We start from the raw sequence: 55,443 nt of genomic DNA, 5'->3' as shown, positions 1-55,443 counted from the left end.
GGAGCTGGCGGGAGGCGATGCAGGCCACCGCCTGGTGGCAGGGGCGCATTGTGGCCGGGCTGGCCTCGTACTGGGTTTACCAGCATTTGGGAAACCTGTCCCCGCAGGAGCGCGCCGCGGATGTGATCTGGCAAAAGATCACATCCCGCCGCGGGGACGGCGAACCGGACATCAGCGCTGAGCTGGACAGTTTCGCCGAACGGGCCGACCAGGATCCGGAAACCTACCGGTGGAGTTACTGCCGCGACTTCGGCGACACCCGGCTGCTTGTGGTTGATTCCCGTGCCGCCCGGAACCTGGACCCTGACCGCCGGGCCCTGCTGGACGACGCCGAAATGGACTGGCTGGACGCCCGGATGCGCGGCGGGTTCCGGCACCTGCTCGTGGCAACGTCCTTGCCGTTCCTCCTGCCGATGGGCCTGCACCACCTTGAAGCCTGGGACGAGGCAGTCTCCGAGGGCGCATGGGGCAGGCTCCCGGCACGGGTCGGCGAGAAACTGCGCCAGGCGGTAGACCTGGAGCACTGGGGTGCCTTCCAAAACAGCTTCCGGCGGATGGCCGCCATGGCCGCGGAGGTGGCAGAGGGGACGCGCGGTCCGGCGCCGGAGACTGTCACCTTCCTGTCGGGCGACGTGCATTTTTCCTACGTCTCCGAAGTGGAGCGGCCCTCGGGAAGCCGCATCATCCAGGCGGTCTGCTCTCCCATCCGCAACCCGCTCCCGCGGCTGATGCGCTCCTTCGGCGCCGTGATGTCCTACGGCCTGGCCGCGCCGATCGGGGCGTTGGCGGCACGCTCCGCCAGGGTTCCGGATCCGCCCTTCCGCTGGTCCGGCATCAAAGGCCCATGGTTCGACAACAACCTGGCCTGCCTCGAAGTGGTGCCGGAGGGCTTGAAGCTGTGGTGGCAGCGGGGCGTGGTGGACGGCGGCGACAACCTCAACCCCCGCCTGGAACGCGTGGCCGAGATAACCGTCGCTCCACGCGGGACGGCGGGGAATGCTGCCGTCCTGCCCTCCTAGATCAGGCCCTGGGCCAGCATGGCGTCCGCTACCTTCACGAACCCGCCGATGTTGGCGCCGAGCACGTAGTTGCCCGGATCGCCGTACTCGTCAGCCGTGGAGGCGCAGCGGTCGTGGATGCCCACCATGATGTCGGTGAGCCGCTCCTCGGTGTGTTCGAAGGACCAGGAATCCCGGCTGGCGTTCTGCTGCATCTCCAGCGCCGACGTGGCAACGCCGCCGGCATTGGCGGCCTTGCCCGGACCGAACAGCACGCCGGCCTGCTGGAACACTGCCGCCGCGTCGCGGGTTGAGGGCATGTTGGCGCCTTCGCCGACGGCAAGGAGCCCGTTGCGGACCAGCCGGGCGGCAGCACCGCCGTCGAGCTCGTTCTGGGTGGCACAGGGCAGCGCCACGGTGGCATTGACCTCCCAGACGGAGCCGCCGTCCACGTAGGACACGCCGCCACGGCGTTCGGCATAATCTTTCAGGCGGCCCCGTTGCACTTCCTTCACTTCGCGAAGAAGGGCGACGTCGATGCCCGCCTCATCCACCACGTAACCCGAGGAGTCGGAGCAGGCCACCACAGTGGCACCCAGCGCCTGCGCTTTGGCAATCGCATTGATGGCCACGTTCCCGGAGCCTGAGACCACCACGCGCTGGCCGTCGAAGGACGTGCCGCGGGTCTTCAGCATTTCCTGGGTGAAGATCACGGTTCCGAAGCCGGTGGCTTCCGGCCGGACCAGGGATCCGCCCCAGGAAATGCCTTTTCCGGTAAGGACGCCGGATTCGTAGCGGTTGGTGATGCGCTTGTACTGCCCGAACAGGTAGCCGATTTCGCGGCCGCCCACACCAATGTCGCCGGCCGGGACGTCGGTGTATTCACCAATGTGCCGGTACAGCTCGGTCATGAAGGACTGGCAGAACCGCATCACCTCGCCATCGCTGCGGCCGCGGGGGTCGAAGTCCGAGCCGCCCTTGCCGCCGCCGATGGGCATGCCGGTGAGGGCGTTTTTGAAGATCTGTTCAAAGCCCAGGAATTTGACGATGCCCAGGTAGACCGAGGGGTGGAACCGCAGGCCGCCTTTGTACGGGCCCAGCGCCGAGTTGAATTCCACCCGGAAGCCGCGGTTGATCTGCACCCGGCCCTGGTCATCAGTCCACGGCACGCGGAAGATGATCTGCCGCTCCGGTTCGCAGAGCCGTTCCAGGATTGCGGCTTCAAGGAGTTCGGGATGCCTGTCATGGACGGGCCCCAGGCTTTCAAAGACCTCAACTACTGCCTGATGGAACTCCGCTTCGCCGGGGTTCCTGGCCAGGACAGTGTCCCTGATGGCCTCCAGCCGTGCATCCATGAATCTTTCCTCACCGTGGGCGTAACACTGGGCAGCCACGCGGCGGGCGGCGTCGTCCCAAATAGTTTACGCTTCAACTTAACTGATTGCGACCAGCCACTGTTAGGCGGCCCCAATCACAATGCTCTAACCTCCGTATTGTGACAGAAAAATTCCACTTAGCGATAATTCCGTCGGCGCTTCCGGCGGGCGGCGGGGCGTCCTGATGCCGTACGCCTGCCTGCTCCTCTCCGGTGCGGCACTGCTGGTCAACGGACTCGCCACCCTGGGGCACCTGCCCCGCCGCGACGCAGCCGTCCTGGGCCTGGTGGTGGGGATCGTGCAGCTGGTGCTCGGCGTCGTCGTGCTGTCCCTGGGCGGTGCGGCCGGCACGGCGCCGACCGCAGCAGGGATCCTCCTGTTCGGGCTGACCTACGCCTATGCGGGCCTGGACATCCTGCTGGGCCTTGGGGCGAAGGGCCTGGGCTGGTTCTGCGGGATGGTTGCGTTCGTTGCCGTGCTGCTTGCCTTCTTCTGGCTTCCTGCCGATCCCCTGCTCGCCGTGCTGTGGCTGGCGTGGGCGGTGCTCTGGGGCCTGATGTTCGCCTCCCTGGCCTGCGGCCGGAGCGGGCTGGACCCCTTCATGGGCTGGGCACTGGTCCTGGCCAGCCAGGTGACCGCCACGGTGCCGGCCTTCCTGGGAATGGCCGGGCTCTGGCCGCGCAGCGCCCACGTTGCCGCCGGCGCCGCCGGGCTGTTGGGACTTCTCTTCCTTGCCGCGGGGATACTGGCGCGGCGGCAGCCTGCGGGCGAATGGCGCGCACCGGATAAGCCCGGTACCGCTGCCGCCCTGCCCCGGGAGCCGCGGCGCTAGCCGCCGTGGCATACTGCCGTAACCAGTTTCTGCCGGATCCGCCGGCTGGAGGTCGGAAGGGGTTCTTCAATGCAGGAGTTCGTCAGTGCGGACGAAACAGTGCGGCAGCACGTCGTCGATGCGCTCGCGCAGGCGGGGACCGCCCCGGATCGCGCCTTTCAGCAGCGGTTCGACGCACACTTCCCCGACCTGTGCCGCCTCTTCCGCACGCTGTACGGATCCCGGCCGGACTGGCAGGACCAGCTGGCCGCCCTGGTGGTCCAGGGTGCACGCTCCTGGGATGGGCGCCCTGCCGAGCTGAAGGCCCTGGACGCTGAACGGGAGGCCAACAGCGGCTGGTTCCTGTCCAACAACATGCTCGGCGGCGTCTGCTACGTGGACAGGTACGCCGAAAGCCTGGAAGGGCTGCGCTCCCACATTCCGTACTTCAAGGAACTGGGCCTCACTTACCTGCACCTCATGCCGCTGTTCCTCGCACCCGAGCCGCACTCCGACGGCGGCTACGCCGTCTCCAGCTACCGCCAGGTCAACCCCAAGCTGGGCACCATGGAACAGCTCCGTGAGCTTGCCTCCGAGTTCCGGACCCACGGCATCAGCCTTGTGGTGGACTTCATCTTCAACCACACGAGTGACGAACACGAGTGGGCCCGCAAGGCGGCGTCGGGGGATCCGGAATACAGCGACTACTACTGGATCTTCCCCGACCGCACCATGCCGGACGCCTTCGAGCGGAACGTGCGTGAAATCTTCCCGGAAAACCACCCGGGGTCCTTCATCCAAATGGAGGACGGCCGCTGGGTGTGGGCAACCTTCCACACCTACCAATGGGACCTGAACTACTCCAACCCGGACGTCTTCCGGGCCATGGCCGGGGAGATGCTTTTCCTGGCCAACCAGGGCGTTGACATCCTGCGCATGGATGCCGTGGCGTTCATCTGGAAGCAGCTGGGCACCCCCTGCGAAAACCTGCCCGAGGCCCACATCCTCCTCCAGGCCTTCAATGCCGTCTGCCGGCTGGCCGCGCCGTCGCTGCTGTTCAAGTCCGAGGCAATCGTGCATCCGGACGAGGTGGCCCTCTACATCGATCCGGCCGAATGCCAGCTCTCCTACAATCCGCTGCAGATGGCGCTGATCTGGGAATCCCTGGCCACCCGGGACGTCTCGCTGCTGGCGCAGGCGCTCGAACGAAGGCACAACATCCCGGACGGCACGTCCTGGGTCAATTACGTGCGCAGCCATGACGACATCGGCTGGACCTTCGCCGACGAGGACGCGGCAGAGCTTGGCATCAACGGCTTCGACCACCGCCGTTTCCTGAACTCCTTCTACGTCAACCGGTTCCCGGGCAGCTTCGCCCGCGGCGTCCCGTTCCAGGACAATCCCAAGACCGGGGACTGCCGGATTTCAGGTACCACGGCGTCCCTGTGCGGCATGGAGGTGGACCCGGCCGAGGCGGTGGAGCGGATCCTCCTTACCCACTCGGTGGCCTTCAGCACCGGCGGCATCCCGCTCCTGTACCTGGGCGACGAGGTGGGGCAGGTCAACGACTACGGGTATGCAGAAGAGGAAGGGCACGACGCCGACAGCCGCTGGGTGCACCGGCCCCACTACCCGGCGGGCCAATACGCGCTCCGCCACGACCCGTCCACCCCCGCGGGCGCGGTGTACGCCGGCCTGAAGCGGATGGTTGAGGTCCGGGCGGCCACGCCTGAACTGGCCGGTACCAGGCTGGTGGATTTTTCCACCAACAACCGTTCCGTCCTTGCCTACCAGCGGCCCGGCGGCGCCGGGGCTGAAACACGGGTCCTGGCCCTCGCCAACTTCAGCGACCAGCCCCAGGCCCTGCCCGCCGCAACCTTCTCCGGATACTCCCCTGCCGCCGTCGACCTTCTCTCCGAAGCCGCGCTGCAGCTGGACGAGGGGGTCACGCTCCTCCCCCGCCAGTACCTCTGGCTGCGCGTCACTCCCGTTTAGGCCCGTCCCATCCCAACTAGGTAGCGCTAAGTGTCGTTTTGGCCGCCCAAAACGACACTTAGCGCTACCCAGTTGGGCGGGCGGGGGCGGGGCGTGAAACCATACGGATCATGGCCCAGAAGATTGCGTACCAGGGTGAGCCCGGCGCCAACTCCAATATCGCGTGCAAGCAGATGTTCCCCGACATGGAAAGCGTGCCCTGCGCGAGCTTCGAGGACGCGTTTGAACTCGTGTCCAGCGGCGAGGCCGAGCTGGCCATGATCCCGATCGAGAACTCCATCGCCGGCCGGGTGGCGGACATCCACATCCTGCTGCCGCAGTCCAACCTGCAGATCGTGGGGGAGTTCTTCCTGCCCATCCACTTCGACCTGCTGGGCATCCCGGGCAGCACCATCGAAGGTGCCACCGAGGTGCACAGCCACATCCACGCCCTCGGCCAGTGCCGCAAGCTCATCCGCGAGCACGGCCTCAAGCCCGTCATCGCCGGCGACACCGCGGGTTCCGCCCGGGAAGTCAGCGAGTGGAACGATCCCCGCAAGCTGTCCCTCGCTCCCCCGCTCGCGGCCCAGATCTATGGCCTGGAAGTGCTGGCTTCACGGGTTGAGGACGACCCCTCCAACACCACGCGCTTCGTGGTCCTGGCCCGGGAAAAGGAGCTGCCGGCGCGGGATGAGCTTCCCGGACCGGCAGTCACCAGCTTTGTGTTCCGCGTCCGCAACGTCCCCTCGGCCCTGTACAAGGCGCTGGGCGGCTTCGCCACCAACGGCGTGAACATGACCCGGCTGGAAAGCTACATGGTGGGCAACGAATTCGCCGCCACCATGTTCATGGCCGACGTAGAAGGCCACCCCGAGGACCTGCCGTTGAAGCTGGCCCTCGAGGAACTGGACTTCTTCACCACCGAGGTGCGGATCCTGGGCGTCTACTCCGCCGCGGACTACAGGACGGCTCAGACCGTCAGCGGCTGACCCGCTGCATGGCGCGGCTTCAGGAGACCGGCGAAGAACTCCGCCAGCTCCGCCGTCGCCGCGAGCGGCAGGACGTTGGCCACGTACTGGTCCGGACGGACCACCACCACCACGCCGCCGCGGTCCAGGCCCCGCAGCTCGAAGATGTCCGCGTTGGGATCGGTGGCGTACACCTTCTCGTAGTCGGTCAGCTTGAACGGGCCCACCTGCGGCCTGAACACCGCCGGTACCGCGTTGATGTCAACGGCGGTGTGGGGCTGCTGGTAGACCACTTTCACGTCGAACCAGGCATCCGGGTCAGCGTCCGACGGCGTCGCGGCCAGCGGTGACTGCGGCGAGTTCGCCAGCCACTCGGCGAAGTCCGCCACACCTGAGTGCCCGCCGGCCGGTGCCGCGTCGGCGAAAACGTAGATCCGCCAGCGGCCGTCAGCCGTAGCGTGGTGGCCCAGGTGCATCGGGTTGGTATCGCCCACCCGCACCACGGGCGCCGATTTGAAGCGCTTGCCCACGGGAAAACCCGTGGCCAGGTCCTGGTGGATGTCGCTGCCGGTCACCATGGACGGCGTGTACTGGGTCATGAAGCCGGCCGGGAATTCAGCGGTGCGCACGTAGAAGTCCTCAAGGTCCGAGGGGTGTTCGAACTCTTCGGGCTTCTTGGCCATCATGGTGGACCACTCCTTATCGAAATCGATAAGGTTCTTCGCCACCACCTGGCGCTCCTCGGAGTAGGTGGACAGCAGGCTCTCCGGGCTGCGGCCTTCCAGCACGTGCCCCAGCTTCCAGGCCAGGTTGAACCCGTCCTGCATGGAGACATTCATGCCCTGGCCGGCCTTGGCACTGTGGGTGTGGCAGGCGTCGCCGGTGATGAACACCCGCGGAGTACTGGTGCCGCGGTCCTCCGGCAGGACGTCGTCGAACCTGTCCGTCAGGCGGTGGCCCACCTCGTAGACGCTGTGCCATGCCACGTTGCGCACGTCCAGCGTGTAGGGGTGGAGGATCTCGTTGGCCTTGTGGATGATCTGCTCGATGGTGGTTTTGCGGATGGCGCCCTTGGTGTCCGGATCCACCTCGCCAAGGTCCACGTACATGCGGAAGAGGTAGCCGCCTTCCCGGGGGATCAGCAGGATGCTGCCTTTCTCACCCTGGATGGCGCACTTGGTGCGGATGTCCGGGAAGTCGGTAACGGCCAGGACATCCATAACGCCCCAGGCGTGGTTGGCGGCGTCGCCGGCGAGGTGGCAGCCAATGGCGTCCCGCACCTTGCTGCGTGCGCCGTCCGCACCAACAACGTACTTAGCGCGGACCACCCGCTCCTGGCCTTCGCTTGGGCCGGAGGTGCGGGCGAGGGTCACAGTGACGGGGTACTCCCCCTGGCCGGTGACTTCAAGGCCGCGGAATTCGTAGCCGTAGTCGGGCTTCATGCGGGTGGGCGAGTTGGCCATGACCTCGGCGAAGTAATCGAGGACGCGGGCCTGGTTCACGATGAGGTGCGGGAATTCACTGATCCCCATCTCGTCGTCCACGGCACGGGCGGCCCGGACGATGCGCGAGTGGTCCGCCGGGTCCGGCTTCCAGAACGCCATTTCGGTGATCCTGTATGCCTCGGCGATGATCCGCTCGGCAAAACCGAAGGCCTGGAACGTCTCCACGCTCCGGGCCTGGATGCCGTCCGCCTGGCCGATGGGAAGACGCCCTTCCCGGCGTTCAACAATGCGCGTTGTGACATTCGGGAACTGGGAAAGCTGCGCGGCTGCAAGCATGCCGGCAGGTCCGGTGCCCACAATCAGCACGTCGACTTCGTCCGGAAGGTCAGCAGGCCGGTTGATGCCGACGCCTGCCGCAGGCTTGACCCTGGGGTCGCCCGACACGTAACCGTGGTGGTGAAACTGCACGGGATTCCTCACTTCGTTGTGTGGCGCTTCAGCTGCACGAGCTGTTCGATAATAGAATTTCAGGTTCCATATAAGAAACCCTGCGATTGAGCACCACAGTACGCCACCTGTGACGGGGACTACAAGGGACCGGGATTCCCTCGGAAAAGGGGTTGACGAACGCCGACGCGAGCGCGATAGTGATCGTATACGATTTTGTACTCGATGAGGAGACGGTTTGGAGCAGGTCAACGGGGACACCCTTGCAGCGGCACGCAAGGTCATCGCGGTGCACATCAACTACCCCAGCCGGGCCGCGCAGCGGGGACGCACGCCGGCCCAGCCGTCGTACTTCCTCAAGCCGTCGTCGTCGCTCTCGCTGAGCGGCAGCGCGGTGGAACGGCCTGCCGGCTGCGAGCTCCTCGGCTATGAGGGGGAGATTGCCCTGGTCATCGGCAAGGCCGCCCGCCGGGTCGGGCTCGAGGACGCGTGGAGCCACGTCGCCGCCGTTACCGCGAGCAACGACCTGGGCGTCTATGACCTGCGCTGGGCGGACAAAGGCTCGAACCTGCGTTCCAAGGGCGGCGACGGCTTCACTCCCGTGGGCCCCGCACTGATCCCGGCAGACGCCGTCGACCCCTCCCGCCTCCGCATCCGCACCTGGCACAACGGCCAGCTCGTCCAGGACGACACCACGGAGGACCTGCTTTTCCCGTTCGCCCGCCTGGTCGCCGACCTCTCCCAGCTGCTCACCCTCGAGGAAGGGGACATCATCCTCACCGGCACCCCCGCCGGTGCCTCCGTGGCCAGGCCCGGGGACGTGCTGGAGGTGGAGGTGGGCACGCTTGATGGCAGCCCCACCACCGGACGCCTGGTCACCAGGGTGGAGGAAGGCACGACGCCGTTCGCTGACTTTGGTGCCGGCCCCAAGGTTGACGACGTGCAGCGGGAGGAAGCGTGGGGTTCGCGCGAAGCTGCCGGCCTTCCTGCCCCTGCCAGCGTCCTCACCCCGGAACTAAAAGCCAAACTCGAGAGCGTCGCCACGGCCACGCTGTCCTCGCAGCTGCGCAAACGCGGCCTTAATAACGTCAGCATCGACGGGCTGCAGGCCACGCGCCCGGACCGCCGCGTCGTCGGGCTGGCCCGGACCCTGCGCTACGTCCCCAACCGGGAGGACCTGTTCAAGTCCCACGGCGGCGGCTTCAACGCCCAGAAGCGCGCCATCGATTCCGTGAACGAGGGCGAAATCCTGGTGATGGAGGCCCGCGGCGAGAAAGGCACCGGGACGGTGGGTGACATCCTGGCCCTGCGCGCCCAGGTCCGCGGCGCCGCGGCGATCATCACGGACGGTGGCGTCCGGGACTACGCCGCCGTGGCAGGTTTGGACATGCCCACCTACTTCGCCAACCCGCACCCCGCGGTGCTGGGACGCCGCCACGTTCCGTGGGACACGGACATCACCGTCGCCTGCGGCGGTACGACGGTGCAGCCCGGCGACATCATCGTGGCCGACTCCGACGGCATCCTGGTGATCCCGCCGGCCATCGCCGGGGAACTCGTCGAGGACTGCATTCGGCAGGAACAGGAAGAAGCCTTCATCTTCGAGATGGTGAAGCAGGGCAACAGCGTTGACGGCCTCTACCCCATGAACGCCCAGTGGCAGGCACGGTACGAGGACTGGAAAGCGGGCAAGAGCAATGACTGAGTCAGTATTGGCCGCGGGAAGCAAGTCGCAACAGGCCTACGACGCGGTAAAGGCCCGGATTGTGGAAGGAACCTACACCCCCGGGTACCGGCTGGTGCTCGGCAGCATCGCCAAGGACCTCGGGTTCAGCGTGGTCCCGGTCCGGGAAGCCATCCGCCGGCTCGAGGCCGAAGGACTGGTGAAGTTCGAACGCAACGTGGGCGCCACCGTGGCCGGGATCGACCCCACCGAGTACCTCTACACCATGCAGACCCTGAGCATCGTGGAAGGTGCCGCCACCGCGCTGTCTGCTCCGCTGGTCGATGCCGCGGCGATTGCCCGGGCCCGCGCCGTGAATGAGGAGATGCGCGAGTGCCTCCAGCATTTTGACCCCGTCCGCTTCACCCGGCTCAACCAGGACTTCCACAGCGTCCTGTTCGAGCGCTGCCCCAACCCGCACATCCTGGACCTGGTCCACCGCGGCTGGAACCGGCTGGCAGCTTTGCGGTCCTCCACGTTCCGCTTTGTCCCGGGCCGTGCCCGCGAATCGGTGGAGGAGCACGAAGGGCTGCTGCAGCTCATCGAATCCGGAGCAGACGCCGATTCCATCGAGAAGGCCGCCCGCCTGCACCGCTCCGCCACCCTGGACGCCTACCTCGCCCAGACCACCCCGCAACCAGCAACGCGGGGTCACTAAACGCCCAATAAACGGCCCCAATCGGCCCAGAAGTGACCCCGCGTTGAACTATCACGAAGGAAACAACAATGACGTTCACTGCAGAACAGTCCGCCACCCACTACGTGCCGCAGGACCTTCCCAACCACATCCAGCACTACATCAACGGCCAGTTCGTCGACTCCGTCTCCGGCAAGACCTTCGATGTCCTGGACCCGGTATCCAACCGGAACTACGCCACCGCCGCCGCAGGCCAGAAGGAGGACATCGACCTCGCCGTCGCCGCCGCCCGGGAAGCGTTCACCAACGGCCCGTGGCCGAAGATGAAGCCCCGAGAACGCGCCCGCGTCCTGAACAAAATCGCGGACGCCGTCGAGGCGCAGGAAGCCCGGCTCGCCGAGCTCGAGACGTTTGATACCGGCCTGCCCATCACCCAGGCCAAGGGCCAGGCCCTCCGCGCGGCGGAGAACTTCCGCTTCTTCGCCGACCTGATCGTGGCACAGTTCGACGACGCCATGAAGGTCCCCGGCTCACAGATCAACTACGTGAACCGCAAGCCGATCGGCGTCGCGGGCCTCATCACCCCGTGGAACACCCCGTTCATGCTGGAGTCCTGGAAGCTCGCCCCGGCCCTGGCCACCGGCAACACCGTGGTCCTCAAGCCGGCCGAGTTCACCCCGCTCTCCGCCTCGCTGTGGGCCACCATCTTCAAGGACGCCGGCCTCCCTGACGGGGTGTTCAACCTGGTCAACGGCCTCGGCGAAGAAGCCGGCGACGCCCTGGTCAAGCACCCGGACGTCCCGCTGATCTCCTTCACCGGCGAGACCACCACCGGCCAGACGATCTTCCGCAACGCCGCCGCCAACCTCAAGGGCCTGTCCATGGAACTCGGCGGCAAGTCACCCTGCGTGGTCTTCGCCGACGCCGACCTTGACGCCGCCATCGACTCGGCCCTGTTCGGCGTCTTCTCCCTCAACGGCGAGCGCTGCACCGCCGGCTCCCGGATCCTCGTGGAACGCGCCATCTACGACGAGTTCTGCGAAAAGTACGCCGCACGCGCAAAGAACATCGTCGTCGGCGACCCGCATGACCCCAAGACCGAGGTCGGCGCCCTGGTCCACCCCGAACACTACGAAAAGGTGGCCTCCTACGTGGAGATCGGCAAGTCCGAAGGCCGGCTCCTGGCCGGCGGCGGGCGGCCCGAAGGACTCCCCGACGGCAACTACATCGCACCTACGGTGTTTGCCGACGTCGCCCCCGACGCCCGGATCTTCCAGGAGGAAATCTTCGGCCCCGTCGTCGCCATCACCCCGTTCGAGAACGACGACGAAGCCCTCGCCCTGGCGAACAACACCAAGTACGGCCTCGCCGCCTACATCTGGACGCAGAACCTCACCCGCGCCCACAACTTCTCGCAGAACGTCGAGGCCGGCATGGTCTGGCTGAACAGCCACAACGTCCGCGACCTGCGCACCCCGTTCGGCGGCGTCAAGGCCTCGGGGCTGGGCCACGAGGGCGGCTACCGCTCCATCGACTTCTACACCGACCAGCAGGCCGTCCACATCACCCTCGGCACCGTCCACACCCCCAAATTCGGCGCCTAGCCAACCCCTTTCAAAGAAGAGAGACCATCATGAGCAACCCGTTCACCGGCCCTATCCCCACCCCCACTGTCCCGGCTCCGGACATCGTCCGCTGCGCCTACATGGAAATCGTGGTCACCGACCTCGCCAAATCCCGCGCGTTCTACGTGGACATGCTCGGCCTGCACGTCACCGAAGAAGACGAGAACGCCATCTACCTGCGCACCCTGGAGGAGTTCATTCACCACAACCTGGTGCTCCGCAAGGGACCCGTCGCCGCCGTGGCCGCCTTCGCCTACCGGGTGAAGTCCCCCGCCGAAGTGGACGCCGCAGAGGCGTACTACCGCGAGTTGGGCTGCCGGGTTGAACGCCGCAAGGAAGGCTTCACCAAGGGCATCGGAGACTCCGTCCGCGTCGAAGACCCGCTGGGCTTCCCGTACGAGTTCTTCTACGACGTGGAGCACGTGGAGCGCCTAACCCAGCGCTACGACCTCTACTCCGCCGGTGAGCTGGTCCGCCTGGACCACTTCAACCAGGTCACCCCCGACGTCCCGCGCGGCCGCAAATACCTTGAGGACCTCGGCTTCCGCGTCTCGGAGGACATCCAGGATTCCGACGGCGTCACGTACGCCGCATGGATGCACCGCAAGCAGACCGTCCACGACACCGCGCTCACCGGCGGCAACGGGCCGCGGATGCACCACATTGCCTTTGCCACGCACGAGAAGCACAACATCATCCAGATCTGCGACAAGATGGGCGCCCTGCGCATCAGCGACCGGATCGAACGCGGCCCCGGCCGGCACGGCGTGTCCAACGCCTTCTACCTCTACATCCTGGACCCGGACGGCCACCGTGTGGAGATCTACACCCAGGACTACTACACCGGCGATCCGGACAACCCCACCATCACCTGGGACGTCCACGACAACCAGCGCCGCGACTGGTGGGGCAACCCCGTTGTCCCCTCCTGGTACACCGAAGCCTCCCTGGTCCTGGACCTGGACGGCAACCCGCAGCCGGTCATCGAGCGCGAGGAAAAGAGCGAAATGGCGGTCACCGTGGGCGCCGACGGCTTCTCCTACACCCGGAAAACAGAAGGAGAAGGCGCCGGTGCCACTGAACAGAAGACCGGCTTCAAGCTGGGGGCGCAGGTCTAGATCATGCTGGATGACAGGACGATCGAGGCCATCGCGGACGAACTGGTCGAGGCGGGCCGTAACCGGAAACCTGTGCCGCGCCTGACCGCACGCTACCCGGACATGACGGTGGAGGACTCCTACGCCGTGCAGCTGTTGTGGCGGCGGCGGAACGAGGAAGCCGGACGGACCCTGGTGGGGCGCAAGATCGGCCTCACGTCCAAGGCCATGCAGGCCGCCACCGGCATCACCGAACCGGACTACGGCGCCATCTTCGATGACATGGTGCTGGAAACCGGCTGCTCCGTGGACTGGGACCAGTACACCCACCCGCGGGTGGAGGTGGAGCTGGCCTTCGTCTTGAAAGACGGGCTGAAAGGCCCGGGCTGCACCATCTTCGACGTCCTGAAAGCCACCGACTACGTTGTCCCGGCCCTGGAGATCCTGGATTCCCGGATCGAGATGGAAGGCAGGACCATCGTGGACACCATCTCGGACAACGCGGCGATGGGCGCCATGGTGATCGGCGGCCGGCCCGTGAAGCCCGACGCCGTGGACCTCCGCTGGGTCTCCGCCATCCTCTACAAGAACCAGACCGTTGAAGAGACCGGAGTCGCCGCCGGGGTCCTGGACCACCCGGCCAACGGCGTCCACTGGCTGGCCAACAAGATCGCCGCCCACGGCGACTCACTGAAAGCCGGCGACATCATCCTCGCCGGCTCCTTCACCCGCCCGCTCTGGGTGTACAAGGGAGATACCGTCCACGCCGACTACGGACCCCTGGGGAGTGTCACATGCCGCTTCGAATAGAGGACACCTTCCGCGACGCCCTCGCCGGGGCGGACCGGCCGCTGGCCGGGATGTGGGTCTGTTCCGGAAGCCCCCTGGTCGCCGAGCTGTGCGCCGGATCCGGGCTGGACTGGCTCCTGGTGGACGCAGAGCACAGCCCCAACGGCCTCGAATCCATCCTCGCCCAGCTCCAGGCCATCCACGGCTACCCCGCCCACACCATGGTCCGCCCGCCCGCCAACGACACCGTGCTCATTAAGCAGTACCTGGACCTGGGCGTGCAGAACCTGCTCATCCCCATGGTCAACTCAGCCGCTGAGGCGGAAGCCGCCGTGGCCGCAACCCGCTACCCGCCGCAGGGCGTCCGCGGGGTCGGCTCGGCCCTGGCCCGCGCGGCACGCTGGAACCGGGTCCCGGACTACCTCGCCCGGGCCAACGAGACCATCAGCGTCACCGTACAGATCGAATCCGAAGCCGCGGTAGCCGTCGTGGAAAACATCCTGGCGGTCGACGGCGTCGACGCCATCTTCGTGGGCCCGTCCGACCTCGCCGCCTCCATGGGCCTGCTGGGACAGCAGGAACACCCCGAGGTGCGCGCCGCCGTCGAACACTGCCTCGCTGCCGCCAAAGCCGCCGGGAAACCCGCGGGCGTTAACGCCTTCAACCCGGACACCGCCCGCCACTACCTCGACCAGGGTGCCAACTTCATCCTGGTGGGCGCCGACGTCGCCCTCCTGGCAAGGGGCTCCGAAGCCTTGGCAGCGCAGTACATCCAGGCGGCGGAGGCTGCCGATGGCGACAACACCGCCAGCTACTGACGTCGTCCCGCATTCACCTGCCTCGCGTGACGCCTCGCAGACGTGAAGACAGCCAGCAGGCCATTTGTTCAGCATATTAGCCATAAGCCAGTATAGTGAACGAATGACCTCCACAATCACCCTAGCGATTGCTGTACCGCTCGAAGCAGAGCTGGTGGAGCAGATCCGCGCCGTCGATCCGTCAGTTACCGTCCTCTACGAGCCCGAGCTCCTGCCACCCGAGCGTTACCCGGCCGACCACTCCGGCGACCCGGCCTTCAAGCGCACTCCAGCCCAGGAAGAGCGCTACTGGGCCATGCTCAACAGCGCACAGGTGCTTTACGGCTTCCCCAACGAAAGCCCCGCCGGCCTCGCCCGCATAGCCCGCGAGAATCCGCGCCTGCAGTGGATCCACGCAATGGCCGCAGGGGCGGGCGGAGCCGCCAAGGCCTCCGGACTGGACCAGGACATCCTGCAAAAGTTCAAGATCACCACATCAGCCGGCGTCCACGCCCTGCCCCTCGCCGAGTTCGCGGCGCTCGGAATCCTCAACGGCTTCAAACGGAGCGCAGAACTGGCCCAGGACCAGGCCGCCAAAACATGGCCTGAACTGCGGATCCCCACCCGCCTGGTCAACGGCTCCACATTGGTGGTCACCGGGCTGGGCGAAATCGGGCTGGAGACCGCAAGGATCGCCAGGGCGCTGGGGATGAAGGTCAGCGGAACCAAGCGGTCGGTGGAACACATCGACGGCATCGAGCAGGTGGTGGACAACACCGGCCTTCCGGCCCTGCTGGCCACGGCCGATGCAGTGGTGAACACGCTGCCCGGCACCGCCTTCACGGAGAATCTTTACAACCATGAAACGTTCGCCGCCATGAAGCCCGGGACGGTCTTCATCAACGTGGGCCGGGGCACCGTCGTCGACGAAGAGGCCCTGCTGGAAGCCCTCAACAACGGCCAGGTCGGCTACGCCTGCCTGGACGTCTTCGCCGTCGAGCCCCTTCCGGAGGACAGCCCCCTCTGGGAGCACCCCAGGGTCATGGTCTCCCCGCACACATCCGCCCTCAGTGCCGCCGAGAACCGCCTCATCACCGAGCGCTTCTGCAGCAACCTGCGGACCTTCCTCGATGGGGGCGACCTCCCCCACCTCGTGGACACGGTCCACTTCTACTAAGCCCCCCGGCTCGAAGCACGGTCAGGAGAGATCCATGCGCATCGCAAGAATCAAGACGGCAGAGGGAGCCCGGCACGCCGTGGAGCGGAGCGGGATGTGGCACCACATTGTTGATCCGTTCGAGGAACCCTTCAGCTACACAGGGCACACCACCTCCGGCGCAGATGCCGTGTTCCTCGCCCCGGTCCGGCCGGCTGTGGTGCTCGGCATCGGACACAACCGGACGCTGAACGACCATCCGCTGCCCATCCAGGCCTGGCATAAGTCTGTGCACACCCTCGCCAATCCCGGCGATCCGGTGGTCGCCGTCCGGGACCGCGGCACGGTCAACGTGGAAGGCGAACTCGCAGTGGTCATCGGGAAACAAGCCAAGGAGCTGACGCCCGGCAACGCCTTGGAGCATGTCCTCGGCTATACGTGCGTCAATGACGTGACCAACGTGGACCAGGGCCTGGTGGATGAACGGAACTTCCAGGGCAAGGCCGGCGTGAACTACACGCCCCTTGGCCCGTGGATCGAAACCGACATCCCGGATCCGGACCTTGTGGGAATCGAGGTCATCGTCAACGGAGTGGCCCAGGCGAACTCCGGGACGTCCAACCTGCCCTCCTCAGTGGCGGAGTGCCTCGTCTACGTAACTTCCTGGCTGACGCTGGAACCCGGCGACGTGCTTATGACAGGGGCTCCCGGGACCGCCGTGGCAGTCCTGCCGGGCGATCAAGTGGACATCGTGATCGAGGGAATCGGCACCCTTACAAACAAGGTCGCCTGAGTTCCCCCGCCTTCCGGAGCACGCATGGCATGGGACGCGATGACGCGCGCCCCTATGATGGATGGTGTTCAGTCAAATGAACACCAGTTCGTCCTGCCGCGGCAACCCGAAGGAGAATCATGGCCGATTCCCGCAACTCCGGCCCTCAACCAGACAACCAGGGCAACGCCTCACCCGCCCCCGCCGTCACGCGGGCGGCAGCCGTCCTGGATGCACTGGCCTCCTCCGCCACAGGCCGCCTCACCCTCAGCGACCTCTCGCGGGAAGTAGGCATCCCCAAATCATCCACGTCGAACCTGCTGCTGGCGCTGGAGGAAGCCAGGCTTATCAACCGCCAGGGCAGTGAGTTCACCCTTGGCCGCAAGCTGGTTGAACTCGGCGCGGCATACCTTGGCCGCCTGGATGAGGTGCAGGAGTTCTACCGCTACTGCGAGCAGGCCCCGGTACTCTCCGGCGAGACCGTTCGCATCGCCATGCTCGACGGCTTGAACGTCATCTACCTAGCGCGCTACGAGGGCCACCCCGCCGTACGACTGACGTCGAATATCGGCGACAAAATGCCAGTCTCGCTCTGCGCAGTGGGCAAGGCACTGATAGCGCGGCTGCATGACCATGACATCGAGGAACTCTTCCCCGATGACGCGGAACTGCCCGTGCTGACGCCGAAGTCGCTGCGCACGGGAGCCGAATTCAAGGCACAGCTGCAGACCATCCGCGAACAGGGCTACGCCTTTGAGGACGAGGAATCCACCACCGGCGTGGTCTGCCTGGCCGTTGCCGTGCCCACCCGCGGAGCCCACGGTCCCAGCCTCGGCCTGTCAGTGACAGCACTCAAGGCCACGTACACGCCTGAGCAGGGTGCCCAGATGGTCAAGGAACTCCAGGAACTCGCCCATTCCCTGGGCAACCCCATGGGGTAACCGCCGCCGCTTCCTTCACAAACGCATTCACCCTTGCCGTCTGTTCAACTTGCTGTATTGTGTTCAGCATAGTGATCGACGCAACAGGTGTCGTTGCTATCCCACCAGGCCAACGAGGGTCTGGAGTGCGTTTAAGGGAGTTACTGTGACAACTCGTACTAAATCACCGCAGACCGACAGGAACGGCCATGCGGTCGAACCGGGGCAGCTGCGAAGGGCAACGCTTGCCAGCTCTGTAGGGTCAGCCCTCGAGTACTACGACTTTTACATTTATGGCCTCGCGTCAGCACTGATCTTTGGTCCGCTGTTCTTTTCCCCCTTGGGTGAAAGCGGCGCAGTCATCGCCTCGTTTGCCACGTACGGCGTCGGCTTTGCCGCAAGGCCCTTCGGCGGGGTGGTCTTTGGCTACATCGGAGACCGCTTCGGCCGGAAGATGGTGCTGATCCTCACCATCGGCCTGATGGGAATGGCAAGCTTCGCCATCGGCCTCCTGCCCACCTTTGAACAGGCAGGAATGCTCGGTGCCGTCCTGCTGGTCGCCCTCCGCATCCTCCAGGGCCTTGGCGCCGGCGCCGAGCAGGCCGGGGCAACCACGCTGATTTCCGAGGTGGCTCCGCGAAGCCGCCGCGGGTTCTTTGCCTCCCTGCCCTTCGTGGGCATCCAGCTGGGCACCCTGCTCGGAGCGGGCACGTTCGCCCTGATGGCCCTCGCGGACCGGGATGTCCTGCTGGGCTGGCTGTGGCGGGTCCCCTTCCTGGCCAGCGTCATTCTTATTGTTATAGCTGTCTTTATCCGGCTCCGGCTGAAGGAAACACCGGTCTTCCAGGAGCTGGAGAAGCACAAAGCGGTGGTCAAGAATCCGGTGGGTCAAATCTGGAAGCACTCCAAGAAGAACGTGCTCGTCGGAATCGGCCTGCGCATGGGTGAAAACGGCAACTCGTCGGTTTACTCCGCGCTTCTGGTCTCATTCATCAGCCTTCCAGCCGGCGTATTCCCGGGCGACAAGTTCATTGGTCCAACAGGATTGCTGATCGCCGCCGGCTGCGCAGCAGTCATGGTGGTCACCTTCGGCGCCCTGTCCGACCGGTTCGGCCGGGTTCCCGTGTACCGCTACGGGGCACTATTCCAGGCCCTCATTGCACTGCCCGCGTTCTACCTGGTCACGCTGGGCAACGTCACCCTGGTTTGGGCAGTGATGGCGGTGGGCATCGCCCTGGGCGTGCAGTCCATGCTGGGTCCGCAATGCGCCCTGCTGCCTGAACTCTTCGGCTCCCAGCACCGGTTCACCGGCGTGGCCCTCAGCCGGGAACTCTCGGCAGTCCTCGCCGGCGGGTTCGCACCCATGATCGGCGTTGCGCTGCTCGCTGCAACCAACCACTCCTGGCTGGTTCCCGCGCTCTACTCACTGGTCCTGGCCGCAATCTCCTTTGTCACCACGTTCTTTACTCCCGAAACCAACGGCCGCGACCTGGTGCTCGTTGAGGACGCCAGGTAGAAATCGCTGAACCCTGGGGCGGCCCCTGCGGGGGCCGCCCCAGGGTTCGTCAGCAGCCAAGCATCCCCTGCCCGTCCGGTCACCAAAGGTTGAACATGAACGACATCAACACCGCCTCCGCTCCCCCTGCCCCCGTCGATCAAACCCGTCCGCGGGCCGGGTTTGTCGGGCTGGGGCTGATGGGCGCACCCATGGCCGCCAACCTGCTGCGGGCGGGATGGTCCGTCACGGGATGGAACCGCTCCCCCGCCGCTGTTGAAGACCTGCTGCGGCTGGGCGGGAGCGGCGCCGCCACGGTGGCGGACCTGAGGGACGAGCCGGTCATCATTTTTATGCTCCCCGATCTTTCCTTCATTGAAGATGCCGCAGCAGGGCTCCTCGACGCATGGCGGACCTCGCCGCCTGAACCGGGAACGGTCGTTGTGGTCATGAGCAGCGTTTCACCCGTGGGCGTCAGAGACTTCGGCCGGGCGGTTATCGAGGCAAGCGGCGGGAACGCCACAGTGCTGGATGCGCCCGTCAGCGGCGGTACACACGGCGCAAAGCAAGGAGACCTCGCCATCATGGCAGGCGGCTCGGAAGGGGACTTCGCGCGGGTCCGGCCGGCACTGCAGGCCATGGGCGCAACAGTCCGGCGGCTCGGCGGGCTCGGGGCGGGCTCCTTGGCCAAAGCATGCAACCAGCTGGTTGTCGGCACCACGACGGCGGCCCTCGCGGAAGCAGCCGAGCTTGCGGAACGCTCCGGTCTGGAGGTCACGGCCCTCTTCGAGGTGCTCTCCGGCGGGCTCGCTGCAAGCCGGGTGCTGGAACTCGTAGGTCCCCGCCTGGCAGCAAAGGACTACACGCCCACAGGACCGGCTAAGTTCATGCACAAGGACCTGTCTTTTGTCGTGGAGAGTGCACGAAGCGTCGGTGCCGCTGCGCCGATGGCGTCCGCCGGGACCGAACTCTACGCGCAGTTGCTCGCGCAAGGCCTGGGGGACCTCGACCTGGCCGTGGTGCGTAAGGCCATTGCGAACCTCAGCACCACAGACGCTTCCCACAGCGGGACCGAAGCGGCCAAGGAGACTGCACGATGACTTCACTTTTCGACCTGACCGGGCGTGCGGCGCTAGTTACCGGCTCCAGCCGGGGAATAGGCAACGCCCTTGCCCGTGCCCTGGCGGATGCCGGTGCAACGGTGGTGTTGAACGGGATGGATGCGGACCGCCTCAAGGCTGCAGAAACCTCCATGTCCGCCGATTTCCCGCCAGGCCGTATCCACAGCTGCGCCTTCGACGTTACCAAGGACGCGGAAGTGGCCAGTGCCGTGGCCTGGGTGGAGGAGAACGTAGGTCCACTGGAGATCCTGGTCAACAATGCCGGAATCCAACACCGCGTCGCCATGGTTGACCTGGACGTCGAAGACTGGGAAAGGGTCATCACCACTGACCTCACCAGCGCTTTCCTCGTGGGCCGGGCGGCAGCCCGCTTCATGATCCCCCGCGGCCGCGGCAAGATCATCAACATCTGCTCCGTCCAGGCCGACCTTGCACGGCCCACCATCGCGCCCTACATCGCTGCCAAGGGCGGCCTGCGAAACCTCACCCGCGCCATGACGGCGGAATGGGCGGCTTCCGGCCTGCAGATCAACGCCATCGCCCCTGGTTACATCCACACCGAAATGACCCGGAACCTGGTGGACGATGAGCAGTTCAACACCTGGATCCTTGGGAGGACCCCCGCGCACCGCTGGGGCACCGTCCAGGACCTCGCCGGACCGGCAGTCTGGCTGGCCTCCAGCGGTTCAGATTTCGTGAACGGACAAACGATCTTCATCGACGGCGGAATGACGGTGGTGGTCTGATGCGCACCGTTGCCGAACTGCCGGCGGCGGGTCCCGCCGTCGTCGCCCATGCTGCAGGCGACCTGCGCATTGAAAGCATTCCGCTCCCGGCACCCCTGCCCGACCAGGCCGTGGTGGAGATTGCCTACGGCGGGATCTGCGGCTCCGACCTGCACTACTGGCTGCACGGTGCCGCCGGGGAATCGGTACTGAAGGCCCCCATGGTGCTTGGCCACGAGATCGTGGGGACTGTCATCCGCGCGGCAGCGGACGGGTCGGGACCGGCTGAGGGCGCACCGGTCGCCGTGCATCCGGCCACGCCCGGGCCGGGAGAGGGTCCGGACTATGCCAGGTATCCCGAAGACCGGCCCAACCTGTCCCCCGGCTGCACCTATCTTGGAAGTGCCGCACGGTTCCCGCATACGGACGGCGCCTTCAGCAGGTACGTCAACCTGCCGTCGCGGATGCTGCGGGTCCTGCCGCCCGGCCTGGACCTGAAGGCAGCGGCGCTGATCGAACCGGCCAGCGTGGCGTGGCATGCCGTGAGCCGCGCCGGTGATGTCAGGGGCAAGACGTTCCTGGTGGTGGGCTGCGGCCCTATCGGTACGCTGACCGTCGCCGTCCTCAAGCGTGCGGGCGCGGCCCGCATCGTGGCCACGGACCTGCACCGAAAACCGCTCGACATTGCACTGGCAGTTGGAGCGGACGAGGTGCTGGAAGCCAGCGAGGCCCAGGCCCTGGCAGCGGTCCAGGCAGACATCGTTATCGAGTCCTCCGGCTCCCACTATGGATTGGCGACGGCCATCAAAGGAGCGGTGCGTGGCGGCAAAGTGGTGATGGTCGGCTTGCTCCCGTCCGGACCGCAGCCTGTACTGATCTCACTGGCTATCACCCGGGAGCTGGAATTGCTGGGATCATTCAGGTTCAACGACGAGATCGATGAGGTCATCGCGGCGCTGGGCGACGGGTCCCTGTTCGTGGCCCCGGTGACCACGCACGTCTTCCCGCTGGAACGCGGTCTCGAAGCTTTTGAAACGGCCAAGGACTCGGCCGAGTCCGGCAAAGTCCTGCTGGACTTCGATCCTGATGCGTCGCTCTCCACCGGACCAGGAGCTGCAGAAGCAGCACGCCCGCGCTAAAGGGACCGCGCCGGGGGCAGTTTGGGGGACCTGCACCCGGCGCGGAGTCTCTGATACCGCCTGGTTAGGCGAGGGAAAGGAAGAGCTTCTCCAGCTCTTTCCTGTCCATGGTGGCGTCCTCGCGGACAATGCACTGCTCCAGGCCGCTGGCGATGATCGCGAAGCCGGCCCTGTCCAGCGCCTTCGAGACGGCGGCGAGCTGCGTGACGATGTCCTTGCAGTCCCTGCCTTCCTCCAGCATCCGCGTCACGGCGGCGAGCTGGCCCTGGGCGCGCTTGAGGCGGTTGACCACTGGGGCCAGTTCAGTCGAGTCGAGTTCCATGAGGTCTCCGTAGGTGGGGTTCTTGCCTCCAACTATATACCCCTCGGGGTGTTTTTGACTACCCCCGGGGGTATCTGTAATACTCGGTGGGGTATTCACCTTCCCCCGACGAGAGGCCAGCAATGACTTCCCCTTCCACGGCACCGGCCGTCACCGCCCTTGCTCCCGAGACCCTGCGCACCTGGATCGAACAGCATCAGGACCTCGTCATCATCGACGTGCGCTCCGCCGCAGAATTCGAGTCCATGCACATCCGCGGCTCCTACAACGTGCCCCTGCCGCTGCTGTCCGAGCACACCGATGAGCTCGCCGCCCGCCTGGGCTCCCGCGTGGTCCTGGTCTGCCAGTCCGGAGCGCGGGCCGAGCAGGCACGGCAGCGGCTGGGCAAGTCCGGGATCGACGGCGCCTACGTCCTGACCGGCGGGGCGCCCGGCTTCGCCGCCGCCGGCGGGGACGTCGTCAAGGGCAAGGACCGCTGGGACCTGGAGCGCCAGGTCCGCCTCGCCGCAGGCTCCCTGGTGGTCCTGGGCCTGGCCGGCGGCAGGTTCGTCTCGCCGAAGATCCGCATGCTCGCCGGCGCCATCGGCACCGGCCTCACGTTTTCGGCGGCCACCAACACCTGCGCCATGGGCCAGGCCCTCTCGGCGATGCCGTGGAACAAGGCCGCCAAGGAACCCACCCGCGAAAGCGCCATTCTGACCCTCCCCGTCAACACCGAGCAGACGCCGGCAGCATGATTACGGCCCTGTCGCTGGGCCTCTTCGTCGGGATCGTCCTCGGTGTAGTAGGCGGCGGGGGCTCTATCATTGCTGTTCCCGCCCTGGTCTATGGCGTGGGGATGACCCCCGCCGAGGCCATCCCCACTTCCCTCCTGGTGGTTGGCGCTTCATCCTTGGCAGCGCTGATCCCACGCCTGCGCGAGGGCATCAACTGGCCCGTAGTGCTGATTGTCGGCGCAGCCGGCGTCCCCGCCGCGTGGGGCGGGACAGCGGTGGGTCGGCTGCTGGATCCGAACATACTGATGCTCGCCTTCGCGGTCATCATGGTGGCAGCGGGGATACGCATGCTAATGAAGGCCAAGGAATCCGGCGGCGGATCCTGCAGCACGGGACCAAGCCGCGCCTTCCGCTCCTGCGCACCCAAGGCGGTGGGGGTTGGCGTACTCGTCGGATTCCTCACGGGGCTGCTCGGGGTGGGCGGCGGGTTCCTGATTACACCCGCCCTCACCCTGCTCCTGGGCCTGCGTATGAAGCAAGCCGTGGGTTCAGCCCTTGCCATCATCGTGATCAATTCAGCCGCCGGTTTTGGTGCCCACGCTGCAGGATTCAGCATTGACTGGCCAGGCCTGCTGAGCTTTGCGGTGCCGGCGGTCCTTGGCTCCCTCATCGCCGCCCGCCTCGCCCGCCGGCTGAAGGACAAACACGTCCGCATTTCTTTCGCGGTGCTCATCTTCGCAGTCGCGGCATGGGTCACCGCAAGTACCGTCACCGCCTAGCAAACCACCCCCCCCAAGGAGAACCCATGGGCCTCATCAGCTCCCTGAAAAAAGCCTTCAGCAAGCCCTACAAAACCGTCTCAGTAGCTGAGGCCAAGGACCTCCTGTCCTCGGGCGCCGCGCTGATCGACGTCCGCTCCGCCCAGGAATGGCGCTCCGGACGCGCACCCCAGGCGAAGCACATCCCGCTGGACCGGCTGCAGACCGGCACCCCCGGCATCAACAAGAACCGGGCAGTGATAGCCATGTGCCAGTCCGGGGTCCGCTCCGCTTCAGCGGCGCGGCTCCTCGCTTCGCAGGGCTACGAGGCCTACTCCCTGCGCGGCGGCATGGGCGCCTGGCGCTCGGCCGGCGAACCCGTCCGCTGACAACAGCCCACTATTTCGAAGGAGAATCCCATGGCTGAAATCACCGTCACCGACGCCGAACAGCGTCTATCCACCGCCCGCATCCTTGATGTCCGCGAGGACTTCGAGGTCGAGGAAGGCATGATCCCCGGCGCCCTGCACATCCCCGTGGGCCAGCTGCAGGCACGCCTGTCCGAACTGGACCCTGCCGTCCCCGTCATAGTGGTCTGCCGCAGCGGCAACCGTTCAGCCCGCGTCGCCGACGCCCTCAACGGCGCCGGCTTCACCGCCGACACCATGGCCGGCGGCATGGTCGCCTGGACCCGCGCCGGCCTGCCCACCACCTGACTCCTGCATCCCGCCAAGAACCGCCACAACAAAAAGCCCGAAAGGACACGAAATACCATGGCTACCATCGACGTCACGGAACAGAGCTTCGCTGAGACCCTGGAGAACAACGACATTGTCTTCGTTGACTTCTGGGCGGCATGGTGCGGCCCCTGCCGCATGTTCGCCCCCACTTACGGCGCCGCAGCTGACCGGCACCCGGACATCACCTTCGCCAAAGTGGACACCGAAGCCGAACGGTCCCTCGCCGCCGCAGCGAACATCACCTCCATCCCCACCCTGATGGCTTTCAAGGACAGGACACTCGTCTTCTCCCAGCCTGGAACCCTCAACGCCACCGGCCTCGAAGAAGTCATCCAGGAAGTACGGAAGCTGGACATGGACAAGCTCCGCGCGGATGCAGCCCGGCAGCTGGCCTGAAACGGGGACCGCGGCGCAACCGTGGCGCACCATCACGGCCGACGGCCTGGCCGGCGTCTGGCCCCGCGCCGCGGTAGTGGACGTCCGGAGCCGGGAGGAGTATTCCATCGCTCGCATCCCGGGCAGCCTGAATATCCCGCTGGGTGGCCTGCCCGCCCGCCTCGCAGACTGCCCCCCACACCATTCCTGACAGGCAGCAGCAGGCTTGCTGTATACCCCCTGGGGTATTAGCATTGATACCAGAGCCCACCTTAGACCTTCCCCTCCACCGCTTTCACGAAGGAGAGCAACAGATGCTTATCGAGCGTATTTACGATGAAGACCTCGCCCAGGCCAGCTACCTGATCGGCTGCCAGGCAAAGGGCGAAGCCGTGGTTGTCGACGGCCGCCGCGACATCGCGGTGTACCAGGACCTCGCCAGGAAGAACGGCATGAAGATCGTGGCCGTCACCGAAACCCACATCCATGCGGACTACCTTTCCGGCACCCGTGAACTGGCCGCCGCCACCGGCGCAACCATTTATGTCTCCGGTGAGGGCGGCCCGGACTGGCAGTACGAATTCGACGGCGAGCGGCTGTTCGACGGCGACACGATCACCCTGGGGAACATCAGCATCAAGGCGCTGCACACCCCCGGCCACACTCCGGAGCACCTCTCCTTCCTGGTGACGGACGGCGCGTTCAGCGACCAGCCGGGCTACCTGCTCTCCGGGGATTTCGTCTTCTCCGGTGACCTGGGACGACCCGATCTGCTCGACGAGGCCGCGGGCGGCGTCGACACCCGCTTCGCGGGGGCCAAGCAGCTCTTCACCAGCCTCCGGGACAAGTTCCTGACCCTGCCGGACTATGTCCAGGTCCACCCTGCCCACGGTGCCGGCAGCGCCTGCGGCAAGGCGCTGGGCGCCATCCCCTCCTCCACGGTGGGCTACGAACGCCTCTACGCCTGGTGGGGCCCCTACCTCGCCGCCAACGACGAGCAGGGCTTCATCGACGAGCTCCTCGACGGCCAGCCGGACGCCCACGCCTACTTCGGCCGCATGAAGCGCGAAAACCGTGAAGGCCCGGCCGTCATGGGAGAACGCGCACCGCTGCCCGAACTCGCACCCGGCATCGTCGCTGCAGGCCTGGCGGAGGACACCCTGACCTTCATTGACACCCGTCCCAACAGCGAAGTCCACGAAGGCACGGTGGCACGTTCCCTGAACGTCCCTGCCGGCAAATCAGTGGCCAGCTACGGCGCCTGGGTAGTCAACCCGGAAACCGACAAGAACCCGCTGGTGCTGCTGGCACCGGACCAGGACACCGCCCAGGACATGTGGGACCACCTGGTGCGCGTCGGCATCGACAACGTCGCCGGCTACGTCACAAGCCTTGAAGGCCTCCCCGCCGCCGTCCCGAAGCTCATCCAGCCCGAGGAACTCGAGGACTTCGACGCCGCCATGGTCCTGGACGTCCGCAACAGGACCGAGCACACCGCGGGACACATCCCCGGATCGCGCCAGCTCAGCGGAGGCCGCGCTATGTGGCACCTGGATGAACTTCCCGCCAACGGCACCATCGTGACCTACTGCCAGAGCGGGGTGCGCAACTCGGTCGCAGCCAGCGCGCTGCGCCGCGCCGGGTACGACGTCGTCGAACTGGACGGCAGCTACGCCGGCTGGAGCGCCTGGAAGCAGGCACGGGAATCCGTGTCCAGCAACTAGGCAAAGCAGTAATGACAGCGATCGCTTTGGGACTGCGCCAGAACCTGGCGCAGTCCCTGCTGATGGTCTGCCCCACCCTGCTCGCGGCGATCGCCGCGAGCACCGCAGCGTCCGGCATCGCGGTGGCCGTGCGGATGCGCCGCGCAGACCACCGGCGGTATTAGGGCGGCGGTGACCTAGAGCGCCGCGAGCATTTCGGCGACGCCGTCCAAGGCCCCCGGGACCAGCGAGTAGTAGGCCCACGTCCCGCGCTTTTCCCGGTGCAGGATCCCGGCTTCCACCAGGATCTTCAAGTGGTGGGAGACGGTGGGCTGGCCAAGGTCCAGTGGCTCCGTGAGGTCGCAGACGCAGGACTCCCCCGACTCCTCCGCCTTGACGATCGACAGCAGGCGCAGGCGGTTGGGATCGGCCAGTGCCTTGAAAACCAGGGCTTTCTGCTGGGCATCTTCCGCGCCGAGCACCGGCCTCCCCGACGGGACGCAGCAGGAAGCGTCGACGGCGGGTTCACGAGTCTGCAACGGGTTCATGGCTTCCATTATGCAATAGATTGACATTCATCGATATAGCTGGGGATACTTCACATATCGATTTCCATCAATCTATCGCCGAGCAGCACAGGAGACCCGTGAGCACCCGGACCGAGACACCGCCCATCCAAGGGGAAGAGGCCGTCGCCGGCAAGCTCTCCACCCTGGACCGCTTCCTCCCCGTGTGGATCATCGCTGCCATGGTGCTGGGCCTCCTCCTTGGCAACCTGGTCCCCGGCCTGGACACCGCGCTGGAAGCCGTCAAAGTGGGCGAAGTGTCGCTGCCCATCGCCGTCGGCCTTCTGGTCATGATGTACCCGGTGCTTGCGAAGGTCCGCTACGACCAGACCCGCCGTGTGCTGGGCGACCGGAAACTCATGGTGTCGTCCCTGGCGATCAACTGGGTCCTGGCCCCCGCATTCATGTTCGTCCTGGCCTGGCTCTTCCTCGCAGACCTTCCCGAGTACCGGACCGGCCTGATCATCGTGGGCCTGGCCCGGTGCATTGCCATGGTGATGATCTGGAACGACCTCGCCTGCGGTGACCGGGAATCCGCTGCCGTCCTGGTTGCCATCAACTCCCTGTTCCAGGTGGTTGCGTTCGGCGCGCTGGGCTGGTTTTACCTGCAGCTCCTGCCGTCCTGGCTGGGCCTTCCCACCACCAGCGCCGATTTCTCCTTCTGGGCCATCACCCTTTCAGTGCTGATCTTCCTGGGCGTCCCGCTGCTGGCCGGCTTCCTCACCCGCACCTTCGGCGAAAAAGCCCGGGGCCGCGACTGGTACGAGGAAAAATTCCTCCCCAGGCTCGGCCCCTGGGCGCTCTACGGCCTGCTGTTCACCATCACCCTCCTCTTCGCCCTGCAGGGAGGCACCTTCACCGCCCGCCCGCTGGATGTAGCCCGCATCGCGCTTCCGCTGCTGGTCTACTTCGTGGTTGTCTTCGGCGCGGGCATGCTGCTCGGCAAGTGGCTGGGCCTTGGCTACGCCAAGACCACCACACTGGCCTTCACGGCGGCGGGCAACAACTTCGAACTGGCCATCGCTGTGGCGATTGGCACCTTCGGCGTGACGTCCGGCCAAGCCCTTGCCGGCGTCGTCGGCCCCTTGATAGAAGTGCCCGCACTTGTTGCACTGGTGTATGCGGCCCTCTGGGCCCGCAAGCGCTTCTTCAGCCCCGCCACCGCTATCCTCTGACCACCGTTACCACCGGAGACCACCATGAGCACCGAAACCGCCAAGAAACCGTCCGTCCTGTTCGTCTGCGTCCACAACGCCGGCCGTTCCCAGATGGCCGCCGCCTTCCTCACCAGCCTTTCCAAGGGCGCCATCGAGGTGCGCTCCGCCGGCTCCCAGCCCGCGGACAAGATCAACCCGTCCGCCGTGGAAGCCATGGCCGAGGTGGGCATCGACATGTCCGCCGAGGTTCCCAAGGTCCTGACCACGGAGGCCGTGAAGGAATCCGACGTCGTCATCACCATGGGCTGCGGTGACGAATGCCCGTACTTCCCCGGCAAGCGCTACGAGGACTGGGTCCTCGAGGACCCCGCAGGCAAGGGCGTTGAATCCGTCCGCCCCATCCGCGACCAGATCAAAACCCGCATCGAGGGCCTGATCGAATCCCTCATCCCGGCCGCCAAGTAGATCCACAAGATTCCGACCCCCAGGAGATTCCCGTGAGCGAGACCGTGAACGCCGTGAACACAGAACAGTTGATCATCATCGGGTCCGGCCCTGCCGGCTACACCGCCGCCATCTACGCCGCCCGGGCAGGGCTCAAGCCCCTGGTCCTAGCCGGCTCGGTCACCGCCGGCGGCGCCCTGATGAACACCACTGAAGTGGAGAACTTCCCCGGTTTCCCGGGCGGCATCCAGGGTCCGGAACTCATGGACGGGCTGCAGGAACAGGCGGAGAAGTTCGGCGCGCAGGTGGTGTTCGACGACGTCACGGAAGTCTCGCTGGCGGGCCACCTCAAGCGGGTGGTCACCGGCGGCGGCGACGTGCACGAGGCTCCCGCCGTCATCCTTGCCACCGGCTCCGCCTACAAGGAACTCGGGCTGCCGGAGGAGAAGAAGTTCAGCGGCCACGGCGTTTCCTGGTGCGCCACCTGCGACGGGTTCTTCTTCCGCGAGCAGGACATCATCGTGGTAGGCGGCGGCGACTCGGCCATGGAGGAGGCGATGTTCCTGACCCGGTTCGGCAAGTCCGTCACCGTCGTCGTGCGCAAGGGCGAACTGCGGGCCTCCCGCATCATGGCGCAGCGTGCCAAGGACAACCCCAAGATCAGCTTCGCCTGGAACTCCGCCGTCACCGCCATCCACGGCGATACCAAGGTCACCGGCGTCACGCTGACGGACACCCGCACCGGGGAAACCCGCCAGCAGTCCGCCACCGGAATCTTCGTCGCCATCGGCCACCTCCCGCGCACCGAACTCGTGGCCGGGCAGGTGGACCTGGACGACGAGGGCTACATCAAGGTGGACGCCCCCACCACGGTCACCAACCTCTCCGGCGTCTTCGCCTGCGGCGACGCCGTGGACCACCGCTACCGCCAGGCCATCACCGCGGCCGGCACCGGCTGCGCCGCCGCCCTGGATGCCGAGCGCTACCTCGCGGCGCTCGAAGACGCGGACAGCATCGCCACCGCCCTGGTCGAGGAACCAACCCACGCCTGACCCGCCCCGCCCACCCAAGAACAAAAGAGGACACATGGATTCGACGACGAACCTGCCGGTTGCCGTAATCGGCGCCGGGCCCGTTGGCCTGGCCGCCGCGGCGCACCTGCTGGAGCGCGGGCTTGAGCCGCTGATCTTTGAGGCAGGCACGACGGCGGGCGCGGCCATTGGTGATTGGCGGCACATCCGGCTGTTCTCGCCGTGGCGGTTCAACCTCGACGCCGCCGCGGTGCGCCTCCTGGAGTCCGCCGGCTGGGAAGCCCCCCGCCCCACCGCGCTGCCCTACGGCGGGGAACTCATCGACAACTACCTCGCACCGCTGGCTGCGACCCCCGCCATCAGCGCCCGCCTCCAGACCGGCGCGCGGGTCACGGCGGTGACCCGCGCCGGCCTGGACAAGACCCACTCCCGGGACCGGGACACCACGCCGTTCACCGTGCGGGTGCAGCACGGGAACGGTGAGACCCGCGACCACACCGTGGCAGCAGTGATCGATGCGTCCGGCACCTGGGGCACCCGGAACCCGCTGGGCACCTCAGGGCTGCCGGCCGTCGGCGAAAACGCGGCAGCTGACAGGATCTCTTCGCCGCTCCCGGACGTTTCCGGCCGGGAGCGGAGCCGCTTCGCGGGACGGCGGGTGCTGGTGGTCGGTGCCGGGCACTCCGCCGCCAACACACTGATCAGCCTCGCCGACCTCGCCCGGCAGGAGCCGGCAACCCGGATCCTGTGGGCGGTCCGTGGCGGGTCCGCAGAGAAGGTTTATGGCGGCGGGGACGCAGACGGCCTGCCGGCGCGCGGGCAACTGGGTTCACGGCTGCGGCGCCTGGTCCAGGCCGGCACCATCGAACTGCACACCCGCTTCGGCATCGCTTCGCTGAAAGCGCTGGACTCCGGCGTAACGGTGCAATCCGTCGACGGCCGAACCCTTGATGCCGATGTCGTCGTCCCCTGCACAGGTTTCCGCCCGGACCTGGCGATGCTGCGCGAGCTCCGGCTTGACCTCGACCCTGCCGTCGAGGCTCCCCGCCAGCTTGGGCCACTCTTCGACCCCGAATTCCACTCGTGCGGGACGGTGCCGCCGCACGGAGCCACGCTCCTCGCCCACCCGGACAAGGACTTCTACGTCGTGGGCATGAAGTCCTATGGCCGGGCCCCAACCTTCCTGCTGGCAACCGGGTACGAGCAGGTCCGCTCCGTCGCCGCCGCGCTGGCCGGCGACCAGGAAGCCTCCGACACCGTCCAGCTGGTACTCCCCGAGACGGGCGTCTGCTCCACGGACGCCGGCACCAGCTGCGAGGTCCCGGCCGCCACCCCGGCGGGTTCCGGAGCGGGCTGCTGCACCGCCCCCGAGCCGGTACTGGTGGGCTTTCCCACCGGGCTTTCGCATGGCAGGCAGTGATGGGTCCATCGAAGGAGGACATCACGGACGGGTATGCCCGTGCGGCCCGCGAGCTCAAGGTCCTGCTGGAAGGGGCAACACCACAAGACCTGCGCCGCGGCAGCAACGGCACCCGATGGACCAATGAGCAGCTGCTCTTCCACATGGTCTTCGGGTACATGGTGGTGCGGGCCCTGATTCCCCTGGTGCACGTTGTCAGCCGCCTGCCCAAGCCGGCCGGCGAGGCGTTCGCGGCGCTGCTCAACGCCGGAACCCGACCGTTCGACGTGGTCAATTACTGGGGCTCGCGGGCGGCTTCGACCGTCTACGACAGGCGGAGAATGGGCCGGAAACTGGACAGGACCCTGGCTGCGCTCTCCCACCGCCTGGAGCGCGAGAGCGAGGCGTCGCTCTCCCGCTCCATGGCGTTTCCGGACAGGTGGGACCCGTTCTTCGCTCCATCGATGACGCTCGCCGAGGTATACCGCTACCCCACGCTGCACTTCGACTTCCATGCCAAGCAACTGAGCCTTTAGCACCCGCGGCAGGAGACGCCTGTTACCCCATCGCCGGGGCGACGGCGGTCCGCCCGGAGAACTGCCGGCGCGCCCAGCGGGCAAGTTTCTTGCCCTTGCCCTTCCACCAGTTGTCCTCGTCCTTGTCGTGGTGCAGGCGGAAAATGATGGCCATCAGCACGAACATTCCCATCACCACATCGATCCAGGACGCCAGCACCAGGGCGATCAGGACAGTCAGCCCGTTGACGATGATGGACGGCACCGCCAGGGTCCGGAAGACAGTGCTTGCCAGGTAGCGCCGGTGGGACCTCGGAACGGACAGCGCGCGCACCATGTCGAAGCAGACGCACACCACCACAATCGTCTGACCGAAGGCGAGCAGCAGTTGGCCCGGAAGCGAGCCGCTGAATGCTGCCACCGCCTCCATCCCCGGGCTCATCGGTGCGCCTCACGGGCAGGGCTGCTAAAAGCGGAACCACACATGGAAAACCCCCAGAAACCTTGGAACCACTGCTGCTGATCCAGCAGTGGTTCCATTGAAGTTTCCGGGGGCTCCGGGGTCACGAGTAGCGAGTACTCTAATTCCGGCCGGTACCGGCGGCGCGGTACTTAGGTCCGGCTTGCGAAAGCAGCTATGTACCGAGGGACCGGGGCCGCCAGAGCACCACAGCCTGCGAGCGGGGGCGCGGGCGCTGGCCCCGTGCCAGGCTCACCACGTCACCGGCCGCGCCGGCCGCGAAGATCCGTGCGTCCAAGGGCTGCCGGCGCCGGCCGAGTTCCTCGGTCAGCTCCGCAATCCGGCCCTGCAGGGCGGCCACCTGGTTCTCGAGTTCCAGGATCCGCTTGATCCCTTCGAGCGAGACGCCTTCCTGGGACAACCGCTGCACTTCACGCAGCATGGTCACGTCCCGCTGTGAGTAGCGGCGGGACTTTCCGGGAGCGCGGCTGGGCGAGACGATACCCAGCCGGTCGTACTGCCGCAGCGTCTGGGGGTGCATGTCCGCAAGCTCAGCCGCCACCGAAATCACGAAAATGGGCTGGTCAGCACTGACGTCCACTGCACACCTCCCTGCTACAACCGGGCCTTGGCGGCCAGGCCCTCACGGACATCGGCTCCCGCCGTGGCCTCGGCAAACGCCTTGACCGCGGTTTCGGCTTCCTTGTTCAGGTTCTTGGGAACGGCGACGTCGATGGTCACCAGCAGGTCGCCGGTTCCCTTGGACGTCTTCACGCCCTTGCCCTTGACCCGCAGGGTGCGGCCCGACGGCGTCCCTGCCGGCACGCGGACCCGCACCTTTTCGCCGTCGATAGTGGGCACCTCGATGTCCGCTCCCAAAGCAGCCTCGGGGAAGGTGACGGGGACGTGGATACGGAGGTTGTCGCCGTCGCGCGTGTAGAAGGCGTGCGGCTGGACCGAGACGGACACCACCAGGTCCCCGTAACCGGCAGCGCCGGGCTGGCCCTTGCCCCGGACGCGGACCTTCTGGCCGTCCTTGATGCCGGCCGGCACCCGGACGTCGATGACTTCACCGCTCGGTTCCCGCAGGCCAATGGTGGTGCCGCGTATGGAGCCGGCGAAGGAAATGCTCGTGGAGGCAGTACGGTCCGCACCCTTCTGGGGCGTCCGCTGGAACCCGGTCTGGCCAAAGCCGCCGCCGAACAGGTCGGCGAACTCCGGCGGAATGCCGCCGGCGGAAGGATTGAAGCCGCCGGCATGCCGGCCCGTGTTGCCAGTGAAGAGGCCGCCGAACATGTCCTCGAAGCCGCCGTTGCCCGCCCCGGCACCGCCAGGCGCAAACCGCGCGCCGCCGCCCATGGCCCGGATGGCGTCGTACTGCTGGCGCTCCTCGGGATCCGAAAGCACCGAGTAAGCCTCGGAGATGTCCTTGAATTTCTTCTCGGAAGCCGTGTTCCCCGCATTGGTATCAGGGTGGTGCTGCCGGGCCAGCTTCCGATAAGCCTTCTTGATATCGGCGTCGGAAGCGTCCTTGGCGACACCAAGGATCTTGTAAAAGTCCTTGTCCACCCAATCCTGGCTAGCCAATGGCGTTTCCTTTCAAAGTCTTCTAACTAACAGCTCTCCGCCCCTGTACCGCTGCGAGCTTTGTGGTTACCTCACCTTAGGCGAGATGACCGCCGGCGCGGAGGCCAAAATAGGGGGCGGCGGTGTGGAGGGCACCGCCCCCTATCCGGCGTAGCGCCGAAGTACCCCCGACTAAGCCGGAACTGCGACGATGACCTGCGCTGCGCGGAGGACGCGTTCGCCTGACTTGTAGCCGGAGCGGAGCACCTGGCTGACGGTGTCAACCTCGATGTCCTCGCCGGGCTGCTGGATCAGGGCCTCGTGGATCGTGGGATCGAACTCCACGCCGGTCTCGTCGATCCGGACCAGGCCGTACGTCTTCAGCGCGTTCTCCAGCTTGGCGGCGATCGCGGCGAACGGACCGTCAACGAGGTCGCCGTGCTGGCGGGCTGCGTCGACGTCGTCCAGGACCGGCAGCAGGGAGTTCAGGACGCCGATGACGGCCATTTCCCCTGCCACCGCGCGGTCGCGTTCAACGCGCTTGCGGTAGTTGACGTACTCGGCCTGCAGGCGGAGGAGGTCGTTCCTCAGCTCGGCGGCCTCTGCGGTTGTCCCTGCCGAACCAGCGCCCTGGGCCACGGACTCCGCAGCCGGCACCTCCACACCGTTCAGGATCTCCTCAGCCTGGGCGAGCGCATCGCCGTCGGAATCCTTGGCAGCGGCGGCGTGGCCGCCCTCGGGATGGCGGGCCTGCCCGGTCACCGGGTCAACCTTGCGGTTGTCCCGGATGACCGGCTCATGGCTGTCGCCCCGCTGGTCCGTGTTCTCCTGGCCTGCGGAAGTGTGCTCTTCCTCGTTACCGTGATGGGGCATGGCTGCTACTTCTTCGCTTCGTCTTCGTCGATGATCTCGGCGTCGACAATGTCCTCATCGGAAGCAGAGCCTGCCTTGGCCCCTCCGGAAGCGCCTTCAGCACCGGCAGCACCGGTGGCGCCGTCCGGGGAACCGGACTGGGCGTAGATGGCCTCGCCCAGCTTGCCCTGGGAAGCCTGTAGCTTCTCGAAGGCGGCCTTCACGGCAGCGTCGTCGGTACCTTCGAGTGCCTTCTTGAGGCTGTCGACGTCGGCCTGGACCTCGGTCTTGACCTCTTCAGGCAACTTGTCGGCGTTGTCCGCGATGAGCTTGTCCACGGAGTAGGCGAGCTGCTCGGCAGTGTTGCGGGTGTCGGTTGCCTCGCGGCGGGCCTTGTCCTCGGCTGCGTGCTCCTCGGCGTCACGGACCATGCGGTCGATGTCTTCCTTGGAGAGCGCGGTGCCGCCGGTGATGGTCATGGACTGTTCCTTGCCGGTGCCCTTGTCCTTCGCGGAGACGTGGACAATACCGTTGGCGTCGATGTCGAAGGTGACCTCGATCTGCGGGATGCCACGCGGGGCCGGGGCGATGCCGGTCAGCTCGAACGTGCCCAGCGGCTTGTTGTCGCGGGTGAATTCGCGCTCACCCTGGAAGACCTGGATGGCCACCGACGGCTGGTTGTCGTCAGCGGTGGTGAAGGTCTCGGACCGCTTGGTGGGAATGGCGGTGTTGCGCTCGATCAGGTGCGTCATCACGCCACCCTTGGTTTCGATGCCGAGGGACAGCGGGGTGACATCGATCAGCAGGACGTCCTTGCGCTCACCCTTCAGGACACCTGCCTGGAGGGCTGCGCCAACGGCCACAACCTCGTCCGGGTTCACGCCCTTGTTCGGCTCCTTGCCGCCGGCGAGTTCCTTGACGAGCTCGTACACGGCGGGCATACGGGTGGAACCGCCCACCAGGACGATGTGGTCGATGTCGGAGAGCTTGATGCCGGCTTCCTTGATGACATCGTGGAACGGCTTCTTGGTGCGCTCCAGCAGGTCCTTGGTGAGGTCCTGGAACTTGGCGCGGGTCAGCTGCTCGTCCAGGTGGACCGGGCCGTCGGGGGTTACGGACAGGTACTGGAGGGAGACGTTGGTGCTGGTGGAGGAGGAGAGCTCCTTCTTGGCCTGCTCAGCTGCTTCACGGAGGCGCTGCAGGGCGATCTTGTCCTTGGACAGGTCGATGCCCTTGACCTTGAGCTGGTTCAGCAGGTAGTCAACAACGCGCTGGTCCCAGTCGTCGCCGCCGAGGCGGTTGTCACCGGCCGTGGCGCGGACCTGGATGGTGGAGAAGTTGTCCTCGTCCTTGCCGACTTCCAGCAGGGAGACGTCGAAGGTACCGCCGCCGAGGTCGAAGACCAGGATGAGTTCGTCTTCCTTGCCCTTGTCCAGGCCGTAGGCCAGTGCCGCGGCGGTGGGCTCGTTGACGATGCGCAGCACGTTCATGCCCGCGATTTCGCCGGCTTCCTTGGTTGCCTGGCGCTCGGCGTCGTTGAAGTACGCCGGGACGGTGATCACAGCGTCGGTGACCTTTTCACCCAGGTAGGACTCGGCGTCGTTCTTCAGCTTCATGAGGATACGCGCGGAAATTTCCTGCGGGGTGTACTTCTTGTCATCGATGGACTTGGTCCAGTCGGTGCCCATGTGGCGCTTGACCGAGGCGATGGTGCGCTCGATGTTGTTGACGGCCTGGCGCTTGGCGATCTCGCCCACCAGGACCTCGCCGGACTTGGAGAACGCAACGACGGACGGCGTGGTGCGGCCACCCTCGGCGTTGGCAATGACGGTGGGCTCGCCACCTTCGAGAACGGAGACGACGGAGTTGGTGGTTCCGAGGTCAATACCTACTGCACGTGACATGAGTTGCTTCCTTCTTTCCTTGGAAACTGGTTGGCGCCCACTGATTGAGCGTTCTGCACTCAACTTTACTCAGCGCACAGATGATGTCAATACGAAGTTGAGCGTACTACACTCAACTTGTGATCTGGGGCGGTCCGCACATGCCGCGACTCCCGCGCAATGGCGCGGTTCCCGGGTTTTAAACGCGGACGACGGCGGTTCCCCGTTTCGCTGCTGGAGAACCTGCCGCCGCGCTGCTTCTTGCTGCCGTGTTACCTGTCGCCGTCCGGGCGGCGCTCCTCGGCAGTGGTATTCACCTGTTCGTCGGTGAGCTCCTCACCGATCACATCCGCTTCACGGGCCCGGCCGGCCGTACCTGCGGCGCCGTAATCGCCGTCCTCATATTCGCCGTCTTCACGGTTCGCGGCGACGTCCCCCACAGTGCCGGCATCGCCGTAGTCGCCGTCCACATACTGTCCGCCTTCGCCTTCCAGTCCCGGCGCTGTACTGCCCTTGCGGGGCTGCTCATCGGCGTGATGTTCCGTCATGATGACTTCTCTCCCTTGAGGTTCCGCGTCCATACGGGCGCATTTGCAGTCTATCGAGCGGGTCTTTTAGCCAACAGGGCCGCGGCGCACCGGCCTTCAGGGGGCACGTGCAATCCGGGGCACGGCACTGGCCGGGTCCGGGGTTTAGCGGTGGCCTGCACCCTCCACCACGCGCTCGGGGCTGCCGCCGGTTTCCCGCTGGATGGCCGCATCCAGCTCCGGCCGCCCCAGCTTGCCCGGCCACCAGATGCGGGGCCCGATGTCGTAGGCGAGCGCCGGAACCAGCAGCGACCGGACCAGGACGGTGTCCAGCAGCACCCCGAAGGCCACGATGAAGGCCAGCTGCACCAGGAACATGATCGGAATGACGCCCAGCGCGGCGAACGTGGCCGCAAGAACCACGCCGGCGGAGGTGATGACGCCGCCGGTGACGCCCAGCCCGCGAAGGATGCCGGGCCGGGTGCCGTGCTTGAGGGACTCCTCGCGGACCCTGCTCATCAGGAAGATGTTGTAGTCCACGCCCAGGGCAACCAGGAACACAAAACCGAACAGCGGGACTGTGGCATCCGCCCCCGGGAAGCCCAGGATGTTGTTGAAAACAAACGCGGAGACGCCCATGGCCGCGGCGTAGGACAGCACCACCGAGAGCACCAGCAGCAGCGGCGCCAGGATGGAGCGGAGCAGCAGCATCAGGATGAAGAGGATCACCACCAGGACAACCGGGATGATGATCACCAGGTCCCGCTGTGCGGTGGTGTTGGTATCCAGCGCCGTCGCGGTTACGCCGCCCACCAGCGCTTCCGGGTCCACTGACTTGACGTCGGCGCGCAGCGCCTTGACCGCTTCCTCGGCTTCAAGGGAGTCCGCGGCGGAGTTGAGGGTGGCGTTGATGAGCACCTTCCCGTCGCGGACGTCAGGTGCGCCGGGAGCGCCGGGGGCTCCGGTGATGGGCACGGAACCCCGGGCAAGGAGATAAGCCTCGCCCACGCCGTCGGCCGCTTTCACGGTGTCCAGTACTTCCTGTGCCTTGCCTTGGTCCGCAACCACGACGGCGGGGCTGCCGCTGCCGGCGTCGAAATGCCGCGCCAAGGCATCCTGGCCGTCAACGGCGTTGGATGCGGTGAGGATGACGTCGGTTTGTGGAACGCCATTGGCCTTGAGCTGCAGGACGCCGGCCGAGGCAACCAGCAGCAGCAGGACGGACGCGATCCACACCACGCGGGGCCGCCGGGAAACCAGGGACCCAGTGGCACGCCACAGGCCCTTATGGCCTTCCAGCCCGGTGACCAGCTCGGGTTCGCGCTGGTCCGCGGGGAGCAGCTTGGGACGGAAGGGCCAGAAGGCAGCCCGGCCCAGCAGTGCCATCAGGGCCGGGAGCAGCGTCAGCGCGGCAAACAGTGAACAGAGGATGCCGGCCGCTGCCACGGGACCCAGCGCCTTGTTGGAGTTGAGGTCGGAGAAGAGCAGGCACAGCAGGGCGATGATCACCGTTGCGCCGGAGGCCAGGATGGGCTCGAAGGACGCTTTCCACGCCGTCAGGACCGCGGCGGTTCGGTTGGTGGTGTGGGTCAGGGCTTCGCGGAACCGCGCCACGTACAGCAGGGCATAATCCGTGGCGGCGCCGATGACCAGGATGGACAGGATGCCCTGGCTCTGGCCGTTCAGCTGGATCCATCCGGCCTTTGCCATGCCGAACACCAGCAGGATGGCCGCACACAGCGCGAAGACGGACGTCAGGAGCACCATGACGGGCAGCAGGAGGGAGCGGTACACCACCAGCAGGATCACGAACACTGCGGCCAGGGCCACCAGCAGGAGGATTCCGTCGATCCCGGCGAAGGCGGCAGTGAGGTCCGCCGCAAGCCCGGCCGGGCCGGTCACGAAGGTCCGCATGCCCTCCGGGGCCGCGCCGGCAACGGTGTCCCGCAACTCCTGCACGGCTTCCTTGACCTCGGCCGAGGAATCGATCGGCGCGATGAACTGGACGGCTTTGCCGTCTTCGGAGGGGATGGGTCCAATGACCGCGCTGCCGAGTTGCAGTTCCTCGAGCTCCGCCCGCAGTCCCGCAACCTCCCCCAGCTGGGCCGGCGTGAAGGCCTCACTGCTTTCGATCACGATGACTCCCGGAACCTCATCCGAGTCACGGAACTTGGCCTGCCAGTCCTGCGCCTCGGTTGCTTCTGCACCTGCCGGAAGGAAGGAGGCCTGGTCGTTGGAGGAGACCTCTTCGAGCCGCCCGAATGTTGGCCCTCCGAGGCCCGCCAGCGCCAGCCAGGTCAGCACCAGGATGACGGGAAGCAGCCAGCGCAACCAGAACGGGACACGTTCCGAACCTTTGGATGTGGTTCTCATTTTTTGCCTTCCAGGGGTGGGACGCGGGTAGGATTGATTCCATACTAGAGTATCTCCATCATAGAGATAAGTGCCTGGCTAACTTTTCTTGCCCCGGCCGGTACCTCCATGCCGGCCGGGCTGGCGTAATATCCGTCAGGACGGCCAACGGCCAAGCACCGGTGGCGTGCACTGGTGCCCCGAATTCAGGAGGTGGACATGGCAGGCAATACCGGCCCGGCCTTGCAGGGGCCTCCTTCCGGTCCGCCCGCGGGGCCGCACCCGCTGGTCCTGCTCCTGCAGGAGTTCACACTGGAGGCCAACCGGTATGTGGATACAGCAGGCGGGCGGAAGGACATGCACCGCACGGACCTCAATGCCCTGGCCGCGATCATGCGCCACACGGCGAAGGGAAACGTGGTCACGCCCGGGCTCCTGCGCAAGGAACTGCACCTGAGCTCCCCCGCGACAACCGCCCTGATCGACCGGCTGGACCATTCGGGGCACGTGACCCGCGAGCGGCACGGCTCGGACCGCCGGCAGGTCCAGCTGAAGATGACCCCCAAGGCCTACCAGGACGGCGGCGCCATCTTCGCCCCGCTGGCGCGCCACATGGGAACTGCCATGGCCGATTTCACTCCGGCGGAACTGGAGACTGTCAGCAGATTCATGGCCGCCATGGTGGAAGCCACGGTGGCTGCGCGGGAAGATTCGTCCGCAGGCCAGCCGGACACAGCCACCCCACCCAACTAGGTAGCGCTAAGTGTCGTTTTGAGGGGCCAAAACGACACTTAGCGCTACCTAGTTGGGGGTAGCGTTTGGTTATGAGCGCGCAGCAGCCTGAAGACGACGTTTATACGCACGGCCACCACGAATCGGTGGTCCGCGCCCATGCCGCCAGGACAGCCCAGAATTCGGCAGCGTTCGTCCTGCCGCACCTCACGCCGGGCTGCAACGTGCTCGACGTCGGCTGCGGCCCGGGCACCATCACATGCGACTTTGCCGTTCTGGTGGCTCCGGGAAAGGTGACTGGCCTGGACCGGTCACCGGACATCATCGCCCAGGCCAAGGCCCTCGCCATGGAGCGGGAGGTGCCGAACGTCGAGTTCGTGGCCGGCAATATCTACGACCTGGACTTCGAGGACGAGACGTTCGACGTCGTCCATGCCCACCAGGTCCTTCAGCACCTCACGGACCCTGTGGAGGCCCTGCGTGAGATGCGGCGGGTGGCCAAGCCCGGCGGGATCGTTGCCGTGCGCGACGCCGACTTCCACGGCATGAGCTGGTACCCCGCCATTCCGGAGCTTGACGAATGGATGGAGCTGTACCAGCGCATCGCCCGCAGGAACGGGGCCGAACCCGACGCCGGGCGGCGGCTTGTCAGCTGGGCGCAGGCTGCAGGCTTCACCGACGTCGCGCCCTCCAGCAGCAACTGGCTCTATGCCACCGGCCAGCAGCGCCGGTGGCAGGCCCGCGTCTGGGGCGAACGCGTGCTGCACTCGGCCTTCGCGGAGCAGGCACTGGAGTATGGCTTCGCCAACCCGGCGGACCTGGCAAGGATTTCCGCGGGCTGGCACCGCTGGGGATCCACCGACGACGGCTGGTTCCTGATCCCCAATGGCGAGGTGATCGCCCGGGCGTAGGGCCCGCCCATCCGCCACGCCGCGGCGGGCACACGTAGGATTGACTGGTGCAATTCTCCCTTTGGCTCGCGCTGGCGGGCGCCGGCGTCCTGATCAGCTTCACCCCCGGCGCCGGAGCCATCAACACCATGAGCAACTCGCTGAATGCCGGGTTCCGGCGCTCCATGTGGGGAATCCTTGGCCAGCAGGCGGCACTGGTGATCCACGTGGTGATCGTTGCCCTCGGCGTGGGGGTGCTCGTTGCCAGCTCGCCCATCGCCTTCAACGTGATCCGCTATTCGGGCGCCGCCTACCTGGTGTATCTGGGCATCCGGCAGTTCCTCAGCAAGCCGGACCTTGGGCAGGAGAAGATTGCCGGCCTTCGGAACGAGCCCGCCTGGTCCATCTTCCGGCGCGGATTCTGGGTAAATCTCCTGAACCCAAAGGCCATCATCTTCTTCCTCGCCTTCATGCCCCAGTTCATCCGGCCGGAGCAGCCCCTCCTGGCGCAGTACGCAGTACTGACGGCAACCATCGTTGCCATTGACATCCTGGTGATGTGGTTCTTCTTCGCCGCCGCGGCCAGGTCCTTTGAGCGTTTCACCCACAGCGCCCGCGGCCAACTTGTCCTCAACCGGGCCTTCGGGGTGCTGTTTGTGGCCGTGGGCATCCTGCTGGCCTTCCTCCACTGACGACGCAGCGCGCTCCGGCCGCCCCACGGAAGAGCATGTGACCGAAAGTCCAGAATCTTTACAAACCAGTCAAGCATTGTGAATCACGCGCTAGCCAACAGGGGCAAATAGCGCGCATGCTTAGCATCATGAACTCACCGTCGAGCCCATACCGCGTGATCGCCGTCTGCACCGGGAACATCTGCCGGTCCCCCATGGCCGAGCTGATGCTCGCCGCGGCGCTGGAACACACAGGGCTGGGCGGTTTGGTTACGGTGGACTCCGCGGGCACAACGGGATACGAGGCCGGACGGCCCATCGACCCGAGGGCGGCCAGGCGGCTGGCAGCGGCACAACTTACCTCCAGCCGGCACATTGCCCGCCAGTGGCAGCCGGAATGGTTCCGCGAACGGGACCTGATCCTGGCACTGGACATCGACCACCACGCCTGGTTGAGCGAGTCCGCCCCGGACCAGGAGTCCCGGGACAAGATCCGGATGCTGCGCAGCTTCGACCCGCAACTGGCAGAAAAAGACCTTCTCGACCAGGGAATCGAAGACCCCTGGTACGGCGGCCACGCCGATTTCGACACCGTCTGGCATCAGGTACACGCCGCACTTCCCGGACTGCTGGATTACATCAAAGTGGCCGCGGTCCGGAACGCCGAGCTCCAGCGCCAGGCTTAGGCAAGCAGCGGAACAGGACAGCCAGGCGGAGCGAAGGCACGACGGCAGCAGGCGGCCGTCAAGGCTGGCCTTCCATTTGTAGTTGAGAACGATTCTCAACTACATTGATGGCATGAACCTCACCGTCATCAGTTCCCTTGATGCACTCTGCCGGCAGCAGGCGTGCGAAGACCTTGCGGCAGCCCATCCGGGCAGCCTGGTGGTCCTTCATGACCTCATGGAGGACGGACTCGTGGTCCGGCGAATATTCAGTGGCCGGATCCTCCTGGAACGCGAGGAGACAATGCTGGAACACGGTTGCCTCAGCTGCGCCGTCCGGCTGGACCTTGTCCCGAGCATCGACCGGCTGCTCGAAAACACGAAGGGGGCCATCATCATTGGCCTGCCGCCTGCCGTCCCTGCATCAGCCGCGGTGTCCGCACTGCGGCGCGGCCTCACCCGCGCAGCACCTGTGGGTACGGTAATCCTCGCGTGTTCCCCGGATGCCCTGGAGGACCACATCTGGGATTCCCACACCTTGTTTGAATCCGGCTTCACTCCCGCACCGGAAGACGAGCGGACGCCGGGCGAATTCCTGGTGGGCGAACTCGCCTTCGCGGACACCGTGTTGCTCACCGAGCCGGACATTGTGCCGCCCGACCCGCCGGGCCGCGAGCGCGGGCTGCACCTGCTCCGTGAACTCGCTCCGCACGCGGAGGTGGCCCGTGATGCGGCAGCAGTCAGGCAGGGACTGCACCGCTACGCCGACGCGGTGGCCAGGACAGCACCCGGAAACGCCCAACCGCCCGGTCCCCCGGCCCGCAGCATGGAGTCGCCGTTTGCCACAGTGTTCCACCGCATCGAGCGGCCGCTGCACCCCGGACGGTTCCGGGACGCACTGGCAACCCTGGCAGAAGGATGCTGCCTCCTGCGCGGCCAGCTGTGGATAGCGTCCGCACCGGCCTGCCGGATAGCGATCCAGGGCATCGGCCCCCGCGTGTGGCTGGAGAACCTCGGTGCCTGGCCGGAGGGCCACGCCGCACCCGGGGCGGGAAGCCAGCCGGCCGGCCACGGCGCCCCGGCCGCCTCCGTCATAGCAGCGACGGGCGAGGACCTTGATGCCGCGGAACTCGGGAACCTGCTGATGTCCTGCCAGCTCACCGATGAAGAACTGGCATTGCACCACCACCAAACAAGGAGCACAGCATGAAGGTACGGAATTCACTCCGCGCACTGAAAAAGATCCCCGGCGCGCAGGTTGTCCGGCGGCGCGGGAGGACCTTCGTCATCAACAGGAAGAACCCCCGGATGAAAGCGCGGCAGGGATGACGGTACGCTCTAATTCATGAGCCCAGCCCCCGTCATCATTGCCATCGACGGGCGCTCGGGCGCTGGAAAGACCACCCTCGCAGTTGAACTGGCGGCGCGGCTGCGGGCCCACCACAGGGTGTCGCTGTTCCACCTCGAGGACATTTATCCCGGCTGGAACGGCCTCATGGTCGGCATTGACCGCTACGTCGCCACGGTTCTGGAGCCCCTGAGCCGTGGCGACGCCGCCACCTGGACCAGCTGGGACTGGCAGAACCATTACGACGGCGACTCCCGGGTCACGCTGCCGGCCGAGATTGTCATCGTTGAGGGAGTGGGCGCCGCCGCGGCCGCGGCCCGGCGCCTGCTCAGCGCCGTCATCTGGGCGGACTCACCGGAGGAGGTCCGCCGCACCCGGGCGCTGGACCGCGACGGCGGCACCTACGAACCCTACTGGGACCAGTGGGCTGCGCAGGAGGAGGAATGGCTGCGCACCGACGACGTGCCGCAGCACGCCGACGTCCGGGTACTGAACCGCGCCGTCGGATCCGCCCCGGCGGACGTCCTGCAGCTCCTGCCGTATCTCCCCGCCCTGGCCCCGGCGCTGTCCCCCGAGCTTTCGGCGCGCCGTGGCCTCAGCATCCGCACCGAACAGCTGGACACCAGGCCGGATCCAGCAGCGCTGTTCAATTCCCTCTACGGCACCTCGGCCAACGCCGTCTGGCTCGACTCATCGAATGCGAGCCAGGCCGGTGACCAGGCAGGGTCCGAAGCCGCAGGGCGGAGCCGCTTCAGCATCATGGCGGACGACGCCGGCACACACGGCCAGTCCATGACGCACCGTTCCGGACAAAGCGAGCTAAGGGCAGGCTGCGCCACCGCCACGGTGGCGCGCCCCTTCTTCCGCTGGCTGGACACCGTCTGGGGCAACCCGGCAGTCAGCACCCCCTACGGCTACCCCGGTGAGTTCACCCTTGGCTGGCTGGGATGCCTGGGCTACGAACTCAAGCGGGAAACCGGCGGATCCGATCATTCCGCGCCCACGCCTGATGCTTCGCTGATCTTCGCAGGCAGGGCGGTTGTCCTGGACCATGCGGAAGGCACGGCCTGGCTCCTGGCTCTCGACGCCCCGGATGCCGACGAGTGGCTGGAAGGCGCGCGCGCCGCGGTCGAGGCAGCGTCCGGCCCCGCCGCGCAGGCGGCCGTGGCAGCCCGGGCCGGCGGCAGCAACGGCGTCGTACTTCCGGAAGCGCCCACATTCCAAAGCCGTGATACAGCCAAGCAGTACCGGGAGAAGATCGCTGCCGCCCAGCACGAAATCGCCGAGGGAAACACCTACGAGGTCTGCCTGACCACCACCCTGTCAGCGAAAGTTCCGGCGGCCACGCTGGACCCGTGGCAGGCATACCTGGCCCTGCGCCGGAGGAATCCGGCCCCTTTCGCCAGCTACCTGATGTTCGGCGGACTCACGGTGGCCAGCACCTCGCCTGAGCGGTTCCTGAAGATCGCCTCCGACGGCGGCATGCGCGCCGAGCCCATCAAGGGCACCCGCCGCCGGGCTGCCGACCCGCAGGAGGACGCGCAGCTTCGCACGGACCTGGCGTCGTCGCTGAAGGACCGCGCCGAGAACATCATGATCGTGGACCTGCTGCGTAACGACCTGAGCCATTTCGCGGTCCCGGGCTCCGTCACGGTCAGCAGGCTCTGCGCCATCGAGAGCTACGCCACGGTGCACCAGATGGTGAGCACGATCGATGCGCAGCTGCAGCGGGGATCCTCCCGGGCCGAAGCCGTGGCCGCCTGCTTCCCGGCGGGCTCGATGACCGGCGCCCCCAAGATCAGCACCATGGCCATCCTGGACCGGCTCGAAGGTGGCGGGCGCGGGCTCTACTCCGGCGCCATCGGCTACTTCTCGCTGAACGGCGCCACGGACCTCGCCGTCGCCATCCGGACCCTGGTGATCGACGCCGCCGGCGACGGAACGGCGGAACTGACGCTCGGCGTCGGGGGCGCCATCACCGCCGACTCGGTCCCGGAGGACGAATACGAGGAAATCCGCACCAAGGCGTTCGGCGTCCTCTCCACCCTGGGAGCGGACTTCCCGGACGCCTGACCCCCGGAGTTTTTACTGGACGGTGGCGGTCAGCCTCGCCACGTTGTCCACGTAGCGGGCCGCCAGGGGCCGGTTGATCCAGTCCGCCAGTTTCAGCTCGTGGGAGATGTCCCGGTAGGTGTCCTCCACCGCACGCATCTTGGTGACGATGTCCTCGCCCAGCAGCATCACGGACACCTCAAGGTTCAGGGAGAAGGAACGCATGTCCATGTTGCTGGAGCCCAGCACCGCCACCTCGTCGTCGATGGTGAAGTGCTTGGCGTGGAGCACGAACGGGGCCTTGTACAGGTAGATCCGGACGCCGGCTTCCAGCAGGGCCTCGTAATAGGACCGCTGGGCGTGGTGGACCAGGAACTGGTCGCCCTTCTCGGAGACGAACAGCTCCACGTCCACACCGCGCTGGGCAGCGGTGGTGATGGCGTAGAGCAGGGAATCATCCGGGACGAAGTACGGGCTGCAGATCGATATCCGGTGCTGGGCGGAGTAGATGAGCGTGTTGAAAAGCCGCAAGTTGTTCTCGGTGATGAACCCCGGGCCGCTCGGCACCACCTGCGCCGTCACGTTCCCGGGGTGCGGGTTGGACGGGATCTGCAGCTGGTGCTCCAGGGATTCGTCGGTTTCGCTGAGCCAGTCGGTGGCAAAGACGACATTCAATGTGGTCACAATGGGCCCGTGCAGGCGCGCCATGAGCTCCACCCATTCGCGGCCCGCCTTGCGGTGCCGGGGGTTGTTGTAGGAGGGCTCGATCAGGTTCTGCGAGCCGGTGAAGGCAACCTCGCCGTCGATCACCATGATTTTGCGGTGATTCCGCAGGTCAGGCCTGCGCCACTGGCCGTGGATGGGCAGGAGCGGAAGCATGCGCTTCCACTGGATCTTGCCCGCGCGGAGCCGCTTCAGGAGCTTCCGGTAGCCCTGGACCCGCAGGGTCCCGATGTGGTCGAACAGCACGCGGACTTCGACGCCGCGCTCGGCGGCCTCCTCCAGCGCGGTGAGGAGGTCGTCGGTGATGTGGTCCGTGCTCATGATGTAGAACTCGGCGTTGATAAACTCTTTCGCCTTGCGCACGGCCTCCGTCATCTGCAGGATCGAGTCCGGATAGCCGGGAATCAGGTCAACGGAGTTGCCGTCCACCATGGGCAGGGACCCGAGCCGGCGGTTCAGTTCCGCGGCGGACTTCACCCATTCCGGTCCGGGGTAGTCGCTTTCGACGTCGGAAAGCGAGGAGATCCCGGCCCGCACGCGTTCGTTGACCCGCTGCTGCTGCGCCCGCCGGCGGCTGGACAGCTTGAAGTTGCCGAACAGCAGGAACAGCAGGATGCCCACGAACGGCACAAAGAAAATGCCCAGCAGCCACGCCATCGCCGTGGTGGGACGCCTGTTGCCCGGAATGATGCCCACAGCCAGCACCCTGATCAGGAGGTCGGCGACGCCCAGCAGCACCACCACCCACATTGGCGCGGTGCCGGCAAGCGAGAATGGCCACAACACGAAATAAACCCCCGGAGGATGGGCTCCCGGCGGACCGTTTCCAGCCAGGGCACTCTGCCCAGCTTATCCGTGCGGCGCCGCACTAAGCTGGAGCCATGACCTCTCCAGCTTCCGTGGTTCTCGTTTTCCTCGACCCCGCGTTCCCGGACGGCCGGCTCGCCGATGCCTCCAAGCCCCAGCTCCTGGTCACGGACCAGGGCGCCACCCGCGGGGACGGGATCTTCGAAACCATGCTGGCTGTAGGCGGCAACGTGCGGAAGGTCCAGGCCCACCTTGACCGCCTGGCCCGCTCCGCGGACGCCCTTGACCTGGTTATCCCGCCGGAGGACGAGTGGCGCAGGGCCATCGGGACTGCACTGAGCGAGTACCGGTCCGAGTATCCGCCTGCCTCCGCCGCCGAGGACGAACTCGTGGTCAAACTGGTGGTGACCCGCGGTGTGGAGGGCGCCACCGCGCCCACCGCCTGGGTCCAGGTGTCCCCCACGGGGGCGTTGGCGCGCCGCCAGCGGGAGACGGGAATCGACGTCATCCTCCTTGACCGGGGCTACGACAGCGACGCCGCCGAGCGCGCCCCCTGGCTGCTGCTCGGCGCGAAGACGCTGTCCTACGCCGTCAACATGGCCGCTTTGCGCCATGCCCATAAACAGGGCGCGGACGACGTCATCTTCATCTCCTCCGACGGCCGGGTACTGGAAGGGCCCACCTCCACCGTGCTGCTGGCCCACGCAGGAACGTCCGACGACGGCACTTCCGTCAAGCGCCTCATCACGCCCCAGCTGGACAGCGGCATCCTGCCGGGCACGTCGCAGGGCGCGCTGTTCACCGCGGCGAAGGCTGCGGGCTGGGAACTGGGCTACGGCCCGCTTGAGCCGCAGGACCTGCTGGATGCCGACGCGGTGTGGCTGATCTCCAGCGTCCGTTTGCTGGCGCCGGTCAACCGGATCGACGGCAAGGAAATCGGCACGCCCTCCGTCCAGAAGGAGCTGACCGCCGAACTGAACGAGTTGTTCGCGGGCATCCAGTAAACGGTCCTGTGATTCCGGCCTTTGCGCTCTAGGTTCGGCGGGGGCAGTGGCCGTAAGGTTTGGTTCATGGACTCGCAGACGCAGCCGAATGACAACCTGACCTTTGACGAATGCTGGGAACTCCTGGCCAATGACACTGTCGGCCGCCTTGCACTGGTGGTTGACGGCCACCCCGAGATCTTTCCAATCAACTACGTGGTGCACCGCCGCAGCATCGCGTTCCGTACGGCCGGCGTCACCAAGCTGTGGAGTGCCCTGACAGAGAGGCCTGCCGCCCTGGAGATCGACGGCTACGATCCCCATACCGAAGAGGCCTGGAGCGTGGTGCTGCGCGGCGATACGGCGATCATCGAGGACCAGGCGGACAAGGACGCCGTGGACAGCCTGGGGCTGGAGCCATGGCAGCCGGGAGAAAAGGCAAACTACATCCGGCTGACAGCCCGTGCTTTGACCGGCCGCCGTTTCAAGGTGAACCGGCCGGACGTCTGGGCCACGCGCCAGCAGGACAAGCGGCGGGCCTCTTTCGAATAACTCGGCCGGAATGCCTGTCCGGGCAGGCTAGCCGGTTGGCCCTGCGTCCTGAAGGGACAGTTGGGCTTCAAGGCCGGAGAGCAGGATGCTTAGCCCCTGGTCAAGTTCCGCGGATCCTTCGTAGTCCGCCAGGGCGGGGGCCAGCGCACGCAGCCGCGGGAACTCCTTGGCAGGCAACCGGTGCAGTCCCAGCCGCAGCAGCACTTCGTTTTCCTCCGGGTCCACAACGAATTCCTGCAGCTCGTTCAGGATGTGGCCGTAGAGGAAGCCGTAGTAGGCGCGGTAGACGTGGAGGGCGTCCGACGGGCTGAACCCTGCCCCAATCAGCAGGGACAGGATCTGCTCGAGGGGACGCAGCGTGCCCAGCGGCCGCAGCCCCAGCGGGGTGGAGAGCGGCCTGGTCACGAGCAGCGGCACCACATTGGGGTGCTGGAGCGCAAGGCTCCGAAGGTCGTGTGCGATGCGGCGCAGCTGGGCTTTCCAATCGGGATCGTCGGGGTGGATGGTGAGTTCGTTAAGCACCAGTTCGGTGACGCCGTCCAGCAGCGCGGCGCGGTTCTCCGCATAGCGGTAGAGGCTCATCGGATCCCGGCCCAGTTCCTGGCCAAGGCGGCGCATGGTCAGCGCCTCCAAGCCTTCCGCGTCAACAACTTCGAGCGCCTTGGTCAGCACCAGCTCCCGGCTCAGCTTTTGCTTTTGGGCCGGCCCGGTGGGGGACTGGACTTTCGGGGAAGCCATGATTTCCGTCCTGGAAGGCGGCAAGCCCTTTACCCGGATAGGTAATCCATTCGCTTGCCGAATCCGTTGTCTACGAGTAAAGTCTACATTGTAGATGCGGCAGTGACACCGCCCTGTAGCCCTTGATTTCAACTAGTAGCCCCCGGTTTCAACTAGTTCTTGATTTCCGCGGGCTTCATCAACACTCCATGCCCCGTGCACGGCATTGAGGTTCGCTGCTGTAGCCGAACGGCGGCACCACCGCACTTAGCGAAGGGAAGCCGTCATGGCGCATTCGCAGTTCGATCTCTTTCTAAAAGAAGCCACCTACATTGACCAGGCCTCGGACGCCACCCTCGACCGTGACCGCCTTTACGGCCTGTACACCAGCTGGTGCTTCATCAACCAGCAGAAGCCCGGTTTGGAGTCCAATTTCTGGATAGCCATGAATTGCCGCATCAGGCACGGCCGCAAGGGGCTACGCATGAAAGGCCCCGCCGCTGCCGACTACATCCTGGCAAGCTACCCGGGCCTCGTCTAAGCAACGGCATCAAAACGAATACGGCGTGGACCACGTGCCTGGGGCACAGGGTCCACGCCGTTCCATTTGAGTGCGGATTATCCGGGGCCCGCCGAACTCCTTACCTGCCGCCCGAGGCGGGGTAGGCTGCATCCACTTCCACCTCCACCAGCCAGCCGCTGACCGGCAAGTTCTCGATCTCAAGCGCGAAGCGGGAAGGCCTGGCGGGGTTCGCCACAAACGGCTCCGCCGGCGCGGCCGAGCCCAGCGGCACCTTCACGGCCGCCCCGTCCGCGAGGCTGGTGTTCGCAAAGTACTGCCGGTATGCCCGGTTCCAGCCGTCGAAGTCGGCCTTTTCCGCGCCGGCGGGATTCTGGAGGAAAACGCGCATGGTGATGACGTCGTCGTAATCCAGTCCTGCCTGGGCAAGGTTCTCGCCGATCCTGCGGAGGGCGTTGATGCCCTGCGCCTCCGTGATGGTGACACCGGGCGGGAGGACACCGCCCGGGAACACCGCCGTATCCACGAAGCGCTGCTCGCTGCCCGCAGGCGCGGCCGGATTGAGCGCCGATGGCCCCAGTCCGCTGGTCTTATAGATGGCAGTGTTCGCGCCGATGGCCACGCCGCCGGCGATCATGGGATTGTCCTGGCCGGCTGGAAGGTTTGACACTGTGGTGCCCGGCTTCGGAGCGGCAAGTTCCTGGAAGACCGCGGGAGCCGCGAAGGCGGCGGTTGCGGTGAGGCTGATGCCGGCGATGCCGGCGGCGATAAGGGAAACACGGCGACGGATCATGGGCTTCTTTCGCGGGTCGACTGAAGTGCTGGCGGGTGTGCCGGCGGGGATCATCCGGCCACCATGGCGGCCGCCCGGCTGTGCAGAGCGGTGACGGCGGCGCGGGCGGAGGTCATGGCACCGTGCTGCCAGGCGATGGCATGGCTGAGGTGGTCCCCGGCGAAGTAGATGTTGCCGGAAGGCTCCAGCAGCTTGGCGTACTTCGCGTCATTCTGCGACGGCCAGCCCACCCAGGCGCCTTCCGAGAATGCCGTGCTCCCCCAGTCAACAGAGAACGACGCCGCCACGTCCTTGCGGTACACGTCGCCATGGATTTTCGCGCCCTGGTCCAGGGCGCGGCTGAGGCGCTTCTCCGGGCTGAGTTCCTTGTAGATGCGTGCGCTGGCGCCGGTGTTGTAGTAACCCACCATGGTGCCGCGCTGTCCGTGGAAGCCGGTGGACGGGTACCACATGTTGCCGAGGTCGATGTTGGTGTTGGTGATGCCGCCGTAGATCCGGTGGTCCTCCTCCCACCAGCGACGGGAGTATTCGATGCCGATCTTGCCGGCGTCGCTGGGGGTGGCGAATTTGAGGGCATCGAGCACGTCGGCGGGGAGGTTGCCGGGGATCTTTGCGGCGATGTGCGGGGGCAGGGTGCACACGGCGAAGTCCGCCTCGATGCGCTTGGCCTCACCGCCAGCGTTGCTGTATTCAACAGCCGCGCCTGCGGCGGTGTTGCTCATGGACAGGACCTTGGCACCGTAGACGAATTTGTCCTTGCCGATGGCTGCCTCAAACGCGTATGGGATGCGGTCCATGCCGCCCACGGGCTGGAACATCATCATGGCCTGGTCCCAGCCGAATTCGAAGGAGAAGTAGTTTCCCACGCCGCTGGCGAAAACGTCGGACAGGGCATCCGGAGCCAGGGGCACGCCGGCCTCCAGGCCGGCACCCGGGGCCACCGAGTATCCCTTGCGGCCGGTGCCGGCGTACTTGAAGCTCGCCGCGGCATCCCCAGGGACCTTGTTGCCAATGGCGCCGAAGCTCTTCAGGAAGGAGATCAGGTTCTCCTTGTCCGCTGCGCTCATGTAGCTGTCCAGGGCACCCTGGTCCGTGGCCTTGGCGAGCAGTTCGGAGACGTACCCGTAAACATCGGCCTTTGCTGCCCGGTGGCGGATGGGAGTATTGGAGAGCTTGCCGCTGCCCTCCCGGAAGAGGTATCCGTCAGCGTTCTGGTTGGTGAAGGGCTCGATCGCCACTCCGAGTTCCTTGCAGTAGTCCAGCGTGATGTGGTGCTGTGGAATGCGGCCCGGGCCGGCGTTCATGTACTGATCCCTCGAAAAAGCGGCGCGCTGGGTGACTCCCCGGAGATCCGCCTCCTCTGTCCCGCCCCGCACTGTCCAGTTGCGTCCGCCCGGGCGCATCCGCGCCTCAAGGATGGTGACTTTATAGCCGGCCTTACCCAGTTCGTAGGCAGTGGTCAGGCCCGCGATTCCGCCGCCAAGGATCACCACGCTCTTGCCCTTGCCCAGCAGGTCGTCAGCACGGGGTGCGGCGAACGCAGGAGCCGCGGCGTCCGGGGCCAGTCCCATGGCTGCCATGGTCTGGTACATCACCCCGGCTCCCCCCACCATTCCCACGTAGCGGAGGAAGTTCCTGCGAGTAGCATCTGTCATGTTGTTCCCTTTCACCGGAGTGTTACAGGGTGAGCCTAGGGATGAAATGTTTCGTCAAATGCTGTGACAGTGTCTGTCCTGTAGCGTTCAGATTTCCGTAAAGTAAACGCTCTTCCGGCACACGCAGCACCAACCTGAAAGGCCTTTTGCCAGTGAGTGGAAGCAGCGGTTACCTGCGCGAAGGGGTTCTCATCCGGCTGCTCGAGGACGCTGACGCCGATGGCCTGGCCACGGCGTACCAGCTGAATCGCGGACATCTGGCACCGTGGGAGCCAGAAAGGAATGACGCCTTCTTCACGCAGGAGCAGCAGGCGGAAATTATCCGTGCCAAGCGCGGACAGCACCTGTTGGGATCCGAGGTCCCATGGGTCCTGGTGGAGGAGGCCGACGGCGGTGCAGGCCTAGAAGGTGCGCGCACCAGAGGCGGGCGCCTTGTCGGGACAGTCACCCTGACGGGAATCGTCCGCGGCCCCTTCCTCAGTGCGAACCTTGGCTACTGGGTGGATGGCGGGCTTACCGGACAAGGCGTCGGCACGGCCGCTGTCCTCTTTGCAGCCAAGTACGCGCGGACAGCCCTTGGCCTGCACCGTATCCAGGCGGCGACCCTGCTCCACAACACGGCATCCCGCCGGATCCTGCAGCGGGCAGGGTTCCGGGAGATCGGCGTGGCACCGGAGTACCTGAAAATAGCGGGGCAGTGGCAGGACCACCTGCTGCATCAACTGATCCTGCCGCTCCCGTAAGTAGCCCAGCCAGGCCCTGCACCCTCCGCCGGCGGCACGGCAGGACAGTACTTCAGTTACGCAACATGACGACGACGGCGGTGCGGCCGCGGGCGGCAAGTGTTACGTTTTTGGGGAGTAATGAGTACCGGCGCCAAGCCCTGACTGGCCGGTCGGCAACCCTCCTTTCGCGGCGGGGTGCCTCAGGTGAACACTCGGCATATCGACCCATTCGAGCTGCAAGCGTGAGAGAAGGAGATCGTCGTGTCTGACGCACCTGCCCCTGAAGAGAAACTGTCATACCGCCTCATCAGCGGGCCGGATGACCGCGCCTTTTGCGAGCGGATCTCCGCCGCGCTGGCGGAAGGCTATGTCCTCCACGGCAGCCCGGCGGCAACCTTCAACGGCAGCAGCGTGATCGTGGCGCAGGCGGTAGTCCTGCCGGCAGCCATCGCTTCCGCGGACGCTGCCGTGGCAGATGCCGTTGACGACCTCGAGTCCGCCGGTGATGACCTTGACTTCGGCGGCGAGGGCCACGCATGAGCTACGCCGGAGACCTGACCCCGCAGGAGGCCTGGGAAAAGCTCGAGCAGGGCGCCATCCTGGTGGATGTGCGCACGGAGGGCGAATGGGCCCACATCGGCATTCCCGACACCAAGGCCACCGAGAACGATCCGCTGTTCATCCAGTGGACCTTCCCGGGCGGAATCCCCAACCCCGACTTCATCACCGACCTTAGCCAACAGGCGCCCGAGGACAAGTCGACCGAACTGGTGTTCCTGTGCCGTTCCGGCCAGCGTTCCATCGCGGCCGCTATCGCCGCCACGCAGGCCGGCTTCACCTCCTACAACGTCCTGGAAGGCTTTGAGGGTGAACCGGACCGTTATGGAGAACGTACCGTCAACGGCTGGAAGAACCGCGGCCTGCCGACCAACCTGGGAAAGAACTAAGTGACCTTCAACGAAGACGCCACCGGCTGGAGCCCCGACACCCAGGCCGTCCGCGGCGGGCTGGACCGCACCAACTTCCAGGAGACCAGCGAAGCTGTCTTCCTGAACTCCGGTTTCGTGTACGAATCCGCCGCCGCTGCGGAGCGGGCCTTTACGGGCGAGGACGAACGCTTTGTCTACTCGCGCTACGGCAACCCTTCCGTGGCCACGTTCCAGGAACGGCTCCGCCTGCTTGAGGGGACCGAGGCGTGCTTCGCGACGGCGTCCGGCATGTCCGCGGTGTTCACCGCCCTGGGTGCGCTGCTGGCGGCCGGGGACCGGGTGGTTGCCGCCCGCTCACTCTTCGGCTCGTGCTTTGTGATCCTGAACGAAATCCTGCCGCGCTGGGGCGTGGAGACCGTCTTCGTGGACGGCCCTGACCTGGAGCAGTGGCGTGAAGCGCTCTCCGAGCCCACCACCGCCGTCTTCTTCGAATCGCCGTCCAATCCCATGCAGGAGATCGTGGACATTGCTGCGGTGAGCGACCTGGCGCACGCTGCCGGGGCGACCGTTGTCGTCGACAACGTTTTTGCCACCCCCCTGCTGCAGCGGTGCGGGCAGTTCGGCGCCGACGTGATTGTCTACTCGGGCACCAAGCACATCGACGGCCAGGGCCGGGTGCTTGGTGGCGCCATCCTGGGTACCAAGGAGTTCATTGACGGGCCGGTGAAGCAGCTGATGCGCCACACCGGACCAGCACTGTCCGCGTTCAACGCCTGGGTCCTGACCAAGGGCCTCGAGACCATGGCGCTGCGCGTCAACCACTCCTCGGCGTCAGCCCTGCGCCTCGCGGAATGGCTGGAGGAACAGCCTGCCGTCAGCTGGGTGAAGTACCCGCTCCTGAAATCGCACCCGCAGTACGAGCTGGCCGTAAAGCAGATGAGCGCCGGCGGCACTGTCCTCACCTTGGAACTCGCCCCCTCCGGCGGCCGCTCGGGCAAGGACGCGGCGTTTGCGCTGCTGGACGGCCTGCGGATCATCGACATCTCCAACAACCTTGGCGATGCCAAGTCGCTCATCACCCACCCGGCCACCACCACGCACCGCGCGATGGGACCCGAGGGCCGGGCCGCCATTGGGCTGAGCGACGGCGTGGTGCGGCTTTCGGTGGGGCTGGAGGACGTGGACGACCTGATTGGCGACCTGGAGCAGGCACTTAAGCAGATCTAGCTGTACTAACCCGGTTGGTTGGTGACACGGCTGGCCGGTGAGGCGCCTTTGAGTGCGGTGTGGGGCCTGCGCT

General features: G+C 66.2%; 59 protein-coding genes and 1 riboswitch (1 of these 60 only partly in view). Of the genes, 44 read left to right on the top strand and 15 right to left on the bottom strand.

Annotated elements, in window-relative coordinates; all coding sequences use genetic code 11:
• Positions 1-1,019: the 3' portion of an alkaline phosphatase D family protein gene (locus tag PV768_RS12885; protein ID WP_421093211.1), read on the top strand. Its footprint begins 673 nt before the window's first position; 1,019 of the gene's 1,692 nt are visible here — the last part of the coding sequence; the start codon falls outside the window, past its left edge; its stop codon occupies positions 1,017-1,019.
• Here the strand turns inward: PV768_RS12885 and gdhA are convergent.
• Positions 1,016-2,353 carry an NADP-specific glutamate dehydrogenase gene (gene gdhA / locus PV768_RS12880; protein ID WP_421093210.1) on the bottom strand — a complete coding sequence of 446 codons (1,338 nt, stop codon included), beginning with the start codon at positions 2,351-2,353 and terminating at the stop codon, positions 1,016-1,018. The genes PV768_RS12885 and gdhA overlap by 4 nt on opposite strands.
• Positions 2,354-2,558: 205 nt before the next feature.
• On the opposite strand from gdhA, the gene PV768_RS12875 reads away from it, so the two are divergent.
• From PV768_RS12875 to PV768_RS12865, 3 genes are all read left to right on the top strand, one after another.
• Positions 2,559-3,206 carry an AmiS/UreI family transporter gene (locus PV768_RS12875; RefSeq protein ID WP_421093209.1) on the top strand — a complete coding sequence of 216 codons (648 nt, stop codon included), beginning with the start codon at positions 2,559-2,561 and terminating at the stop codon, positions 3,204-3,206.
• Between the two features lie 69 nt (positions 3,207-3,275).
• Entirely contained in the window at positions 3,276-5,180 is a 1,905-nt protein-coding gene (locus PV768_RS12870; RefSeq protein ID WP_421093208.1) for an alpha-amylase family glycosyl hydrolase, read from the top strand.
• Between the two features lie 110 nt (positions 5,181-5,290).
• The gene (locus PV768_RS12865; RefSeq protein ID WP_157240564.1) at positions 5,291-6,148 is read left to right on the top strand and encodes a prephenate dehydratase; all 858 of its coding nucleotides are present in this window, start codon (positions 5,291-5,293) and stop codon (positions 6,146-6,148) included.
• On the opposite strand, the gene PV768_RS12860 is transcribed toward PV768_RS12865, so the two are convergent.
• A complete protein-coding gene (locus PV768_RS12860; RefSeq protein WP_321214638.1) occupies positions 6,130-8,040 on the bottom strand; it encodes an FAD-binding monooxygenase in 1,911 nt (636 codons plus the stop codon). The genes PV768_RS12865 and PV768_RS12860 overlap by 19 nt on opposite strands.
• A gap of 217 nt (positions 8,041-8,257) precedes the next feature.
• On the opposite strand from PV768_RS12860, the gene PV768_RS12855 reads away from it, so the two are divergent.
• From PV768_RS12855 to PV768_RS12795, 13 genes are all read left to right on the top strand, one after another.
• Positions 8,258-9,724: a fumarylacetoacetate hydrolase family protein gene (locus PV768_RS12855; RefSeq protein ID WP_421093207.1), complete on the top strand. Its 1,467-nt coding sequence runs from the start codon at positions 8,258-8,260 to the stop codon at positions 9,722-9,724.
• Entirely contained in the window at positions 9,717-10,400 is a 684-nt protein-coding gene (locus PV768_RS12850; RefSeq protein WP_421093206.1) for a GntR family transcriptional regulator, read from the top strand. The genes PV768_RS12855 and PV768_RS12850 overlap by 8 nt, the downstream gene beginning before the upstream one ends.
• A gap of 68 nt (positions 10,401-10,468) precedes the next feature.
• A complete protein-coding gene (gene hpaE / locus PV768_RS12845) occupies positions 10,469-11,983 on the top strand; it encodes a 5-carboxymethyl-2-hydroxymuconate semialdehyde dehydrogenase (RefSeq protein ID WP_321214641.1) in 1,515 nt (504 codons plus the stop codon).
• 29 nt (positions 11,984-12,012) lie between these two features.
• Positions 12,013-13,122, top strand: coding sequence for a 3,4-dihydroxyphenylacetate 2,3-dioxygenase (gene hpaD, locus PV768_RS12840; protein WP_157240556.1), 1,110 nt, complete (start codon positions 12,013-12,015; stop codon positions 13,120-13,122).
• Positions 13,123-13,125: 3 nt separating this feature from the next.
• On the top strand, positions 13,126-13,911 hold the full coding sequence (gene hpaH / locus PV768_RS12835; protein ID WP_321214642.1) for a 2-oxo-hept-4-ene-1,7-dioate hydratase: 786 nt from the start codon (positions 13,126-13,128) through the stop codon (positions 13,909-13,911).
• The gene (locus PV768_RS12830; RefSeq protein WP_421093205.1) at positions 13,896-14,708 is read left to right on the top strand and encodes an HpcH/HpaI aldolase family protein; all 813 of its coding nucleotides are present in this window, start codon (positions 13,896-13,898) and stop codon (positions 14,706-14,708) included. Before hpaH ends, PV768_RS12830 begins: the two co-directional genes overlap by 16 nt.
• Before the next feature lie 103 nt (positions 14,709-14,811).
• Positions 14,812-15,864, top strand: coding sequence for a D-2-hydroxyacid dehydrogenase (locus PV768_RS12825; protein WP_421093204.1), 1,053 nt, complete (start codon positions 14,812-14,814; stop codon positions 15,862-15,864).
• 34 nt (positions 15,865-15,898) lie between these two features.
• Complete coding sequence (locus PV768_RS12820; RefSeq protein ID WP_421093203.1) at positions 15,899-16,636, top strand: fumarylacetoacetate hydrolase family protein; 738 nt, start codon at positions 15,899-15,901, stop codon at positions 16,634-16,636.
• A gap of 119 nt (positions 16,637-16,755) precedes the next feature.
• Positions 16,756-17,556, top strand: coding sequence for an IclR family transcriptional regulator (locus tag PV768_RS12815; RefSeq protein ID WP_066279747.1), 801 nt, complete (start codon positions 16,756-16,758; stop codon positions 17,554-17,556).
• A gap of 145 nt (positions 17,557-17,701) precedes the next feature.
• Positions 17,702-19,051 (top strand): MFS transporter, encoded by a 1,350-nt coding sequence (locus PV768_RS12810; RefSeq protein ID WP_421093202.1) that lies wholly within the window; start codon positions 17,702-17,704, stop codon positions 19,049-19,051.
• Between the two features lie 95 nt (positions 19,052-19,146).
• The gene (locus PV768_RS12805; protein WP_421093201.1) at positions 19,147-20,130 is read left to right on the top strand and encodes an NAD(P)-dependent oxidoreductase; all 984 of its coding nucleotides are present in this window, start codon (positions 19,147-19,149) and stop codon (positions 20,128-20,130) included.
• Entirely contained in the window at positions 20,127-20,897 is a 771-nt protein-coding gene (locus PV768_RS12800) for an SDR family oxidoreductase (RefSeq protein ID WP_157240547.1), read from the top strand. The genes PV768_RS12805 and PV768_RS12800 overlap by 4 nt, the downstream gene beginning before the upstream one ends.
• Positions 20,897-22,015, top strand: coding sequence for an L-idonate 5-dehydrogenase (locus tag PV768_RS12795; RefSeq protein WP_323057534.1), 1,119 nt, complete (start codon positions 20,897-20,899; stop codon positions 22,013-22,015). Before PV768_RS12800 ends, PV768_RS12795 begins: the two co-directional genes overlap by 1 nt.
• Before the next feature lie 64 nt (positions 22,016-22,079).
• Here the strand turns inward: PV768_RS12795 and PV768_RS12790 are convergent, their stop codons facing one another.
• Positions 22,080-22,337 (bottom strand): metal-sensitive transcriptional regulator, encoded by a 258-nt coding sequence (locus PV768_RS12790; RefSeq protein ID WP_104999301.1) that lies wholly within the window; start codon positions 22,335-22,337, stop codon positions 22,080-22,082.
• 122 nt (positions 22,338-22,459) lie between these two features.
• On the opposite strand from PV768_RS12790, the gene PV768_RS12785 reads away from it, so the two are divergent.
• From PV768_RS12785 to PV768_RS12750, 8 genes are all read left to right on the top strand, one after another.
• Complete coding sequence (locus PV768_RS12785) at positions 22,460-23,074, top strand: rhodanese-like domain-containing protein (RefSeq protein WP_421093200.1); 615 nt, start codon at positions 22,460-22,462, stop codon at positions 23,072-23,074.
• Positions 23,071-23,832, top strand: a complete 762-nt coding sequence (locus tag PV768_RS12780; RefSeq protein WP_157240542.1) for a sulfite exporter TauE/SafE family protein — start codon at positions 23,071-23,073, stop codon at positions 23,830-23,832. Before PV768_RS12785 ends, PV768_RS12780 begins: the two co-directional genes overlap by 4 nt.
• Before the next feature lie 26 nt (positions 23,833-23,858).
• Positions 23,859-24,200, top strand: coding sequence for a rhodanese-like domain-containing protein (locus tag PV768_RS12775; RefSeq protein WP_323057537.1), 342 nt, complete (start codon positions 23,859-23,861; stop codon positions 24,198-24,200).
• A gap of 30 nt (positions 24,201-24,230) precedes the next feature.
• Positions 24,231-24,527: a rhodanese-like domain-containing protein gene (locus PV768_RS12770; protein WP_421093199.1), complete on the top strand. Its 297-nt coding sequence runs from the start codon at positions 24,231-24,233 to the stop codon at positions 24,525-24,527.
• 57 nt (positions 24,528-24,584) lie between these two features.
• Entirely contained in the window at positions 24,585-24,947 is a 363-nt protein-coding gene (locus PV768_RS12765) for a thioredoxin family protein (RefSeq protein WP_321214652.1), read from the top strand.
• On the top strand, positions 24,925-25,137 hold the full coding sequence (locus PV768_RS12760; RefSeq protein WP_421093198.1) for a rhodanese-like domain-containing protein: 213 nt from the start codon (positions 24,925-24,927) through the stop codon (positions 25,135-25,137). The genes PV768_RS12765 and PV768_RS12760 overlap by 23 nt, the downstream gene beginning before the upstream one ends.
• 103 nt (positions 25,138-25,240) lie before the next feature.
• Positions 25,241-26,650, top strand: coding sequence for an MBL fold metallo-hydrolase (locus tag PV768_RS12755; protein WP_157242878.1), 1,410 nt, complete (start codon positions 25,241-25,243; stop codon positions 26,648-26,650).
• Positions 26,651-26,661: 11 nt separating this feature from the next.
• On the top strand, positions 26,662-26,814 hold the full coding sequence (locus PV768_RS12750) for a hypothetical protein (protein ID WP_157240535.1): 153 nt from the start codon (positions 26,662-26,664) through the stop codon (positions 26,812-26,814).
• A 12-nt stretch (positions 26,815-26,826) separates the two neighbouring features.
• Here the strand turns inward: PV768_RS12750 and PV768_RS12745 are convergent, their stop codons facing one another.
• Positions 26,827-27,177, bottom strand: a complete 351-nt coding sequence (locus PV768_RS12745; protein ID WP_157240533.1) for an ArsR/SmtB family transcription factor — start codon at positions 27,175-27,177, stop codon at positions 26,827-26,829.
• Positions 27,178-27,275: 98 nt separating this feature from the next.
• Here PV768_RS12745 and arsB point away from each other — a divergent pair, with 98 nt between their 5' ends.
• Genes arsB through PV768_RS12720 form a run of 5 tightly spaced genes read left to right on the top strand, consistent with a single transcriptional unit; the run spans position 27,276 to position 31,762 of the window.
• Positions 27,276-28,370, top strand: coding sequence for an ACR3 family arsenite efflux transporter (gene arsB / locus PV768_RS12740; protein WP_421093197.1), 1,095 nt, complete (start codon positions 27,276-27,278; stop codon positions 28,368-28,370).
• Positions 28,371-28,394: 24 nt separating this feature from the next.
• Positions 28,395-28,817 carry an arsenate reductase ArsC gene (locus PV768_RS12735; RefSeq protein WP_104999201.1) on the top strand — a complete coding sequence of 141 codons (423 nt, stop codon included), beginning with the start codon at positions 28,395-28,397 and terminating at the stop codon, positions 28,815-28,817.
• Between the two features lie 53 nt (positions 28,818-28,870).
• Positions 28,871-29,848: a thioredoxin-disulfide reductase gene (gene trxB / locus PV768_RS12730; RefSeq protein WP_421093246.1), complete on the top strand. Its 978-nt coding sequence runs from the start codon at positions 28,871-28,873 to the stop codon at positions 29,846-29,848.
• 34 nt (positions 29,849-29,882) lie between these two features.
• A complete protein-coding gene (locus tag PV768_RS12725) occupies positions 29,883-31,247 on the top strand; it encodes an FAD-dependent oxidoreductase (protein ID WP_421093196.1) in 1,365 nt (454 codons plus the stop codon).
• Positions 31,247-31,762, top strand: coding sequence for a DinB family protein (locus PV768_RS12720; protein ID WP_421093195.1), 516 nt, complete (start codon positions 31,247-31,249; stop codon positions 31,760-31,762). The genes PV768_RS12725 and PV768_RS12720 overlap by 1 nt, the downstream gene beginning before the upstream one ends.
• Positions 31,763-31,784: 22 nt before the next feature.
• Here the strand turns inward: PV768_RS12720 and PV768_RS12715 are convergent, their stop codons facing one another.
• The 7 genes from PV768_RS12715 to PV768_RS12685 all read right to left on the bottom strand — a co-directional run bounded on the left by PV768_RS12715 (position 31,785) and on the right by PV768_RS12685 (position 39,402).
• Entirely contained in the window at positions 31,785-32,171 is a 387-nt protein-coding gene (locus tag PV768_RS12715; protein WP_421093245.1) for a hypothetical protein, read from the bottom strand.
• Between the two features lie 205 nt (positions 32,172-32,376).
• On the bottom strand, positions 32,377-32,802 hold the full coding sequence (locus tag PV768_RS12710; RefSeq protein ID WP_104999308.1) for a heat shock protein transcriptional repressor HspR: 426 nt from the start codon (positions 32,800-32,802) through the stop codon (positions 32,377-32,379).
• 14 nt (positions 32,803-32,816) lie between these two features.
• Positions 32,817-33,788 carry a DnaJ C-terminal domain-containing protein gene (locus PV768_RS12705; protein ID WP_157240524.1) on the bottom strand — a complete coding sequence of 324 codons (972 nt, stop codon included), beginning with the start codon at positions 33,786-33,788 and terminating at the stop codon, positions 32,817-32,819.
• Between the two features lie 171 nt (positions 33,789-33,959).
• The gene (locus PV768_RS12700) at positions 33,960-34,640 is read right to left on the bottom strand and encodes a nucleotide exchange factor GrpE (RefSeq protein ID WP_157240522.1); all 681 of its coding nucleotides are present in this window, start codon (positions 34,638-34,640) and stop codon (positions 33,960-33,962) included.
• A 5-nt stretch (positions 34,641-34,645) separates the two neighbouring features.
• Positions 34,646-36,523, bottom strand: coding sequence for a molecular chaperone DnaK (dnaK, locus tag PV768_RS12695; RefSeq protein ID WP_421093194.1), 1,878 nt, complete (start codon positions 36,521-36,523; stop codon positions 34,646-34,648).
• Between the two features lie 251 nt (positions 36,524-36,774).
• A complete protein-coding gene (locus tag PV768_RS12690) occupies positions 36,775-37,050 on the bottom strand; it encodes a hypothetical protein (protein ID WP_157240518.1) in 276 nt (91 codons plus the stop codon).
• Positions 37,051-37,194: 144 nt separating this feature from the next.
• Entirely contained in the window at positions 37,195-39,402 is a 2,208-nt protein-coding gene (locus tag PV768_RS12685) for an MMPL family transporter (protein WP_421093193.1), read from the bottom strand.
• Positions 39,403-39,600: 198 nt separating this feature from the next.
• Here PV768_RS12685 and PV768_RS12680 point away from each other — a divergent pair, with 198 nt between their 5' ends.
• The 7 genes from PV768_RS12680 to pabB all read left to right on the top strand — a co-directional run bounded on the left by PV768_RS12680 (position 39,601) and on the right by pabB (position 45,760).
• The gene (locus PV768_RS12680; protein ID WP_421093192.1) at positions 39,601-40,134 is read left to right on the top strand and encodes a MarR family winged helix-turn-helix transcriptional regulator; all 534 of its coding nucleotides are present in this window, start codon (positions 39,601-39,603) and stop codon (positions 40,132-40,134) included.
• Between the two features lie 71 nt (positions 40,135-40,205).
• Positions 40,206-41,024, top strand: a complete 819-nt coding sequence (locus tag PV768_RS12675; RefSeq protein ID WP_157240512.1) for a methyltransferase domain-containing protein — start codon at positions 40,206-40,208, stop codon at positions 41,022-41,024.
• A 47-nt stretch (positions 41,025-41,071) separates the two neighbouring features.
• Positions 41,072-41,695 carry a LysE family transporter gene (locus PV768_RS12670; RefSeq protein ID WP_321214658.1) on the top strand — a complete coding sequence of 208 codons (624 nt, stop codon included), beginning with the start codon at positions 41,072-41,074 and terminating at the stop codon, positions 41,693-41,695.
• Between the two features lie 128 nt (positions 41,696-41,823).
• A complete protein-coding gene (locus PV768_RS12665; protein WP_321214659.1) occupies positions 41,824-42,360 on the top strand; it encodes a low molecular weight protein-tyrosine-phosphatase in 537 nt (178 codons plus the stop codon).
• A gap of 112 nt (positions 42,361-42,472) precedes the next feature.
• Positions 42,473-43,549, top strand: a complete 1,077-nt coding sequence (locus PV768_RS12660) for a GTP-binding protein (RefSeq protein ID WP_157240506.1) — start codon at positions 42,473-42,475, stop codon at positions 43,547-43,549.
• Positions 43,546-43,668 carry a type B 50S ribosomal protein L36 gene (gene ykgO / locus PV768_RS12655; RefSeq protein WP_157240505.1) on the top strand — a complete coding sequence of 41 codons (123 nt, stop codon included), beginning with the start codon at positions 43,546-43,548 and terminating at the stop codon, positions 43,666-43,668. Before PV768_RS12660 ends, ykgO begins: the two co-directional genes overlap by 4 nt.
• 16 nt (positions 43,669-43,684) lie before the next feature.
• On the top strand, positions 43,685-45,760 hold the full coding sequence (pabB, locus tag PV768_RS12650; RefSeq protein WP_421093191.1) for an aminodeoxychorismate synthase component I: 2,076 nt from the start codon (positions 43,685-43,687) through the stop codon (positions 45,758-45,760).
• Between the two features lie 12 nt (positions 45,761-45,772).
• Here pabB and cls read toward each other — a convergent pair whose 3' ends face one another.
• Entirely contained in the window at positions 45,773-47,212 is a 1,440-nt protein-coding gene (gene cls, locus PV768_RS12645) for a cardiolipin synthase (RefSeq protein WP_421093244.1), read from the bottom strand.
• Between the two features lie 131 nt (positions 47,213-47,343).
• Between cls and PV768_RS12640 the strand changes: the two genes are divergently transcribed.
• Both PV768_RS12640 and PV768_RS12635 read left to right on the top strand, forming a co-directional pair.
• Complete coding sequence (locus PV768_RS12640) at positions 47,344-48,273, top strand: aminodeoxychorismate lyase (RefSeq protein ID WP_421093190.1); 930 nt, start codon at positions 47,344-47,346, stop codon at positions 48,271-48,273.
• Between the two features lie 66 nt (positions 48,274-48,339).
• Positions 48,340-48,804 (top strand): pyridoxamine 5'-phosphate oxidase family protein, encoded by a 465-nt coding sequence (locus tag PV768_RS12635; protein ID WP_157240499.1) that lies wholly within the window; start codon positions 48,340-48,342, stop codon positions 48,802-48,804.
• Positions 48,805-48,831: 27 nt separating this feature from the next.
• On the opposite strand, the gene PV768_RS12630 is transcribed toward PV768_RS12635, so the two are convergent.
• The gene (locus tag PV768_RS12630) at positions 48,832-49,542 is read right to left on the bottom strand and encodes a TetR/AcrR family transcriptional regulator C-terminal domain-containing protein (protein ID WP_421093189.1); all 711 of its coding nucleotides are present in this window, start codon (positions 49,540-49,542) and stop codon (positions 48,832-48,834) included.
• 265 nt (positions 49,543-49,807) lie between these two features.
• Between PV768_RS12630 and PV768_RS12625 the strand changes: the two genes are divergently transcribed.
• Positions 49,808-50,062: a hypothetical protein gene (locus PV768_RS12625; RefSeq protein ID WP_157240496.1), complete on the top strand. Its 255-nt coding sequence runs from the start codon at positions 49,808-49,810 to the stop codon at positions 50,060-50,062.
• A 100-nt stretch (positions 50,063-50,162) separates the two neighbouring features.
• Here PV768_RS12625 and PV768_RS12620 read toward each other — a convergent pair whose 3' ends face one another.
• Both PV768_RS12620 and PV768_RS12615 read right to left on the bottom strand, forming a co-directional pair.
• A complete protein-coding gene (locus PV768_RS12620) occupies positions 50,163-50,834 on the bottom strand; it encodes a Rid family hydrolase (RefSeq protein ID WP_421093188.1) in 672 nt (223 codons plus the stop codon).
• A 50-nt stretch (positions 50,835-50,884) separates the two neighbouring features.
• Positions 50,885-52,489, bottom strand: a complete 1,605-nt coding sequence (locus PV768_RS12615) for a flavin monoamine oxidase family protein (protein ID WP_421093187.1) — start codon at positions 52,487-52,489, stop codon at positions 50,885-50,887.
• 152 nt (positions 52,490-52,641) lie between these two features.
• Here PV768_RS12615 and PV768_RS12610 point away from each other — a divergent pair, with 152 nt between their 5' ends.
• The 4 genes from PV768_RS12610 (at position 52,642) to PV768_RS12595 (ending at position 55,370) form a co-directional block, all read left to right on the top strand.
• The gene (locus PV768_RS12610) at positions 52,642-53,232 is read left to right on the top strand and encodes a GNAT family N-acetyltransferase (RefSeq protein WP_421093186.1); all 591 of its coding nucleotides are present in this window, start codon (positions 52,642-52,644) and stop codon (positions 53,230-53,232) included.
• 116 nt (positions 53,233-53,348) lie between these two features.
• Positions 53,349-53,463: riboswitch (SAM riboswitch) on the top strand.
• A 12-nt stretch (positions 53,464-53,475) separates the two neighbouring features.
• Complete coding sequence (locus tag PV768_RS12605) at positions 53,476-53,754, top strand: DUF1737 domain-containing protein (RefSeq protein ID WP_370460552.1); 279 nt, start codon at positions 53,476-53,478, stop codon at positions 53,752-53,754.
• Positions 53,751-54,161, top strand: a complete 411-nt coding sequence (locus PV768_RS12600) for a rhodanese-like domain-containing protein (protein WP_157240494.1) — start codon at positions 53,751-53,753, stop codon at positions 54,159-54,161. Before PV768_RS12605 ends, PV768_RS12600 begins: the two co-directional genes overlap by 4 nt.
• The gene (locus PV768_RS12595) at positions 54,162-55,370 is read left to right on the top strand and encodes an O-succinylhomoserine sulfhydrylase (RefSeq protein WP_421093185.1); all 1,209 of its coding nucleotides are present in this window, start codon (positions 54,162-54,164) and stop codon (positions 55,368-55,370) included.
• Positions 55,371-55,443 lie beyond the last annotated feature (73 nt).

Origin of the sequence: Pseudarthrobacter sp. CC4, from assembly GCF_048957775.1 — a bacterium.
GTDB lineage: Bacteria > Actinomycetota > Actinomycetes > Actinomycetales > Micrococcaceae > Arthrobacter.
Note: the sequence above shows the minus strand (reverse complement) of the source record. Positions and strands in the feature narration are given on the sequence as shown.

What these genes read in the sequence shown, in the direction of transcription:
- gdhA (WP_421093210.1), bottom strand. Translation starts at nt 2,353, where the DNA reads ATGGATGCACGGCTGGAGGCCATCAGGGACACTGTCCTGGCCAGGAAC.
- hpaD (WP_157240556.1), top strand. Translation starts at nt 12,013, where the DNA reads ATGAGCAACCCGTTCACCGGCCCTATCCCCACCCCCACTGTCCCGGCT.
- PV768_RS12815 (WP_066279747.1), top strand. Translation starts at nt 16,756, where the DNA reads ATGGCCGATTCCCGCAACTCCGGCCCTCAACCAGACAACCAGGGCAAC.
- cls (WP_421093244.1), bottom strand. Translation starts at nt 47,212, where the DNA reads ATGTGGGTGGTGGTGCTGCTGGGCGTCGCCGACCTCCTGATCAGGGTG.
- PV768_RS12850 (WP_421093206.1), top strand. Translation starts at nt 9,717, where the DNA reads ATGACTGAGTCAGTATTGGCCGCGGGAAGCAAGTCGCAACAGGCCTAC.
- PV768_RS12680 (WP_421093192.1), top strand. Translation starts at nt 39,601, where the DNA reads ATGGCAGGCAATACCGGCCCGGCCTTGCAGGGGCCTCCTTCCGGTCCG.
- PV768_RS12660 (WP_157240506.1), top strand. Translation starts at nt 42,473, where the DNA reads ATGAACCTCACCGTCATCAGTTCCCTTGATGCACTCTGCCGGCAGCAG.
- PV768_RS12805 (WP_421093201.1), top strand. Translation starts at nt 19,147, where the DNA reads ATGAACGACATCAACACCGCCTCCGCTCCCCCTGCCCCCGTCGATCAA.
- PV768_RS12625 (WP_157240496.1), top strand. Translation starts at nt 49,808, where the DNA reads ATGGCGCATTCGCAGTTCGATCTCTTTCTAAAAGAAGCCACCTACATT.
- PV768_RS12635 (WP_157240499.1), top strand. Translation starts at nt 48,340, where the DNA reads ATGGACTCGCAGACGCAGCCGAATGACAACCTGACCTTTGACGAATGC.
- PV768_RS12770 (WP_421093199.1), top strand. Translation starts at nt 24,231, where the DNA reads ATGGCTGAAATCACCGTCACCGACGCCGAACAGCGTCTATCCACCGCC.
- PV768_RS12745 (WP_157240533.1), bottom strand. Translation starts at nt 27,177, where the DNA reads ATGAACCCGTTGCAGACTCGTGAACCCGCCGTCGACGCTTCCTGCTGC.
- PV768_RS12640 (WP_421093190.1), top strand. Translation starts at nt 47,344, where the DNA reads ATGACCTCTCCAGCTTCCGTGGTTCTCGTTTTCCTCGACCCCGCGTTC.
- PV768_RS12615 (WP_421093187.1), bottom strand. Translation starts at nt 52,489, where the DNA reads ATGACAGATGCTACTCGCAGGAACTTCCTCCGCTACGTGGGAATGGTG.
- PV768_RS12735 (WP_104999201.1), top strand. Translation starts at nt 28,395, where the DNA reads ATGAGCACCGAAACCGCCAAGAAACCGTCCGTCCTGTTCGTCTGCGTC.
- PV768_RS12720 (WP_421093195.1), top strand. Translation starts at nt 31,247, where the DNA reads ATGGGTCCATCGAAGGAGGACATCACGGACGGGTATGCCCGTGCGGCC.
- PV768_RS12775 (WP_323057537.1), top strand. Translation starts at nt 23,859, where the DNA reads ATGGGCCTCATCAGCTCCCTGAAAAAAGCCTTCAGCAAGCCCTACAAA.
- PV768_RS12800 (WP_157240547.1), top strand. Translation starts at nt 20,127, where the DNA reads ATGACTTCACTTTTCGACCTGACCGGGCGTGCGGCGCTAGTTACCGGC.
- PV768_RS12820 (WP_421093203.1), top strand. Translation starts at nt 15,899, where the DNA reads ATGCGCATCGCAAGAATCAAGACGGCAGAGGGAGCCCGGCACGCCGTG.
- ykgO (WP_157240505.1), top strand. Translation starts at nt 43,546, where the DNA reads ATGAAGGTACGGAATTCACTCCGCGCACTGAAAAAGATCCCCGGCGCG.
- PV768_RS12630 (WP_421093189.1), bottom strand. Translation starts at nt 49,542, where the DNA reads ATGGCTTCCCCGAAAGTCCAGTCCCCCACCGGGCCGGCCCAAAAGCAA.
- PV768_RS12620 (WP_421093188.1), bottom strand. Translation starts at nt 50,834, where the DNA reads ATGATCCGTCGCCGTGTTTCCCTTATCGCCGCCGGCATCGCCGGCATC.
- hpaE (WP_321214641.1), top strand. Translation starts at nt 10,469, where the DNA reads ATGACGTTCACTGCAGAACAGTCCGCCACCCACTACGTGCCGCAGGAC.
- PV768_RS12750 (WP_157240535.1), top strand. Translation starts at nt 26,662, where the DNA reads ATGACAGCGATCGCTTTGGGACTGCGCCAGAACCTGGCGCAGTCCCTG.
- PV768_RS12755 (WP_157242878.1), top strand. Translation starts at nt 25,241, where the DNA reads ATGCTTATCGAGCGTATTTACGATGAAGACCTCGCCCAGGCCAGCTAC.
- PV768_RS12830 (WP_421093205.1), top strand. Translation starts at nt 13,896, where the DNA reads ATGCCGCTTCGAATAGAGGACACCTTCCGCGACGCCCTCGCCGGGGCG.
- PV768_RS12715 (WP_421093245.1), bottom strand. Translation starts at nt 32,171, where the DNA reads ATGGAGGCGGTGGCAGCATTCAGCGGCTCGCTTCCGGGCCAACTGCTG.
- PV768_RS12875 (WP_421093209.1), top strand. Translation starts at nt 2,559, where the DNA reads ATGCCGTACGCCTGCCTGCTCCTCTCCGGTGCGGCACTGCTGGTCAAC.
- PV768_RS12870 (WP_421093208.1), top strand. Translation starts at nt 3,276, where the DNA reads ATGCAGGAGTTCGTCAGTGCGGACGAAACAGTGCGGCAGCACGTCGTC.
- pabB (WP_421093191.1), top strand. Translation starts at nt 43,685, where the DNA reads ATGAGCCCAGCCCCCGTCATCATTGCCATCGACGGGCGCTCGGGCGCT.
- hpaH (WP_321214642.1), top strand. Translation starts at nt 13,126, where the DNA reads ATGCTGGATGACAGGACGATCGAGGCCATCGCGGACGAACTGGTCGAG.
- PV768_RS12785 (WP_421093200.1), top strand. Translation starts at nt 22,460, where the DNA reads ATGACTTCCCCTTCCACGGCACCGGCCGTCACCGCCCTTGCTCCCGAG.
- PV768_RS12675 (WP_157240512.1), top strand. Translation starts at nt 40,206, where the DNA reads ATGAGCGCGCAGCAGCCTGAAGACGACGTTTATACGCACGGCCACCAC.
- PV768_RS12795 (WP_323057534.1), top strand. Translation starts at nt 20,897, where the DNA reads ATGCGCACCGTTGCCGAACTGCCGGCGGCGGGTCCCGCCGTCGTCGCC.
- PV768_RS12600 (WP_157240494.1), top strand. Translation starts at nt 53,751, where the DNA reads ATGAGCTACGCCGGAGACCTGACCCCGCAGGAGGCCTGGGAAAAGCTC.
- PV768_RS12765 (WP_321214652.1), top strand. Translation starts at nt 24,585, where the DNA reads ATGGCTACCATCGACGTCACGGAACAGAGCTTCGCTGAGACCCTGGAG.
- PV768_RS12700 (WP_157240522.1), bottom strand. Translation starts at nt 34,640, where the DNA reads ATGCCCCATCACGGTAACGAGGAAGAGCACACTTCCGCAGGCCAGGAG.
- PV768_RS12690 (WP_157240518.1), bottom strand. Translation starts at nt 37,050, where the DNA reads ATGACGGAACATCACGCCGATGAGCAGCCCCGCAAGGGCAGTACAGCG.
- PV768_RS12790 (WP_104999301.1), bottom strand. Translation starts at nt 22,337, where the DNA reads ATGGAACTCGACTCGACTGAACTGGCCCCAGTGGTCAACCGCCTCAAG.
- PV768_RS12865 (WP_157240564.1), top strand. Translation starts at nt 5,291, where the DNA reads ATGGCCCAGAAGATTGCGTACCAGGGTGAGCCCGGCGCCAACTCCAAT.
- PV768_RS12825 (WP_421093204.1), top strand. Translation starts at nt 14,812, where the DNA reads ATGACCTCCACAATCACCCTAGCGATTGCTGTACCGCTCGAAGCAGAG.
- PV768_RS12685 (WP_421093193.1), bottom strand. Translation starts at nt 39,402, where the DNA reads ATGAGAACCACATCCAAAGGTTCGGAACGTGTCCCGTTCTGGTTGCGC.
- PV768_RS12725 (WP_421093196.1), top strand. Translation starts at nt 29,883, where the DNA reads ATGGATTCGACGACGAACCTGCCGGTTGCCGTAATCGGCGCCGGGCCC.
- PV768_RS12780 (WP_157240542.1), top strand. Translation starts at nt 23,071, where the DNA reads ATGATTACGGCCCTGTCGCTGGGCCTCTTCGTCGGGATCGTCCTCGGT.
- PV768_RS12760 (WP_421093198.1), top strand. Translation starts at nt 24,925, where the DNA reads ATGCAGCCCGGCAGCTGGCCTGAAACGGGGACCGCGGCGCAACCGTGG.
- PV768_RS12665 (WP_321214659.1), top strand. Translation starts at nt 41,824, where the DNA reads ATGAACTCACCGTCGAGCCCATACCGCGTGATCGCCGTCTGCACCGGG.
- dnaK (WP_421093194.1), bottom strand. Translation starts at nt 36,523, where the DNA reads ATGTCACGTGCAGTAGGTATTGACCTCGGAACCACCAACTCCGTCGTC.